45 protein-coding genes, 3 tRNA genes and 1 riboswitch are annotated in these 57,671 nt (G+C 45.9%); of the genes, 9 read left to right on the forward strand and 39 right to left on the reverse strand.

Features of this window, described 5'->3' with window-relative positions; genetic code table 11:
- Positions 1 to 124 precede the first annotated feature (124 nt).
- From B9N89_RS15955 to B9N89_RS16015, 13 genes are all read right to left on the reverse strand, one after another.
- Positions 125 to 931, reverse strand: a complete 807-nt coding sequence (locus B9N89_RS15955) for a hypothetical protein (RefSeq protein WP_132320294.1) — start codon at positions 929 to 931, stop codon at positions 125 to 127.
- A gap of 448 nt (positions 932 to 1,379) precedes the next feature.
- The gene (locus tag B9N89_RS15960; protein ID WP_132320296.1) at positions 1,380 to 4,376 is read right to left on the reverse strand and encodes a glycosyltransferase; all 2,997 of its coding nucleotides are present in this window, start codon (positions 4,374 to 4,376) and stop codon (positions 1,380 to 1,382) included.
- Between the two features lie 130 nt (positions 4,377 to 4,506).
- A complete protein-coding gene (gene wecB / locus B9N89_RS15965; protein WP_132320298.1) occupies positions 4,507 to 6,810 on the reverse strand; it encodes a non-hydrolyzing UDP-N-acetylglucosamine 2-epimerase in 2,304 nt (767 codons plus the stop codon).
- 31 nt (positions 6,811 to 6,841) lie between these two features.
- On the reverse strand, positions 6,842 to 8,677 hold the full coding sequence (gene glmS / locus B9N89_RS15970; protein ID WP_132320300.1) for a glutamine--fructose-6-phosphate transaminase (isomerizing): 1,836 nt from the start codon (positions 8,675 to 8,677) through the stop codon (positions 6,842 to 6,844).
- Between the two features lie 59 nt (positions 8,678 to 8,736).
- Positions 8,737 to 9,582 (reverse strand): 3-deoxy-8-phosphooctulonate synthase, encoded by an 846-nt coding sequence (gene kdsA / locus B9N89_RS15975; RefSeq protein ID WP_132320635.1) that lies wholly within the window; start codon positions 9,580 to 9,582, stop codon positions 8,737 to 8,739.
- Positions 9,583 to 9,618: 36 nt separating this feature from the next.
- Positions 9,619 to 10,560 (reverse strand): KpsF/GutQ family sugar-phosphate isomerase, encoded by a 942-nt coding sequence (locus B9N89_RS15980; protein ID WP_132320637.1) that lies wholly within the window; start codon positions 10,558 to 10,560, stop codon positions 9,619 to 9,621.
- A 396-nt stretch (positions 10,561 to 10,956) separates the two neighbouring features.
- Entirely contained in the window at positions 10,957 to 12,231 is a 1,275-nt protein-coding gene (locus B9N89_RS15985; protein ID WP_132320302.1) for a capsule biosynthesis protein, read from the reverse strand.
- A gap of 263 nt (positions 12,232 to 12,494) precedes the next feature.
- The gene (locus tag B9N89_RS15990) at positions 12,495 to 14,522 is read right to left on the reverse strand and encodes a capsular polysaccharide biosynthesis protein (protein WP_132320304.1); all 2,028 of its coding nucleotides are present in this window, start codon (positions 14,520 to 14,522) and stop codon (positions 12,495 to 12,497) included.
- A 14-nt stretch (positions 14,523 to 14,536) separates the two neighbouring features.
- Positions 14,537 to 16,156: a polysaccharide biosynthesis/export family protein gene (locus tag B9N89_RS15995; RefSeq protein WP_132320306.1), complete on the reverse strand. Its 1,620-nt coding sequence runs from the start codon at positions 16,154 to 16,156 to the stop codon at positions 14,537 to 14,539.
- Positions 16,157 to 16,158: 2 nt separating this feature from the next.
- On the reverse strand, positions 16,159 to 17,361 hold the full coding sequence (locus B9N89_RS16000) for a KpsE/RkpR family capsule polysaccharide export protein (protein ID WP_132320308.1): 1,203 nt from the start codon (positions 17,359 to 17,361) through the stop codon (positions 16,159 to 16,161).
- Between the two features lie 3 nt (positions 17,362 to 17,364).
- Positions 17,365 to 18,015: an ABC transporter ATP-binding protein gene (locus B9N89_RS16005; RefSeq protein WP_132320310.1), complete on the reverse strand. Its 651-nt coding sequence runs from the start codon at positions 18,013 to 18,015 to the stop codon at positions 17,365 to 17,367.
- Entirely contained in the window at positions 18,012 to 18,806 is a 795-nt protein-coding gene (locus B9N89_RS16010; protein ID WP_132320312.1) for an ABC transporter permease, read from the reverse strand. The genes B9N89_RS16005 and B9N89_RS16010 overlap by 4 nt, the downstream gene beginning before the upstream one ends.
- An 87-nt stretch (positions 18,807 to 18,893) precedes the next feature.
- A complete protein-coding gene (locus tag B9N89_RS16015; RefSeq protein WP_132320314.1) occupies positions 18,894 to 19,793 on the reverse strand; it encodes a DUF2279 domain-containing protein in 900 nt (299 codons plus the stop codon).
- Positions 19,794 to 20,007: 214 nt separating this feature from the next.
- Here B9N89_RS16015 and B9N89_RS16020 point away from each other — a divergent pair, with 214 nt between their 5' ends.
- Complete coding sequence (locus B9N89_RS16020; protein WP_132320316.1) at positions 20,008 to 20,763, forward strand: phospholipase A; 756 nt, start codon at positions 20,008 to 20,010, stop codon at positions 20,761 to 20,763.
- Positions 20,764 to 20,827: 64 nt separating this feature from the next.
- On the opposite strand, the gene B9N89_RS16025 is transcribed toward B9N89_RS16020, so the two are convergent.
- The 6 genes from B9N89_RS16025 to B9N89_RS16050 all read right to left on the reverse strand — a co-directional run bounded on the left by B9N89_RS16025 (position 20,828) and on the right by B9N89_RS16050 (position 27,721).
- On the reverse strand, positions 20,828 to 23,908 hold the full coding sequence (locus B9N89_RS16025) for an NAD-glutamate dehydrogenase domain-containing protein (RefSeq protein ID WP_132320318.1): 3,081 nt from the start codon (positions 23,906 to 23,908) through the stop codon (positions 20,828 to 20,830).
- A gap of 65 nt (positions 23,909 to 23,973) precedes the next feature.
- Entirely contained in the window at positions 23,974 to 25,383 is a 1,410-nt protein-coding gene (locus tag B9N89_RS16030) for a glutamate-cysteine ligase family protein (protein ID WP_132320320.1), read from the reverse strand.
- Positions 25,384 to 25,555: 172 nt separating this feature from the next.
- Positions 25,556 to 25,966 carry an ExbD/TolR family protein gene (locus B9N89_RS16035; RefSeq protein WP_132320322.1) on the reverse strand — a complete coding sequence of 137 codons (411 nt, stop codon included), beginning with the start codon at positions 25,964 to 25,966 and terminating at the stop codon, positions 25,556 to 25,558.
- Positions 25,967 to 25,977: 11 nt separating this feature from the next.
- Complete coding sequence (locus B9N89_RS16040) at positions 25,978 to 26,604, reverse strand: MotA/TolQ/ExbB proton channel family protein (protein ID WP_132320324.1); 627 nt, start codon at positions 26,602 to 26,604, stop codon at positions 25,978 to 25,980.
- 9 nt (positions 26,605 to 26,613) lie between these two features.
- Positions 26,614 to 27,216: a hypothetical protein gene (locus B9N89_RS16045; RefSeq protein WP_132320326.1), complete on the reverse strand. Its 603-nt coding sequence runs from the start codon at positions 27,214 to 27,216 to the stop codon at positions 26,614 to 26,616.
- Positions 27,206 to 27,721: a hypothetical protein gene (locus B9N89_RS16050; protein ID WP_132320328.1), complete on the reverse strand. Its 516-nt coding sequence runs from the start codon at positions 27,719 to 27,721 to the stop codon at positions 27,206 to 27,208. The genes B9N89_RS16045 and B9N89_RS16050 overlap by 11 nt, the downstream gene beginning before the upstream one ends.
- A 76-nt stretch (positions 27,722 to 27,797) precedes the next feature.
- On the opposite strand from B9N89_RS16050, the gene B9N89_RS16055 reads away from it, so the two are divergent.
- From B9N89_RS16055 to B9N89_RS16075, 5 genes are all read left to right on the forward strand, one after another.
- Positions 27,798 to 27,874: transfer RNA gene (locus B9N89_RS16055), tRNA-Gly, on the forward strand.
- A 15-nt stretch (positions 27,875 to 27,889) separates the two neighbouring features.
- A tRNA-Gly gene (locus B9N89_RS16060) sits at positions 27,890 to 27,966 on the forward strand.
- A 19-nt stretch (positions 27,967 to 27,985) separates the two neighbouring features.
- Positions 27,986 to 28,062, forward strand: a tRNA-Gly gene (locus B9N89_RS16065).
- Positions 28,063 to 28,207: 145 nt separating this feature from the next.
- Positions 28,208 to 29,755: a sensor histidine kinase gene (locus B9N89_RS16070; RefSeq protein ID WP_132320330.1), complete on the forward strand. Its 1,548-nt coding sequence runs from the start codon at positions 28,208 to 28,210 to the stop codon at positions 29,753 to 29,755.
- A gap of 87 nt (positions 29,756 to 29,842) precedes the next feature.
- Complete coding sequence (locus B9N89_RS16075; protein WP_132320332.1) at positions 29,843 to 30,520, forward strand: class I SAM-dependent methyltransferase; 678 nt, start codon at positions 29,843 to 29,845, stop codon at positions 30,518 to 30,520.
- A 77-nt stretch (positions 30,521 to 30,597) separates the two neighbouring features.
- On the opposite strand, the gene htpG is transcribed toward B9N89_RS16075, so the two are convergent.
- Positions 30,598 to 32,517 carry a molecular chaperone HtpG gene (gene htpG, locus B9N89_RS16080; protein WP_132320334.1) on the reverse strand — a complete coding sequence of 640 codons (1,920 nt, stop codon included), beginning with the start codon at positions 32,515 to 32,517 and terminating at the stop codon, positions 30,598 to 30,600.
- A 300-nt stretch (positions 32,518 to 32,817) separates the two neighbouring features.
- On the reverse strand, positions 32,818 to 33,111 hold the full coding sequence (locus tag B9N89_RS16085; RefSeq protein ID WP_207912293.1) for a hypothetical protein: 294 nt from the start codon (positions 33,109 to 33,111) through the stop codon (positions 32,818 to 32,820).
- 182 nt (positions 33,112 to 33,293) lie between these two features.
- Here B9N89_RS16085 and B9N89_RS16090 point away from each other — a divergent pair, with 182 nt between their 5' ends.
- Both B9N89_RS16090 and B9N89_RS16095 read left to right on the forward strand, forming a co-directional pair.
- Positions 33,294 to 34,385 (forward strand): DUF2225 domain-containing protein, encoded by a 1,092-nt coding sequence (locus B9N89_RS16090; RefSeq protein ID WP_159455416.1) that lies wholly within the window; start codon positions 33,294 to 33,296, stop codon positions 34,383 to 34,385.
- Between the two features lie 36 nt (positions 34,386 to 34,421).
- Positions 34,422 to 34,862 (forward strand): DMT family transporter, encoded by a 441-nt coding sequence (locus B9N89_RS16095; protein WP_132320340.1) that lies wholly within the window; start codon positions 34,422 to 34,424, stop codon positions 34,860 to 34,862.
- Positions 34,863 to 35,418: 556 nt separating this feature from the next.
- On the opposite strand, the gene B9N89_RS16100 is transcribed toward B9N89_RS16095, so the two are convergent.
- From B9N89_RS16100 to B9N89_RS16125, 6 genes are all read right to left on the reverse strand, one after another.
- Positions 35,419 to 38,556 (reverse strand): efflux RND transporter permease subunit, encoded by a 3,138-nt coding sequence (locus B9N89_RS16100; protein WP_132320342.1) that lies wholly within the window; start codon positions 38,554 to 38,556, stop codon positions 35,419 to 35,421.
- A 12-nt stretch (positions 38,557 to 38,568) separates the two neighbouring features.
- A complete protein-coding gene (locus B9N89_RS16105; protein WP_132320344.1) occupies positions 38,569 to 39,219 on the reverse strand; it encodes an efflux RND transporter periplasmic adaptor subunit in 651 nt (216 codons plus the stop codon).
- A complete protein-coding gene (locus B9N89_RS16110) occupies positions 39,216 to 40,454 on the reverse strand; it encodes a TolC family protein (RefSeq protein ID WP_132320346.1) in 1,239 nt (412 codons plus the stop codon). Before B9N89_RS16110 ends, B9N89_RS16105 begins: the two co-directional genes overlap by 4 nt.
- Before the next feature lie 151 nt (positions 40,455 to 40,605).
- The gene (locus B9N89_RS16115; protein ID WP_132320348.1) at positions 40,606 to 40,932 is read right to left on the reverse strand and encodes a hypothetical protein; all 327 of its coding nucleotides are present in this window, start codon (positions 40,930 to 40,932) and stop codon (positions 40,606 to 40,608) included.
- Positions 40,933 to 41,038: 106 nt separating this feature from the next.
- Positions 41,039 to 41,527, reverse strand: a complete 489-nt coding sequence (locus B9N89_RS16120; RefSeq protein ID WP_132320350.1) for a hypothetical protein — start codon at positions 41,525 to 41,527, stop codon at positions 41,039 to 41,041.
- 10 nt (positions 41,528 to 41,537) lie between these two features.
- A complete protein-coding gene (locus B9N89_RS16125; RefSeq protein WP_132320352.1) occupies positions 41,538 to 43,712 on the reverse strand; it encodes a S8 family peptidase in 2,175 nt (724 codons plus the stop codon).
- Between the two features lie 217 nt (positions 43,713 to 43,929).
- Between B9N89_RS16125 and B9N89_RS16130 the strand changes: the two genes are divergently transcribed.
- A complete protein-coding gene (locus B9N89_RS16130; RefSeq protein ID WP_132320354.1) occupies positions 43,930 to 44,124 on the forward strand; it encodes a DUF7219 family protein in 195 nt (64 codons plus the stop codon).
- Positions 44,125 to 44,180: 56 nt separating this feature from the next.
- Here the strand turns inward: B9N89_RS16130 and B9N89_RS16135 are convergent, their stop codons facing one another.
- From B9N89_RS16135 to B9N89_RS16190, 12 genes are all read right to left on the reverse strand, one after another.
- Complete coding sequence (locus tag B9N89_RS16135; protein WP_159455417.1) at positions 44,181 to 44,876, reverse strand: lysophospholipid acyltransferase family protein; 696 nt, start codon at positions 44,874 to 44,876, stop codon at positions 44,181 to 44,183.
- Between the two features lie 135 nt (positions 44,877 to 45,011).
- Positions 45,012 to 45,869, reverse strand: a complete 858-nt coding sequence (locus tag B9N89_RS16140) for a fibrinogen-like YCDxxxxGGGW domain-containing protein (protein ID WP_207912295.1) — start codon at positions 45,867 to 45,869, stop codon at positions 45,012 to 45,014.
- Between the two features lie 208 nt (positions 45,870 to 46,077).
- On the reverse strand, positions 46,078 to 47,331 hold the full coding sequence (locus B9N89_RS16145; RefSeq protein ID WP_132320360.1) for a hypothetical protein: 1,254 nt from the start codon (positions 47,329 to 47,331) through the stop codon (positions 46,078 to 46,080).
- A gap of 8 nt (positions 47,332 to 47,339) precedes the next feature.
- Positions 47,340 to 48,557: a hypothetical protein gene (locus tag B9N89_RS16150; protein WP_132320362.1), complete on the reverse strand. Its 1,218-nt coding sequence runs from the start codon at positions 48,555 to 48,557 to the stop codon at positions 47,340 to 47,342.
- A 10-nt stretch (positions 48,558 to 48,567) separates the two neighbouring features.
- Entirely contained in the window at positions 48,568 to 49,308 is a 741-nt protein-coding gene (locus B9N89_RS16155; RefSeq protein WP_132320364.1) for a hypothetical protein, read from the reverse strand.
- Positions 49,309 to 49,312: 4 nt separating this feature from the next.
- Positions 49,313 to 52,288 (reverse strand): hypothetical protein, encoded by a 2,976-nt coding sequence (locus tag B9N89_RS16160; protein WP_132320366.1) that lies wholly within the window; start codon positions 52,286 to 52,288, stop codon positions 49,313 to 49,315.
- A gap of 16 nt (positions 52,289 to 52,304) precedes the next feature.
- The gene (locus B9N89_RS16165) at positions 52,305 to 53,465 is read right to left on the reverse strand and encodes a hypothetical protein (protein ID WP_132320368.1); all 1,161 of its coding nucleotides are present in this window, start codon (positions 53,463 to 53,465) and stop codon (positions 52,305 to 52,307) included.
- A gap of 1 nt (position 53,466) precedes the next feature.
- A complete protein-coding gene (locus B9N89_RS16170; RefSeq protein WP_132320370.1) occupies positions 53,467 to 53,817 on the reverse strand; it encodes a hypothetical protein in 351 nt (116 codons plus the stop codon).
- 49 nt (positions 53,818 to 53,866) lie between these two features.
- On the reverse strand, positions 53,867 to 55,168 hold the full coding sequence (locus B9N89_RS16175) for a hypothetical protein (RefSeq protein ID WP_132320372.1): 1,302 nt from the start codon (positions 55,166 to 55,168) through the stop codon (positions 53,867 to 53,869).
- A 104-nt stretch (positions 55,169 to 55,272) separates the two neighbouring features.
- Positions 55,273 to 55,695 carry a hypothetical protein gene (locus B9N89_RS16180; RefSeq protein WP_132320374.1) on the reverse strand — a complete coding sequence of 141 codons (423 nt, stop codon included), beginning with the start codon at positions 55,693 to 55,695 and terminating at the stop codon, positions 55,273 to 55,275.
- A complete protein-coding gene (locus tag B9N89_RS16185; RefSeq protein ID WP_132320376.1) occupies positions 55,692 to 56,117 on the reverse strand; it encodes a hypothetical protein in 426 nt (141 codons plus the stop codon). The genes B9N89_RS16180 and B9N89_RS16185 overlap by 4 nt, the downstream gene beginning before the upstream one ends.
- 267 nt (positions 56,118 to 56,384) lie before the next feature.
- Positions 56,385 to 57,254 carry an alpha/beta hydrolase gene (locus B9N89_RS16190; protein ID WP_165931713.1) on the reverse strand — a complete coding sequence of 290 codons (870 nt, stop codon included), beginning with the start codon at positions 57,252 to 57,254 and terminating at the stop codon, positions 56,385 to 56,387.
- Positions 57,255 to 57,405: 151 nt separating this feature from the next.
- Positions 57,406 to 57,603: riboswitch (cobalamin riboswitch) on the forward strand.
- Positions 57,604 to 57,671: the final 68 nt, after the last annotated feature.

A 57,671-nucleotide genomic window follows, 5' to 3' on the forward strand; every position in this document is an offset into this window, starting at 1 on the left:
CTTGATGATCTCAAGAACAGCTTCAGCCTTCTTCTTACCTGTCCATCTCTTCACATCTGACATGTTTAAAACCTCGTTCACTGCCATGGTTACCTCCGTTATTTAGCAGTAAATTTGGTTTGCTTCAAATTGGGTACACTATAAGGCTCAAATATTTGTTTTTTAATCGGTATACATTGCGATAAAAATGTCTGGTGATTTCCAAAAGGTTTGAGCGCAGATGCAAATAGTTTTTTCCACGAAATCGTTTGATAAATTCTGTAGCAACTGATTTATTATGGATGAGATGGCTTTCTGACATCTGCTTTTCGAGAACTGCCTGGATATCAAGGTCTTCCTCAATTCTCAGTCTAAAGAATGTATGATTCAATTGCAGATTGTCGACTATATCTGAGACCACCTTCCTGTCTGTCGATAGTATTTTCTCTGCTTCACCAGTACCTCCAAAGTAGGTAAAGTAGTGAATATTTCGAGAGTGCTTTTTTGTAGCACTAAGGGTTACTCGACTATCTATACCGGCCGTGATCGAGCAGAGTAGGTTTTCATCCTTAAGGAGGTTGACTTGATTAGCGAGGTGTTCTGCAATTTCATTTCTGCTGCTTTCGGTTGGCAACCTCTGGATAAGTTCTTCGCGCGGGAAAAAGCGCTTTAAGGCTTTACTGGAAGTATCCAAATAATGATTAGGTATCAATTGAAAGATATTGTACCAAGGCGTGGTGTTGGCAGGAGGGTGATAGCCAGTATATATTGACAGATATTTCGCTAGTCCGTTTCTTTCGGAACCAATTCTCTCAGCAAGCAAGTTTGGATGCGATGAAATTTTGATCGAATGTAGATCGGAATAGAAAACGCTTCTGAGCCCACAGGCATCATTGAGGACCTTAATAGGTGATGCACCTCGACGGTAGACTAAAACGAAACGACCATTCATATAGTCGAGCTCGTCATGGAAGCTCGATTCGGATTGTTTGAGTGCAAGGAAAAGGCCTTGAGTCAGTGCTTCAATGCTGTTTGTGCCGCTACGAATATCTATTGCATATCCAATAATAGCTAAAAAACCAAACCCGTCCTCGAAGTGGCCGAAACTATTTTGAGGATCAAACTGAAACCAAAGTTAATTACCAACATGTTTCTCGGTCCACCCTAAGGTATTCTGACACCTGTCCGTGGATATAAAAAACCCCCTTTGGTACTTAACCTTTGTTGAGCTTAGGATAATTTCGGATAGCCCTCGCATCAATATTTTTCCTCGCAAGCATTGTCCTGAAGGAAAAGATAGCCAATACCATATACCAAAGCATTGACTTCGGTTCTTTTCTTACACCTAGCATAATTCAGATTCATCAATTAGACTTCTCTCACAATTTATCGCCTAGCAACTACACAAATATTTCCTTAAAATTCAGACCCTTGCAAAGTTTCTCCGTATTCCTTGCAAACTGCTCTTCTTTGATAACCCAAGTATGAGAGTTCTGATCTGCTCTTCTCATTATTACGTAATTATACATATCAGCTGAGTAGATTATAAACTTGTTCCTTTTGCATTCTTCAAGAAAATTCGAATCTTCGCCCCTATTTCTATCTGCAAACTTAACCTTATTCCAAACGTATCTTCTGAAGCTAAGTGTTGCTCCGGTAATAAAGTCCGTGTAGTAGTGCTGTTGAGTGGGGTATTTTACGATAACTTCATCCCTACTTTCTAGGTAACACATTACCGCTTTTTTTCCTAATACGTCTGCACCTGAATACTTAAAAGCATCAAGCATATCAGTTAAGTAGTGTGGGCCGTAAAAATCATCGTCATCCATCTTGAATAAAAATTCTCCGCTAGAATTTTCTATACCCAGGTTAAGGGAATACCCTAAAGTACCAGCGGCACTTTCATAAATTGAAACAGAAATTCCCTTTCGAATTTTTTCAAAAGGCTTTCTATTCATAGAGGGCCCATTTAGAACGATGACCACCTCAAATTCTTTCAACGTCTGCCGATTCAAATTTTCAACCAGTCGGTCTAAGAAAGATTCTCGATTAGTTGATACTACTACAGAAACCTTCTCGCTCTCCTTCTTTTTAGGAATACCAACTTTTTCCATAACCATATCTAAACGATTAGAATAGGTGTGATTCGCAAAAATCATTCTCATAGCTCGATGCCTTTGCTTATTCAGCTCTCTCTTGTCCCCGTTAATAATGGAGTCAATAGCCACCCGGGCCTGCTTCTCAGAGCTAACCTCAGTCACGTAGTTACCAAATAAACGTTTTATAGCTTTCCCTTTGGTCGAAATAACCGGCGTCCCACTTGCCAAAAGCTCGAATATCCTTCTTGAGCACATTGTCGGAGAGTTTTCAACTGAATTAACATTTAAGAAAACCCTGTACTGTTTGTGGGCTGTCAACATCTTCTTATACGGAAGAGAACCGGCTATGTACTTTTGAAACTTCTCAGGAAATACTCTTCCTTTCCTATGGTCTTTTGCAAAAAGCATTCTATCGTAAATATGAAGATTATAGTTTTTTGCAGCACTAAGTAGAAGATTAATTTGAGATTTTCGACTAGGTATATTTTCATACCAACTTCCTGAGAAACAAATATCGTATTTTTTCAGACCTTTTGATTGTACTGGATTATGGACCTGAGGCTGAGCAGCAAAGGGTAAACAAAATACATTTTTGTGGCCAACCTGCTTCCGATATTTAGGAATCATATTTTCATCAGTTGTGAAAATATAATCGCAGTCTTTCGCTAAATCAACGAAATGCTCAAAGTTAGTTGGATCTTCCTTGTTCCAGAACACAACCGGAATATTCATTCCTTTACAAAAATTGATCATATTCTGAAGTGCCCCACCAAGATGAGGTTTCTTGTAGCTAACCATAGCATAGGTCCACTCACCATTGTTACCAGCCCAGGATGACTCCAAAAAGAGAATATCAGGCTTGCCCTCGATGATCTCCTGTTTCCAGCCTCTTTTTGTGACGGGAACAATATCAATTTCGTACTTGAAACATTCTTCGCTAAACTGATCGAAAATCGATGCAGCTTTTATCTTGCCACTGGCTTGCTTTTTGCCCACTGGGATAAACTCCGGCCAGTCAATGTAGTCTTGTTTGAGTTCGTTAACTTTCCCTGCTTCTCCCACCCCATTATTCTGCGAGACTTCCTGTTGCTTCTTCCCTAGAAATGCTTCCAATAGCAGTTTATCCCCTAATTCATGAACTGCAGGGTCGTAGGGGACTTTCTTGAAGGAAGAAAATATGTTCCTCAAGCTACGAAAAAAACTCTTCGGATTCTTATAAAGAGTTATAAGAGAGTACCCCAATCTATAGGAATGCGAGCGCTGATATTTTGACACTTCTTTTTCCAGCGATAGAATATGCTTTCTTAGCTTTTTTTGAGCGTCTTCGGAAAATTCGTTTGAAACTAATTCCCTCGACTTGAGAAGGTTGTTTTGCTTCTCTAATTCAGTGTTATCCAGTTTAATTTCTCGTATTTTTTCTAATAGCTCAGACTCACGTTCCTTAGCCTCATTTATCGTACATCTAAGTTCTTCGATTAGTTTTCTATCTGAGCCTTGCTTGAAACTTGTAACCTCTGAATCTATAACCTCTCCCCCATCATTAAAGACTATTGACTGCTTGGGAATCAGTTTGGACTGGTAGGCTTCAACTTCTAAATTTCCAGTATTCTTTCTCACTTCAGCCAGTGGATGTGAGCGTCTAACTGATTCTAAGAGCAGTTGTTCAGTTTTTCTAAATATATTCCAGTACAACTCATCAAATCGATCAGAGCTGGAGCGTTCTCTGAGAGAAGAAAAGCCTATCCAGTCTGAGCTTATTTCATGATCTGTTACCCGAAATTCTTTATTCAGCAATCTTGCCGAATCGCAAACGAACAGCTGTCTCTCTTTGTTGAAAAATTTTTGGGTATCAAAAGGCACGGTTAGCACTAATCTGCCATTCTCGTTCAATAGTGAAAGGCAACGGTCAATAACCACAAATGGATTGGCAAAAGTCTGAATAATGCAATCTAAAACAATACAGTCGTACTCCTTGTATCCCAGGCTTTGATCAAAGAACGACTTTTGGATATACTTAAGTTTTTCCGATCTTCCTTCAGCATCGACAAAAGTTCTATTTGCTTGCTCAATTGCAGCAGCATTGGTATCAATTCCAACTACTTCCTTACCAAGCATCGCCAAAGATTTTGATACACTCCCAAGCCCACAACCAACATCCAGAACTTTATTGCCGGTTACCTGCATACAAATCCATTGTTGACGTGAATTCAAAAGAGGAGACCCCTTCACTTTTAAAGGATGTCTACGCTGATCAGTGATGCTTGTCATTTTTGGTCTTTCCTCAACTGTTTGCTTCATGCTTACTGCAGTAACTTTCGCTTACGCTCATTCTATCTTTAAATTGATGAAGGCATCTGCTTGATAAAATAGTTTTCTTCTTTAAGTTTGCCATGCCAGAGCACGAGATCAGCTTCCCGATAAAAAATCATTAAGCCCTTAAAGATTTTTTCAATGTTTCAGGCAAGCTATGGTAGCTACTAAACTGAATTAAAGGCTTACCGAGCTTATTCACAAGAGGTTTAGAAATACGATAGTCGCTAAAAACATCGTGCTCTACCGCTACAAAAATCAAATCAGCGAAGTCCTCAATCGCTTGAAAGTCGACTAACTCTCGATCGAAATTGACTGCGAGAGGATCATGACAAACAACTTCTAACCCAAGACGTTCAAGTTCATCAGCGATATGAAGCACAGGAGTCTCTCGCGTGTCGTCCACGTTAGGCTTATAAGCCACGCCTAGAATACCAACTCTCTTGTAACCATTTTCATTGCAAACTTTAGCCAGACGTTGCGCAATAACTCCTGGTCGGGCATCATTAACAACCCTTGCCTCTTCAATCAGGCTACCTTCTTCTTGTTGTTCAATGAGAAACCAAGGATCAATGGCGATGCAATGCCCACCGACACCAATGCCAGGCTGGAGAATGCTGACCCTTGGATGAAGGTTAGCCAGCTTAATCACATCCAATGAGGACACACCGAGATCTTCGGTTATCGCATCAAGTTGGTTGGCAAAAGCTATATTGATATCCCGGAATGTATTCTCTGCAACCTTTGCTAGCTCCGCAGTCGTCGCTTCACAAGGGACAACTTCTCCCTCGACAAATGAGGAATACAAGTTAACTGCCGCCTTTGTAGAATCTGCACACAGACCACCTACCAACCGCGCATTGTGTTTTAACTCATGGATCGTTGACCCCGGAATTGCACGTTCTGGGCAATGAGCAATCAAAACCTGCTTATTTTTTTTGTCAGCTAGTGGTTGCAATACGTCGCGACACGTTCCTGGACGAATCGTTGATTCAACAACCACAAGGTCGCCAGTATCACAAACTTCAAGGACTGCTTCAAATGCCCTCTCAACGTAGCTTAAATCGCACTTCCTATCCTTAATAGGAGTAGGAACAGAAATAAGATAAGAGTCAGACTTTCGAAGGTTCGTGGAAAATTCTATCGAATTCCTTGCTTTCGCAAAGAGCTCTGGCAGGCCTGGCTCATCGAAAGGAAGATTACCATCAACAAGCATATCAATCTTCTTTTTACTAATGTCAAAGCCAGAAACATCGTGACCTGCTTCAGCTAGAAGTAAGGCCATTGGCAAACCCATGTATCCTAACCCAACAACCGTCACCGCATGCTTGTCCTTGGACTTGGAGTGCAATTCAGGAATATTTTTTTGAAGAATATCAATAATCTTCCTGGCGGTTGTACCATCACCAAAGGGGCAGGACCAATCTCGTGCTCTATTAAGCATTAGCTCACAAGCATCGATAACTTTTTCTGGATCAATTCCAGCTAGAATATTTGCACCAACTTCTATCGTCTCAGGTCGCTCTGTATTTTCTCGAATCGTTACGCAAGGAACCTGGAGAGCGCAGGCCTCCTCCTGGAGTCCACCGGAGTCAGTAACGACAAGTCTAGCATTGGCAAGTATCGCAGAAAAAGCTTTGTAACTCTGCGGCGGGATCACCCTAATATTCTTATGAAAACTGTGAGGCGAATTTTCAACCATCTTCGCAGTTCGAGGATGTATTGGGAATAGAACCGGCATCTCGAATCTTGAGGCAATAGAGTTTATTGCCTCCATAAAAGACATAAGACTAGCTTCAGAATCAACATTGCTCGCTCTATGAGCTGTCAACAAAACATACTCGTCCTTGGCAAGCTGCAGATCAAGCGGCAGCTCTGCATATTCTCTCATTTGGTAGAGAGTATCGATAACCGTATTGCCAACAGTGTGGATTTTTTCCTTCTCAACCCCTTCGCTAAGTAGGATCTGATGTTGCTTATCAGTTACAGCAAAAAGAAAGTCTGACAAGTGATCAACGATAACCCTATTGGTTTCCTCGGGCATTGTTCTATCGTAAGATCGAAGACCTGCTTCAACATGTCCTACAAGGATACCAAGTTTCGATGCGGCCATTCCCGCAGCAAGAACAGTATTAGTGTCTCCCTGGACCAAGACAGCCTTTGGCATCTCTTTTTCAAAAATTGGTTCAATCTTAATTAAGATATTGCCTGTTTGGTTTCCATGGGAGCCTGAGCCAACATGCAGATTGTACTTGGGTGCTGGAAGGTTTAGATCTTCAAAAAAGACCGCATCCATTTCAGGACTGTAGTGTTGATTGGAGTGGACAATAAAGAAATCTAGGTTTCTTTTCTCTAGTTCCCACACTAGTGGAGCAACCTTTATAATTTCTGGTCTCGTGCCAACTACTATCGCTACGCTCATCTGATGATTCCTTATCTTCAATCTATATTTTTTATTCAACTGTTACTGATTTTGCTAAATTTCTCGGTTGATCCACGTCTTCTCCGCGCTGGCAAGCTACATAGTAGGAAAACAGTTGAAGAGGGATCGTAGATAGCAAGGCTTGAAATACTTCGTTTGAAGAAGAAGGACCTGACATCAAATCATCACAGACCGATGCCAGATGTTTGTTTTCACTATCCCCAAGACCAATAATAATTCCGTTTCTTGCTCTTATCTCTAGAATGTTTGAAACTGTTTTTTCCTGATAACGATCGTTAGGTGCGATTGCCAGGACTGGCATATCCTTGTCGACGAGCGCAATAGGACCATGCTTGAGCTCACCAGCTGCATAGGCCTCTGCATGGATGTAGGAGATTTCCTTAAGCTTGAGCGCTCCTTCAATAGCAATTGGATAGCTTGAGCCACGACCTACAAAAAGAAAACTTTTATAGCCATTATACTTCGCAGCGATCTTCTCAATATCCGACTTCGTTTCTAGAACTTTTGCAACCTGATTGGGAAGCTGCTTGAGTTCAGCGAGAGCCTCGTCTATCTCAACAATAGAAGTAAAACCTTTTTCTTTCCCTGCAGCTAGAGACCATAGGTACAGGCAAAGTATCTGACCAATAAAAGCTTTAGTAGATGCAACACCAATTTCTGGACCAGCAGTCATGAGTATAGAGCTTTGGCTGTGCCGAACAATGCTGGAGAATGGAACATTGCAAATTGATAATGTTTGACACTCGTGGCCCGCCGCATACTTCAGAGACGCCAATGTGTCTGCCGTCTCACCTGATTGAGAGATAACGATGACAAGGGTTTTTCTATCTCCTAGAAGAAACGGCTCTCTATATCGAAATTCACTAGCAATTTCAACATTCACCGGGATTTGCAAGGTTCTTTCAATGAATGACCGACAGACTAATCCCGCAATATAGGCTGTTCCGCAAGCAACAATATGAATTTGCTCAAGCTTACTAACTTCAAGCCTTTCGATACCAAGCTTCTTCAAATCTAAGGAGTTATCGCTTGTATAGCCTTGAATAGCTCGGCGAATCACATCCGGTTGTTCGTGAATTTCCTTCAGCATAAAGTGAGGAAATTCGCCCTTATCTACGATACCAGGTTCCCAAGATATTTCTTTGAGATCTAACGGAGCGGCTTCACCTGAACTTTTAAAAAGAGAGATACCCTCTACAGACAAACGTGCCCATTCATTGTCTTTCAGAAAGTAGGCTGACTGGCAAAACTCGCCAAAGCTCGAGATGTCACTACCGAAGAAAATCTCTCCGTTTCCTTTACCAATAGCAAGAGGAGAGCCCTTCTTTGCCACATAAAGATTTTCTGGACGACTATGAAAAATAACCCCCAACGCATAAGCGCCATCAAGCTTATCAAGCGCCATCTTTATGGCAACGTCTGGCTCAACACCCGATCGAAGGTAAGAGCTTAATAGTTTAGCGACAACTTCAGAATCCGTCTCTGAGTTAAACTCAAACCCCTCTTCCAGCAGCACATTTTTAAGATCATCGAAGTTTTCGATGATTCCGTTGTGGACCAGCGTTATACCTTCCGCAGTATGTGGGTGTGCATTGCCTCTGTCTGGCCTGCCATGTGTCGCCCATCTTGTATGACCTATTCCAGACTTGCAAGTAGTAGGCAGGTTCGGCAATTGAGCGATCAAGTTAACAAGTTTACCAGCTTCCTTAACTGTGCTGACACTACCATGCTCATTAGTTACAGCAATGCCAGAAGAATCGTAGCCTCTATACTCTAACTTTTTCAACCCCGCGACGAGAGTGTCAACAACCGGTCGATCCCCAATATATCCAACTATTCCACACATGCGTTAAAACCACCTTCGTACTTACCGAAGCTCAGGAACTACTACCTTGAGCATAATTCTTAAATTGTATCTATATCGCTAAGAGACTTAACCAGATCATCCATCTTCTTCATCTGATCCAAAAACACCTCCACCCGATCCAAACGCAAGGCACAAGGTCCATCACACAAGGCCTGATCAGGATCAGGATGGGTCTCTAGAAAAATCCCAGCTATCTTCTGTGACATTCCAGCCAGAGCCAATGATGTTACAAACTGCCGACGGCCATCCGCTGAATCCTTGCGGCCACCAGGCATTTGCAGTGCGTGAGTCACATCAAAAATCACAGGATGACCAGTTTCTTTCATCACCTGGAAGCCAAGCATATCGACGACAAGGTTGTTGTACCCAAAGCTTGTGCCTCGCTCACAAAGAATTGTTTGATCATTCCCTGCTTCTTCAAACTTACTCAATATATGCCCCATCTCATGGGGAGCGAGAAATTGCGGCTTCTTTATATTAATCACCGCGCTAGTCGCTGCCATGGCATTCACCAAATCAGTCTGGCGAGCTAAAAATGCGGGTAGTTGTATAACATCACAAACTTCAGCAGCAGGTGCTGCCTGATAAGGCTCATGAATATCTGAAATAATGGGCAAGTCGAAACTTGATTTAACTTCTTGCAATATTTTGAGTCCTTCATCAAGCCCTGGGCCTCGAAAGGATTTGTTCGAAGAACGGTTCGCTTTATCAAAGCTAGCCTTGAACACATAGGGAATACTCAGCTTAGCAGTAACTTCCTTCAAAGTTTCCGCGGTCTTCATAACAAGGTCTCTGGACTCGATCACATTGTTGCCCGCGAACAATACAAACGGTCGATCATTACTTAGTTCGATGTCTTTAAATCTGATAGTTTTCTGCATCATCATCCACATCTGTTTACGGTTCGCTATTATGGACCATTAGTTAAATCGATCTCTTCCATAGAGACCAACGATGTTTTCGTTATCATCTAAAACGACCAAAGCGCGACAGGGATTCTCCTTGATAAATTCACGTGCCTGGCTAATCTGGGTCGACGCCAAAATAGTTTTTGGCTGAGGCGTCATGATGTCTTTTGCTTGCACATCTTTCAAAGTTTCAATCGATGCGAATGCCGATCGAATGTCTGAGTCAGTTATGACTCCCAGGAGCTTACGATCGTTAGCAACAATTGCAATCCCAATTGCCGATGCAGTCATTGTAAAAATAACTTTTTCGATGCCATCGTCTGCCGTTACCATGGGCAGATCGTCTTTAAGCATGACATCTTCTACTCGGGTTAAGAGTCTTCGACCAAGGCTTCCACCAGGATGAAACCTGGCGAACTGTTCCGCAGCGAAGTTTCGCTTCTTCATCAAGGTCACCGCGATTGCATCACCAAGAGCCATCGCCGCTGTGGTAGAGGATGTCGGCGCTAGGTTGAGTGGGCAAATCTCCTGCTCTACTTTCGCTTCCAAACAATAATTAACTTCACGACCAAGTGTTGAGTCTTTGTTGCCAACAATGGCAATGGTTTTGTTACCAAATTGCTTTAGGGGCCGGAGAAGACTGCAGATCTCAGCTGTCTCACCGCTATAGGAAAGGAGCAGAACCATATCTTGCGGCACGATCATGCCTAAATCACCGTGAAAGGCTTCACCTGGGTGAATAAAAAAACTCGGCGTACCTGTTGAAGCTAGGGTAGCGGCGATTTTCTTGCCCACCAACCCTGACTTACCCATCCCTAAGACTATCAATCTACCCTGACAGCCATAAATCGCATCGATCGCTTCAGAAAACTCGCAACTAACAGAATCAGCTAGCTTCATCAGCTCCTGAGCTTCCTCCCGAAGACACTTTTTAGCAACGCTTATGGAGTCGATGATAGGAGACACCACTTCGCTATTCAGGCTGGTTCGTACGTCCATTGTCTATGTCCCAGTTAATTCTCGATCAAATCCCATTACAAATAAGGTAAGGAAACCTCGATATATTGCACATTGTTCGAATCGATTGAGCAAAAGGGCTCTTTTGCAAAGTGTGGCATGAGAAATGTGAGGTAAATGATTCAGAAATCCGTCTGCTCAATTAACACATGCCAGAAGCTACTTTCCAGCGCCTACTGAACCCATCTGATTGCGCTCGCTCTAGTGCGATAGAGCTAACATATAATACACCGCTTTTCTAGCATAGCTTCTGGCTTTTATGGACTTCCGAAATAAACTGTGTTCATCATGAGCGAAAACTCAGATCAGAGTGCTCACCCTGAGCACTTGAAGCTAAGCTTGAGGAATCGCAACCCCGCTCTTCTCTTCAGATAAATGATTCTTTCGGCTCAACACATGCTGGATAACAACGGGAATCCTTGGCTTTTTTGGCTCGATACCGCTTAGACCAGGAACCTGGATGCTGTCCAAGGGCTTATAGAAATTCTGATTTAACTGAGTCTGCTTCACCAGATACAAGCGAAAACGCTCAAATAAACCGCGATCAGGCTCAAAATCCGCTGCCCAAAACCCTGATAGCTCACCTTGAAAGCAAAGCCCTGGCATATCATAAATCGCTCGACCTAAAGCCTTAACTTTCTTGCCGTGAACCAGAGCACTAATCCCCATCGTGGAATTTATAAGCACTACGCCTAAACACTTTCGAAGGAGCCACGGGTTAGGCCCATCGTAGATATAGACAACACGATCACCAAGCTTATGCTCTTTAACAAGCTGCTTGATCAGATGCTGGTAGTTGCTATGGCCTCGATCCATAGGGTGGTGCTTGATAACTAGCGCCGTGTCGGTAGGAGCGTGTTTGGCAAAGGAAGACACAGCCACCTTAATTGAGGACGCCACATCGGGAAAGTCAGAGTGAAAGCGGATCTGAGAATCATCTTTGATTTGCAATGGCATCAAATAGAAACGACTACCCCACTTTCGTTGTAAGCCGGCTAATCGTCGGCCAGACAGCCAACGTTGTGGATGCTTCAGAAGCCAAGCTTTAATCCAACAGCGTGCCTCATAGAAACCACAGAACGAACGATGATGACTATAGTGAGCGAATTGACGTCGCAGTATGAACGAGAAAAAATAGTAGGCAACAGCATGGAGAATGCGCTGATAGAAGTCGAAGCCTATGCTTTCGGTTTTTGGCAAAGGCCCCTTCGGCTGCTTTCGATAAAACTCGGGATCGCGAGGAAGTGATGAATTGTCGTTCACCCCACCTAGCTCACAAGTGATATAATCTGGCCTTAGGTACCCATCCTCGAAGTAGTACACCGGAACAGATTGGTCAGCACAAACTTTGGTTGCAACGCGATGATGATCCCGACAGTCTCCATAGCCATAGACCACATCAATATGGTGTTGAGCGATCAGCTGTTTAAGAAACCAGGATAACTGATCCAATTGACCACGAAAGGAGACAGACTTAAGTCCACGGCTGTAGAATATGTCACCACCATTGAAATTCACTTTAATGACTCGATGGCCATCAGCTTCCAATTGCTTGGCAAATTTTTGAAAAAAGGGACCCATCGGACCCTGAAGCAATAGGATGTTCAAAGGAACCTCAAAAATCTGAAATATTGCAGTTAGCGGCGAAATAAAGTGGGCTTGTCAAAAAAGAAACCAAAGCCCGCTGCTGCCATGTTTAGCCTACGGCCTTGAAAGCCAGTAAATAGATGATTTAAGACAGGTAGTCTAGAAAAATATGCTCTTTGAAGTAGAAAAATAACAATATTTTTCCAAGCAGAACATAATTGTGAGAACTTTCATCTATCTTAACCAGATCTCATTGACGAGCCTGCATCATGGGCTGTCTTGCCTTAATATAATAGAGCTTCTTTAAAGTAACGAAGCTTTGTCCACCAGCGATTGATTCCGCTTTTTTGATTCTGAGTAACGTTTTTTTCCATATCTGTACGTATCTCATCAATGATACTCTCGACACTGCTGACAGCTCGTTTCGACCAGCTGAAATAGTGTGGGTAGAATATCAACGTTCCCGCTACTAACTCCGCCAGGCTAAGGTCTCTTGAGCGCTCTTTTCGCTGATGCCGATCAATGGTAAGGCCCCACCCTGCATAAAACGGCATCCCATAGGTAAAGACCTGTTTGCCATGAATCAAGGCTTCGAAACCGGCCAATGAGGTAAGCACATGAACGGCATCACAGGCAGCGAAGCATTTGATAATACTCTGATTTACAAGCATGACGTCGTAAAGATTTTCTGGAACTGATGCCTTGGATCGATTGCCTGAAATGGTATCAGGATGAGGCTTATAAACAATAAAGCTATCTGGAAATTGATCCCGCACAAAACGGAGCAAACCAGCGTCCCCGAAACAATCAACGCCTCCAAGTTTGAGGGAGGCATCTCCCGGCACCTGACCTACAACTAAGCGAACTGTTCGTGAGTCATGTTCACCTCTTGTGAACAAAACATCATCCTGAGCACCTACATTATATTTCGTGACTTTGCTTTGCTTGATAGTCTCGATCAGTTTTTCCGCCCGCTGTAGAATGCTTGGGCTGAAGGTCTGTCGCGCTAGAATGGATTCCAGCCGACTTTCCTTTGATCCATGGTAGTAAAGTTCCTGCTCTTCTATCACTAGAGATGAAGGTCGCTTGAGATCTGTTCCCAATCCTACAGACCGAATGAAGCCGTCCTCAATCCGCAAGATCTGATAGCCTTTGCTGCGAGCCAAAGCCACGTCCTTCTCATGCTGATAGCCCCATACAAGTACCGCAGCACCTGAAGTAGCTCGACTCAATGACTTAACCTGGCGGATAAATCGCAATTTTTTAACATGAGGCCGAAGATAAAACGGCATGAAGCACCGCTTCCAGAAACTTAAGCCTAAGGCATAGATCTTATCGTAGTGCCGAATTTTCATCGGTTCTTTTTGTTTCAGAAGGTCTAATGTGTCTTCAATTTCACACAGGCAATCTTTGACGGGATCGACGTAAAGGCAGTAGTCAACCAAAGTGTGGTAGGCAAGTTGCTCGATAGACAGCTTGTTCTTTCGTCGCTCACACGTTCTTCGGTCGTCTGTCAGACCCCAGCCCGCATAAAACGGAACTCCAAAGCAGGTTACCGACTTACCTAGGAGCAAAGCTTCGAACCCCACCTGCGAGCTAACTGTGTAAACATGGTCTACCTGACCAAGCAGATAGACTGGATTTAAGTCACGATCAATGAGCGTTACATTATCTGGCAAAAAGTCTTTAAGATAACCCTTTTTTGTCCCTAGCTTTACGTCTGGATGAATCTTGGCAAAGATCTGAGCTTCTGGGTTCTCCCTAACAGCAGCTGCCACCATCGCCTTAAAGTCTTGAGCACTAGCCCCCGAATAATACACCGAGCGGTCGCCAAACGTTTGATCGACGATCAAAATTCTCTTGCGATCGTGAGCCTGATCTAGGTCCTGGTCACGACAAAGGCTTTGGTGATTGTACTTACTCAGCGCTTCTTCTTTGATCGTTGCTAGGATTCCCTTCGTGCGTGCAAGTTGCTCTCGATTTAGGCCAGCACTTTGATTGAGGAGATCCTCAAGCTGACTCGGACGACTGGCGTCGTAGTAGATACCCACAGGGTCAGCAATGAGGGATAGTCTTGGTGATCCAAGCGAGGGATGAAGCTGATAGGCAAAGAAGCCATCTTCCAAGCGTATCAAACCCCTGCCAGTAATTCGGCTGAGTTGCTCACCACGATCAGCTTCGATCTTTCGCCCCCAGGTAAGTACCTTGAAGCGAAGACTTTTGGGCCACCCATAGTCGACCCTTCCCCCAAGAAACGTTTCGAGAGCTTTAAAGTTTCGAATGCCTTTAGATAGGGTCAGGTATCGTTTCATTGCATCTTCCGAGATTAGAGGGCTAGTAAGATACGAGCTGTAGCTGCAACATTGAATAGCACTTGCGCCACATCTTTACCCAATTGGAAAGTCTTGCTATCAACCTCAGGAATAACGAAGATCTCATCCCCTGGTCGCAGCTTGATATTGCCTGTAAACCAACCACTATCTTGAATAGAGAATGAGCCATCGAGATGGAGAACAAGAATCTTATCCTCATCCGCTCTATCTGTAAAACCACCGGATTGGGCAATATAATCTTTCACATCGAGATTCTCTCGATAGATGACTGCATTGGGAAATTGAACCTCACCGTGAATCATTACAACGTTGGTCTTCTGAGGAATCACCAGTAAATCGTCTTCTTCGAGTATGATCTGCGATCGCTCCAAGTCCTTTGCCAGCACGACTTGACCCTTGGGTTCCACGCGACGGGCACGCTCCACTAACTTGAGGAGCATCTCAGCCTCTCGGGCACGAATTTCAGCTTCCTCTTTGGTGACAGAGGTCGCACCCAGAATAGATTGTTCTAGCTTGTCTAAAGACTCAGCAAGTCTCACCTTCTGGGTTGCCTGAACCCGTTTACGGAATAGCTGAACGTGATCCTGATCGGAGAGGTTGCTCAACTCTACCTGGTCGAGAATATCAGCGATCGTAGCCCCTGGCTTAACAATAAACTCTCGTTTGCTTTTGTGTTCACCCTGAACTCGAACTGACAGGTTACCCCGCTGCTTATCATTGACGACGGTAATTTCGTCACCTGCTCGAAAGATCAGACCTTTTGCCTTCTTAATCATGTGGTAGGCATGAGTTTTCTGATCGCCAGAATTACTTTCAACGCGAATATGCGTCGCTTCAGCTGATGGTCTCGCCAATTCTAGTAGACGTTTTAAATCGATGGTGGAGGAGCTCAACTCGAAGCTATTCGCGTTTTGCACCAGTCCTTTGATAATAAGGCTCGGCTTTCGAGATTCCACAAGGATCGTATCACCATCGTGAAATTGGACGATTGGCATAGAACCTTTGAGAATAAACTCATAAAGATCAATACTGAGCTTTTTCTTGCCATTGCGAAGCAAACTCACTTCGACAAAGCTACCACGATCTAAATCAATTCCCTTAGCCTTATCGAGGTAATAAAGAACAGAGTCGGTGTTAAGACCACCGTAAAGCCCTGGACTATTTACAAAGCCGGTAACGTATACTTTTACAGATTGATTGGTATTAAGGTTAGTATAGACGCCAACATTTTTGAGATAGACCTGAGAAACTTTTTTCTTAATCACCGCGTTCAAGTCTTGGTTTCTTACACCAAGCACACGAACTGGCCCCACTTTGGGTAGAAAGATATTTCCCTGGGCATCAACGATTAGATTCTGCTGAAACTCTACAGCCCCCCAGAATTGAACGCTGATGGCATCCCCTACATCAATCTGATAGTCTGGGTTAAAACCTTTAAACGACTCTTTGGAAAAACTACCCTGGAATAGGTTTGCTCCGAAAGGCAGGATATTGCTATCACGCACCTTGGTTTCCACAGCAGTTTGCTCTTGGCTGACATCCATATTTTCTATTGCTAAAGACTTAGTCCCTAAGAACAGGCTTCCAAGTATGATAAGGCTTCGTATGTTCATAACTACGCTCGATTCTCTCTTACAATTTCGATAGACAGTGTCACGACTCCGTATAGTACTAGCAACCCAAAGAAGATCGTCACCAGGTTATAAAACACTTTGGGGTGTGTTGCGTCTTCTGGTTTAAAGGCACGGCTCACGACCACCAAAAACTTCTTCTTTTGCGTGCTTTCTACACGGGTTTTTTCTAGGCTAACAAGAGCTGTTTTATAAGCATCTTGGGCAAAATTGAAGTTTAAGACCAAGTCATGATACTCGGCCGTTAGTTTTCCGAGAGACTGTGAGCCACTACCTGTACTGGTAAACCCTTGGTTCTCACCGGCAAGCTGCTCATTGATGGCTGAAATACGATTTCGCAATGCTTCAACTTCTGGTGCTTTGGGGTTCATGTAACCAAGAAGGGTTTTCAATTCCGCCTCAAGCTTGGTTTTACTCGCTGTTAGCTCGTTAACCACACCAACCACAGCCTTCGACTGCTCTTCAGGCTGAACAATGTTATGCTTACTCTGAAATGCGATCATATTCTGCTTCGCCGCTCTTAAGTTATCCTGAGCGCGAACGACTTCTTCTTCTACAAACTCCATTTGCTCAGCAGCCAAGTCATGGTTGATCCGGTTGAGGAAGGCTTCACTCTCGGAACTGATGACTTGAACAATTTTTTGAGCGTAGCTAGGCTCAAAACCCTGCGCCTCGATTGTCATAACTCCTGATAACTCATCGAAGTCCACACGAACACGATTGAGATAGTACGCGTAAGACTCCTCTCGGCTTGTATTCGAGCCTAAACGAAAAACGAAATCGACTTTTTCAGAACGAAAATGATCAAGCAAAGCAATCTTTTCATGGAGATGATCCATCATCGCCATCGAAAGAATATATTCTTGAACCAGCATTGCGTCTGCGGCCGAGTTACTGGAGCCACCAATCAAGCTTAAAGCACCAAGGTTTAAACTCTCGGCTCCATTCACTCTTTTTACTATAAGCTCTGCCTTGCTCGCAAAGCGATCGGCTGCAAATATAGTCAGGTAAAGAGCACAAATCACGAACGGTATTGCGACCCAGTAGGCAAATTGATGCTGAAGCATCCGGCGATGAGTGCCCTTCGCCTTGTGCTCCTCATACAATTGCTTTGCCCGCGAATCTTTAAGAAAGAGCTTTGGGTTGCGTCTTAGTTTTCTAAATTTTCTCGGTTCAGAAATTTTCAAAATTCACACCATTTTCTTATAGCTAGCGACTGCTTCTCGGATATCATCATAGTATGTCAACTGACCATCATTGAGCAGTAAACCTACTTCACAGTGCTTTATTAACTCATTCAAATTGTGGGACACCATAATAAAGGATGATGTCTCTTGCTTGGCTGTCATTGCTGCCGAACATTTTGCTCGGAAATTTTTGTCGCCAACCGCCGTCACCTCATCAACCAGGTAGACGTCGAAACGAAATGACATCGACAAGCCGAAGGAAAATCGTGAGCGCATTCCTGACGAATAACTCTGAATTGGCATATCAAAGTAGTCCCCAATATCAGCAAATTCCGCTACTTGTCGTTCAACTTCAGCAGCATCTTCCACCCCATGGATACGGCACACGAATCGAGTATTTTCCCGAGCGGTCATGCTGCCCTGAAATGCCCCTAGCCCCACTGGCCAAGAGATACTGGCTGAACTCTGGATAAGCCCTCGATCGGGATAATCAATCTTGCCGATCAACCTTAGCAAGGTACTCTTACCTGCTCCATTTCGCCCTAAAATGCCCACGCTGGCGTTGGTGGGAATTTTAAAACTCACATTGCGCAAGGCATATTTTCGCCCTCGCTTAGTAGCATAGGACTTTGTTACATTCTTCAGCTCGATCATGTTGCTACCATCCGTATCCAAGTCCGCTTGTGAAGGTAAAGCCCTACTAATAGCGTGATGAGGGCAACCTTAACGAGGTATGTCTCTGAAATATAGGGTGATAGGGGTAAGCCCAGATAACCCTCTCGAATCAGCTCAATCGCACAGAATATAGGATTCCAAGCTAAGGCCTTGACGGCTGCCGATGGTAGGGTAGCCGCTGCATAAAAGATTCCAGATAGAAAATACAGCGGCCTGGTGAGCATCGGAACGACCTTCTCCATTTCTGGGAACATGGTCACCAGACCCGATGTGCACAAACCGGCCCCAATCGATAGAATCACAAGGAAAAATAACGCTTCTAGAACAAGGCCAGGATCATGAACGGCAACATCCACCTGAAACCACCACAGGATTAGAATAAAAACCGCACACACCATCACAAAAATAAACAGCTCTAAGAGCCAGCGAGAGATCAAGGTATGGATTGGCCGCACTTGCTGAAAGTTAAATAAACCCCGATTTGCGGACGCCGCATTCATGGATCGCGTCATGTTATTAGAAAAAAGATTGTAGGGCATGATCCCTAAAAATATAAATAGGGGAGCTGAGTGCCCAAGAATCTCCCAAGTCCCTCGAAGACCCCACATCAGAGAAAATATTGCCACATGAGTCAGTGGCTCGATCAAAGCCCAAGCCCAACCCAAACGAAACTTACCAAAGCGCGTCTTAACCTCTCGCAGAAAAAGGGCGAGAACCACATCCCGAAAGATCTCTAAAGAGTTTCTCGATTTTATGGTCGCATTCTTCATTCGGCCTTTAAGTCCTTCTCGTCTTACTGGCGCCAAAAAAGCATAGGTTTAGCCTGAATCACTCAAAATGTCTAGAGTAAACCCAGTCTAGGAACCTCCTGATTCCTTTCGACTCGTCCCATATCGCAGGTAAGTCTCTGGAACTTGGACATAATTAAAAAAGTCATTGCCATGATGAGCATACGAAAAGTGCCGCGTCGCAGGCTTGAATAGCAATTCGTTTAGGTTGAGTCCCACGCCCACAAAGGTCTCTCGGATTTCTGGATCATCGTTTTTGAAGCCCCTTGCAAAGTACCCTGCACTAAACTCAAAGTATTTCAGGGGGGTATCGGCAAGGGAATCGAATCCGGCCGGCTTTAGAACCACCATGTAGCGCTGGTTCATGTAGTCTGTAATCGGATGTTTTGTTTCTACAAAACGCTTTGGGCTATACTCAATTCTGAAATCCATGGTTTCTGCAAGCTTAGGATACCGATCCCGCAGCATGGCAAGCCCGATCCCACTAGAATTCATGATCAAATCCTCATAAGAGAAGCCATGGTCCTTGGATACCCCATCAAAGACTTCTACATAGAGCATGATCAGCCAGGCATAAAGCCCCGGATAATCATTGCGTTCCATCCCCTGAGGCCTTGCTTTCCGAGCCTGGGTGTATAGGAATTCCGCCATGATATAGCTTGAGTAAAAGTGGCCCAACTTGTCTTGGCCACCGCTCCCCGTGTCGGCGCTAAACCAGCCCTCGTCATTGAATTTGAATCGACTCGAACCCCAGTCCCAACTTTTTACGCCCAGATAGGTCACAAAACCCGTGACACCCAGCAGCTCATAGTCGATGAGCTTCATTGTCTGTAGCCAAGCGGGTTCTGGTAAATTAACGAGTTCGTCGCCTGGAGCAGCGATTTGCTCCTCGCTGAAAGCTTTTGTAACTGGCGTCAATACAATCAGACAAACTGCCATGGTTTTGATGATGATTTTTTTGAGGAACATTTATGAAACTCACTTAAATATAAATACACTCTTAATATTTTTCAGTCACCATGACGCTGCAACGGAATAGCACAAACCTTGTGAAAAGTCATGATATTTCTGGATTACAAGCATCGAGGGCGGCTTAGCAGCGAACTATGCAGATTGACTTAGCTGTGTTAGACTTGATTTAAAAACAACAAGAAAACCTCACTTTTGATTGGGATCTTTCACCATGGACTTGCAGGCCCCTCGCGTCGTTCTAGGGATGCTTATCCTCGGCCCAGTGTGGTTATGGCCAGTTTCCGCCACATCCCTTGAACGAAGCTATTATGAGCCTCCCGCTCACTTTGCCGCTGTCGAGCCCGACAGGGTTGTGAAACTTCAGTTCAATCTCAGCCACCAGCTCATCCGCCAGCTACCCTTCTATTTTTCTTACACCATGCGGGGTTTCTGGGATCGAAGCGGTCGCACCAAGTCCAATCCGTTTATAGACATCAATCACCACCCCGAATTGCAGTGGATTTTCTCACCACGCCATATTTTTTCGTTCGAGCACGCGTCAAATGGTGTTGACAATGAACCTTCTGGCCCCGAGCAGAGGGCCAATCAGTCCCGGAGTGTGAATCGATTTTACTGGCAATCCTTTTGGAAAGTTCCGGGGTTATCAAAGCTTTGGTTCGCCCCACGAGTGGACGCTCCCATCGTCACCAAGAACTCGACCCGAATTCATGACTATATTGGCTATGCAAGCTCGATCCTAGAGTGGCGGGAGGATGGCCATGTTACCGGCTACCTGCGGTATAGCCGTGGCGCTAAGGGCCATCAGTTCATTGCCCAAGCAACTCTAGACCCTTTGGGGCTACTTGATAGTCGACACCCTGGCAATACTCGCTTGTTCGTGGAGTATTTCAATGGCTATGGTGACTATCTCGTCGATTTCGATAAAAAGAGGGATGTCATGCGAGTTGGTCTGCGCTTGTTGCAGTGACGAATCGAACCCCGCTACGCACAGCATGACCTTGAAATCACACCGAACGCAGCGAAGCATCTCATTATTTTAGGATGGATCGTGACTGCAATTCCATCACAGTCAGATTACGAGCCGCACTCATACTAAGAATCGCTTCAATCTGCCCCTTCTCAGCAAGGCTAGAGCCCTTCACATTCTCTAGAAGCTGATGGGTCAAACGATCCTTTTCAATGTAGATCTTAAGTGCCTCGAACCAGTACTGGCTTGGGATACTCTTTAGCCACGTTAAGCCCTCGTTATACACCACATAGGACGCTATGGAGGAAGCGATAATGGCGATCTGATGGGTATCAGGCAATCGCTCTAAGATACGATCACGATACTTCTCTACCAAGATCGGCGGACAGTGATCGATGACGATCGCCTGGTAAAGCGGGTCTTGCAAAACGCCTTTGATGTCTTTGGTCAGGTTCTCTAGCAAAACATCGGTGATACGGTTGATCTCTTTGGATATCTGAAGGGATAGCTCAACCAAAGTCTTGGAGCGATCCTCTTCCGCATAGACGCGAAAGAGCAGCTTCGCTTCAGCGTCTGCTCTTTGCCGCAATACATCGATAACCTGCTGTACGTAGTCTTCCTTAATCGCAAGAAATTCTTGAGCAGAGATCACCAGTGAGGCAATGATTTCGTATGACGAGCAAATCACGCCCGTTTTGTTTGCCGAGGAGTCTTTAATGATGAAAACCCCGTTTTCTTGGAGCTTCTCACGAGCATCATCAGTGAAGAAAATATTTGCCCCTTCAACGATAGCTCGCACCGTAGATTCACCGGACTCAGTGAAAAATTGAGACCAGTTCTTACCATTCACCGAGTAAGGTCGCCCACCTGCTGGAATAAAGATATCTGCGTAGACTCTCCGGTAGATCTCATTGCGAGTCTTGATATTCTCGTTGCTATCAGCAGCAATCACAAAAGCATCGTCGGACTTACTGAGCTTGCCCTTGTCAAACTCGACGATAGACTTAGATTCTTTCACGAGCCGCAATAGCTCAGCCCAGTCTAGGCCCTCGGGATCATATGCCGCGCCGAAGCCATCGGAGATGGAAACAACTCTGGCATTTTCTTTATATTCGCGGTGAAGAATCATCAGCTCGTTACCAGCCACATCCCCATCAGGCCCACCAGTCATCTTGACTTTGAAGCTATCCTTCCGCGGATCGATACCAAGGAATTGCAGGGTATTTTCGACAAATACATTCACCCCTTCGCTGGTAACACCATATTCCTTGTGGTTGATTCCCTCACCAGGCTTCGAGGACATGAATGCGGGAGCATATTTGTAACCCCGACGTTTGGCTTGCGCCGGAATCCAGTTGATCAACTCATTGGTCATGTTTTCGTCAGGACCAAGGTAAATAATCTCGGTTTTATCGTAGTAGCTAACAAGCTTATCTAGGTTTTCGTGGGATTCGTCCTCTTCTACAAGAAGATCAAGCAAGGCGTTCACAGAGCCTTTGACAGCCTGATCTCGGTGGCCATCAGGCTTCAAGACCAACACAGCCTTCGATCCCCCTTCGGGAATGTCCTTATTTTTCATCTGCTGAGCGTGGCTTAGGCCATAAACCTCATCAAAAAGACCTGCCAAGGCCATGTCATAGTCAGCAGCGGAACGAGGCATGACGACCCGCATTCCACCCCTGGCAATATCCTTCCAGCGAACTTGGAAGAAACGGAAATCCTTACCCAGAATGAAGAAAATCCCATAGGGTGCGTGAGGGTAGTACCTAGTGTCTAGGATCGCTGGATCGAGGCGAAACGCCAACCCTGTTTTCGTAGGCAAAAAGTAGTTGGTCTTCAGGCAGTACTTAATAAACTTCAAGCACTTCTTAAAGATGTGACGATCAATGTCTTCGAACAAGCCATCGATCTCTTTTTTGATCTCTGCAACTCTTTCTTCAGCAGTGCGTTCCCACTCACCTTCAGGCAAACTAGGATCAAACTTGGCCCTGAAGAACTTGACCAACATGTCTAGTAGCTCATGATTCTGAGCGAAGGTATTGCGAATCTTATATAGAGAGTAAGCATAGGGATTGCGCTTGCTCAGAAATAGATGAGCGTAGGTTGCGAAACTCCGAATGAGGTTGGTAGCATTGATGGAAAAATCGTAAGGCATGGCCGTAAAATCGGCGAACTCGTCATAGTCCACCCACCCCATGGTTCTCAAAGCTTTGTTCAGACGAATCATAGGCACAAAGCGAGATGAGACCTTCTGGCTCGAACCGTGAGACATAATGAAGTGCATCACCGTAATTGACTCGTCATAGCCCTCTTCAAACTTCGCAACAAAAGCTCGACCAACATTAAAATCGTAGCGGTGGATCAAAGTTAAAATAGGCTCCATCATCTGAGCTGGATTGACGTTCTTCAAGCCTAGTGTCAGGCGAGCATTAGGGGAGTTCTCGAAGGTATCGATAAAGGTGTGAGCCCCTTGGTGATCGAGCATATGCTTGACCATGCGGAACGTGATGCTCAGACGTGCAGCTGTCGCATACATCACGAAATCATTATCGAGATTCTTGACATAGGTCTCAATTTCAGAACCACAATCTGGATATTCTTGCAGCATCAGCTCTTTGGCAGCGCTAACCTTCTCAAGAATCCGCTTGTTATCTTGATCCAGACCTTTGTGATCAGTACAGAAGAAGGTGGAAAGAAATAGCAGGTTGTCACGGGAGAAATAGACAGCTCCCATCTTCAAATTGTTGTTGGAGATTCTCTTAGCCATGTCACTAAGAATCTTACGATCGCCCCCAGGTCCGATGTAGGTAACCTTCGATTTATCTCGGTCCCAAAGCTCTACGGTTTGCTTGGTTTCAAACACATGGCCGGTGATAATTGCTGATAGATGACGAACTTTTTCCTGCCTTGGCGTCGTTTGATAGTAAATCTTAGGCATATTATTGAAAAACCAAGGAGTCAGAATTGAGATACTCTGATCCAAGCCCACGCGCACCGTGTCGGCAATGTCGTCAATATACGACTCAAGCTGCTGACCACTAATTTCCCTAGCGTATGAAGGAGCTGGTTCGGGAGCATCGTTTAGCTCGATGCCCATTTCTTCTTCCTGCTCCGCCCTGATTCGAAACTTTTTCTGATCGCCCATTGGCTGCCCCTATCGCCTTCCCTTAAGAAACCGGGTTCGAATCTGCTCGAACCTCTCATGCCATATTATAAAACTGACTCTAACCACTTATCGTGCAATGCAAATAAAACTTCAGCACTTAGCTCACTCTTTTCCACCTGATCCAGCACATCATCTGCTGGGCAACGGCCTTGCAGGGTGAAGCGCTGGGCGAAGGCATCTAAGATTTTCCCCTTACCTGTGCCTTGGTAGCATGACGGCAAGCGTCTAAAGCCCTCTTGCGCTAAATACATAATTTTCGCAGCAAGATCACGTAAAACTACATTATCGAGGCCCTTTTTAGACATTTTCCAGAGTTCTTCGATATTTTTTTCTTGACTGGTCATCAAGTCGAGAGTTTTGTCCAAGCTTTCATTGTCGTACAGAATCCCTGTTAGGACACAGGCTGGCACCAACTGCCAGGCCTTCGCCTGACTATCGATGGAGCGAAGCTCCATAAAGCCACGGGCACGGACCTCAGGAAAGTGTAAGGAAAGGTGGGTCTCGAAGTCTTCAGCTGTAGGGTATATGCCATCGATGCCCTGATTCATCCAGGCCTCGAACGAGGTGTCTTGATCGGGGACCTTGAAGCCTGCAGCCTCTACGAATACCACATTGGCGGCCATTACCTGATCGAGGTATGCTTCTACACAACTGCTTTGATTGAGATTCTTTTCAATCATTGCCAAGCTAGGAAATCCGGTTCGCCCGCTATCGAGATGCTGCCAGATGTTGCCACGAAACGACTTTAAACCGTTGGGCTTGCCCTCAGATATGGGGGAATGAGCGAACATCCCCGTCATCATGGGAGCGATAAGGTTTGCAGCTAAAAAGCGCTTAGCCATTTTCTGCTCACTGCCACCAAAGTCTAGATTGACCTGGACCGTGCAGGTTTCTCTCATCATCCGCTTGCCAAAGGGCCCGATTCTGGTGAAATACTCATTCATCGCTCGGTACCGGGGCTTGGCCATCTGAAGACCGATGACTTCCGCATTTTGCCACGGGTGACTGCCCATTTGCAGAAACCGTACCTGCTGGTCTGCAAAATACGACTCAAGATCCTTCTGAACCGCCGCAACCCGCTTGCATGCATCATCAAGGCAGGGATAAGGCTTGGAGGAATATTCGAGCTGTCCTCCCGGCTCAAATGTTAGCTGATCGTCAGTCTCTAAAGAAATCCGCTTCAGAGTACCATCTTCATTGTGCTCTGGATTCCAAAGGCGGTGGCTTGGAAGCATGGCAGTCAAATGTTGCTGCAATCCCCCTTCACCTAGTAGTGGAATCATTTTGGGGCTGCCACCGAATGAGGCGACATCCATGGGCATCATTTCGATTTCGATTCCCACCATACCTGGCCATATGGGGTGATCGCGGCGGTAGTCTTCTGGTCGAAGTTTAAAGATTTTTTCCGATAGCCATTGCTGACACCAGTCTCTTGTAATTCTTGTACGTTCCATTCCAAACACTCTCTTTTGGGGCCCTACAAGGAGATATCAAACCACCTACCCTGCAAGCTTTAAGACAACCGCCCGAAAGGGCGCAACAAAGATAAAGGCAAGGCTTTACCAAAACCTTGCCCGCGCCCTCTTATACACGAAGAGGTCTTGGACGGATACTTAGTCAAAACGATCACTGCCCAGCTTCGACGTTGATTGCAAAATCGGTAATCCCATTCTTCCGAACAAGGTCGATCAGTTTAATCACAGCTCCGTGAGGGGTGGATTGATCGGCTGCAATGGTCGCTTGAATCTTGGGGTCTTCTGCTTTCTTAGATTTCACAATCGACGCCAAGCCCGCCTCGTTAACAGCCTTACCGTCCACATAAATCACAGAGTTGCGATCGATGGTAAACGTCAGCTGACTTTGCTCCAAGCCTGCTCCAGTTTCTGCCTCAGGAAGATTCAAATCGATCCCCGGAGTGTTGATGTAATTGGCGGTTACCATGAAGATAATCAGGAGAACCAACATCACGTCGACAAAGGGCGTGACGTTGATGTCAGTAATTCCATCTTCTTCATCAATATCAGCTCCACCTGCCATAGCTGTCTCCTTTATTTTGAAAATTGGGCGACGACAATGCGCTTCATCGCTTCAGCATTGGATATTCGCCGCTTCACCAGCCTTTGGTAGCCGTTATAGGCAATAACTGCTGGAATCGCGACCAAGAGGCCTACTGCTGTCGCAACGAGAGCTTCTGAAATACCAGCCATCACAACTGAAGGTCCCCCAGCTGGGTTATTCGCCAGGTCGTTGAAGGCCTGGATGATTCCGATAACAGTTCCGAAAAGCCCAATAAAGGGAGCATTGTTGCCAAGGGTTCCAAGAATTACCAGGCCGTGGTCCAGCTTCTGTCGCTCTCCCACAATATAGCTGCTCATGCTCTGATCCATAGCTTCCGGTGATTTCGAGGCGTAATCCAAGCCTCGCAGGACAATTTGCGACTCAATTGCCGGACTTTCCTGACAAAGCTGCTTAGCTCCCTCAATGTCCTGGTCGATGATCTTTTTTGTGATTTCATGGCTAAATCGTGAAAAGTCTAATTTGGTTCGGCTAAAGAATACGGCTCGCTCGATAATCACCGCCACTGAGACGACACTCAGGATCATCAGCATCCAAAGCACCCACTCGCTGCCCAAAAGCGTGATTGCCAACAGCTTTTCTACGATATTAAAGTCCATAAAGAGCTCCTAAAAAACAGACAATGGTAAACCGGATCGCTCGGCCCCTATAAAAAGATATGTCACATTAAGCATGAACGTGTCGACCTTTCTTTCCAAGCCCGCCTCGTCCGATGCAGACTCAACTCTGACTGAGGACGCAGCAACCCCCACCTGAAAGTAGGTTTCTCGGTCGGTTTGCCAGTAACCCGCCAACTGTAGAGTCATGCCGTTCCCTTTCCATGTTCCCACAGTCTGATTATGAGTATGATGAGAGGGCGTATCGTAGCTGAGAGCACCATACTCAGCGCCAATATAGACCGAATCGACAAAGCGAAATCCCAGTCCAGCCCCATAGTTAACAACGATGACATCACCGTCGAAAAGCTTAGCTGCGCCTTTGTTCATGGGCGTTGCGCAGCCCAGGAGCTTTAAGTCTATATGGTTCCACACCGAATAGCCTAGTTCAAGTCTAAGCCCATAACCGAAGAAGTTCGGAGTATCCTCTTCTTCAAGGGGCTGAAAGGAAAGGTTTCGCCAATGCATGCCAACACCTGCTAGCACACCGCCATAGAGGTTTATTGGGAAAAAGAGAATCCCGATCACGTAGCAAATGCTTACCTTAAACTTCATGTTGAAACGGCAGAGATTCAAGTAAGGCCTCTTGATATAGGGGAAAGCTCATCAACTCGTCTCCGAACCGGCTGGAACTGATGCGAAGCATGCCGGAGTCTTTAGGTTCGAAAAGTGTGACCACGTCCCAGGTGCGGCTTTCTCGCATGAATTGTCGATCCTGCGGTACTTTGTGAGCTTTGGAAATAATCCATCCCCTGTGGGCTTGCTCAAACAGGAGGCCTTCTTCATTCCAGGGCTGAAGGTAAAAGAACTCACGCCCTTCAGGCAGGGTTCCCCATTCATACCTCATTTTAGCAGATGCCCCCCTTTGAAATCTGGTTTGCTCATTGGCAGCTGCAATGGATTCTTTCATTCTGCGAAACAGCTCCTGAGTCTGACGGGAGTCCTGGACGAGTCGAAACTCAGTTGGTGCAAGAGGTGCCAAATGCGCAGCCAAGATCTTTTGTCGTCGCCCCTTTGGGGAGCCTCGCAAATTATTTAATTTTTCGAAGACTTTTTTCACAACTTTCCTTGACAAGATTAGTAAGAGCCCGTATCTATTGTCGTCACCTGATTCACATGCGAATCAGTTGTCTTGAGCGGGAGTAGCTCAGTTGGCTAGAGCGACGCGTTGCCATCGCGTAGGTCGAGGGTTCGAGTCCCTTTTCCCGCTCCATCAAGACACACCCAAGCGGGAGTAGCTCAGTTGGCTAGAGCGACGCGTTGCCATCGCGTAGGTCGAGGGTTCGAATCCCTTTTCCCGCTCCATTCTAGTTTATACCCAAAAGCGGGAGTAGCTCAGTTGGCTAGAGCGACGCGTTGCCATCGCGTAGGTCGAGGGTTCGAATCCCTTTTCCCGCTCCATTATTCTTCCCCGGACAATCTAATCTATCTTAAGCTATCTCTAAAAAGACCGTTGATATAGTTAATTTATTGCCTAGTCCTTGTCTGCAATTGTAAGCCTTGGCCGAATGTAATAGTAAAAAGCTTCCATATTTTCTAACATCGGATGAGCATGGTGCCTTTCATCAGACAACGGAATATATCACTCTCCTATCGACTCCTCGCTGGTGTACTGCTTGGCAGCTCGGTCCTGACCTTTTTTATTACCTTATTTAGCCTTTGGCTCGACTACCAGCAAGGGGTTCGGAGAATTGAAGGTAAACTAAGCCAAATAGAGACACTCTACCTACCTGGTATCACCCAAAGCCTTTGGGACCTCAACGACGACCATGTAGATTTGAACCTGAACGGGATCATCAACCTTGGAGACATTCCGTACGCCTACATCGAAACCCAAGGAGTCATTCAATATTCCTCCGGTACCATGCCAGGAGAAAATCAAAAATCGATCCGATTTCCGGTGATCTACAAAAGAGACAAGACTCGCTACGACCTTGGAACTTTGGTCGCGGTTGCTAGCCTTGATGGGGTGGTAGACCGTTTGATTAACCAGGCTCTTTTTGTATTTGCTAGCTCATTTGTGAAAACTCTAATACTTTCAGCATTTATGCTGATTTTGTTCCACCAAGTGGTGACGCGACACCTACTAAAAATCTCAAGCTATCTAAAGAAAAACCACTTCTTGCGCCCGTCCAAATCGAGCCGCCTAGTTCTCGACAAGAAATCGGCCTATGGAGACGAGCTGGACCAAGTGGTGCAAGCGATCAATCAGATGCACCAGGAGATCAACCAACACTTTTCCTATCGAGAGAAGGCTGAGCAAGAGCTTCGTCGCCTAAACTCAAGCTTGGAAGAAGAAGTGAAGCGCAGGATCAAGGAGAACGAGCGGCAGCAGATCAATATGCAGAATGCTGCCCGTCTTTCATCCCTTGGCGAGATGGCAGGCAGTATCGCTCATGAAATCAACAACCCGCTGACCATTATCAGTGGCTATGTTTCCATGCTACGTCGGGGACTTAAGACCAAGTCGCTCCCAGAGCCACAGATGGAGTACATCGGCGAAAGGGTCGAGTCTACTATTGAGCGCATCACAACCATCATACAGGGCTTGTTACGCCTATCCAGGGATACTCAAAAAGAGAAGCTCAAGGTCCAAGCCGTCAATCCCATCGTCAAAGATGCGCTCGCGATCTGCCGAGAAAAGTTTTCAAGCCGAGGGATTGATATTCGCATGACTATTGCTGATGAGGCTCTGCTCGCCCCTTGTAAGCCCGTGGAGATCGGTCAAGTGGTGATCAACTTACTCAACAACGCCTATGACGAAGTGATAAAACACACATCCCCTTGGGTAGAAGTCTGCCTCAAGGCCCACGAAGACAAAGTGATCTTAACCGTGACCGATAGCGGCCTTGGTATTCCCGAGCATCTCCGGCCCAAGTTGCTTGAACCGTTCTTTACCACAAAGCCTCTCGGCAAGGGCACTGGGCTAGGTCTCAGCATCTCCCGTGCCATCGCCGAAGATCACCAGGGGCGCCTCTACCTCGATGAGCAGTGGCCCAACACTCGATTTGTATTGGAACTCCCCTCGAAAGAGCATGCTGATGCAAACCCAACCCCAACGCCAGAACCTGCTCGATGGCACCAGATTCATTGACCAGGACAATTTGCAGATTCCGTTGAAAATGCTAGATTTTTGTTATACTTATGGGTTGTTTATAACAGCTAGCAGAGGAATCGAGCCATGACTGATGCGAAGTCTTACTGGGAACGTTACTACGCTGAAAAAAAGTTTGTAGACGGCAAAGCCCCAAACTCTTTTCTCGTGGATATGCTTCCCCGGTTGCAAAAGGGGAAGGTATTAGATGTCGCTATGGGCGAGGGCTCCAACGCTTGCTACCTGGCTCAGAAGGGCTTCGAAGTGAAGGGCTTCGATATTTCGAAAACTGCGGTCGAGCGCGCCAAGTCCTTAGCAAAGGAGATGTCCTTGGAACTGGATGCTCAGCAGGCTGACCTTGACCTCTATCTGATGGGCTTGATGGAGTATGACTCGATAATTATGACTTACTTCCGCCCAGGAGTTACCCGCTACTATAGCAATATCATCAGTGCCCTAAAGCAGGGCGGAACCTTATTGGTCCACTCATATTCACAGCAGCAAATGAACGAAGCCATCGGCCGAGATGAAGACTATCGGAACTTCTACTTTTCTAGTAACGAGATTCTCAAGAACCTATCCGGAATGAAAATCCTGTTTTATCAAGAAGGATTGATCGATGGTAAGCACATCGTGCAATGCCTCGCCCAAAAGCCTGTGGAAAAGGATGCTGCTAAACTGGGGCTCTTCGACATGCACACCAAAGGGCATGACAAAAGTAAATCTAAGCAGCTTGAGCTAGCTGAAAACCTATTCAAAAAATAGAGCCGGCATCGAAGATTAGAGATATTGAGGTTTGAGCATCGGTTGCAGGCTGCAACCGATGCTGATTAGGAGTCAGATTAAGCGTTGGTTTCCGTCATCAAGCTTGCAATCTGCTTTGAGAACTTAAGAGGATCTTCAATCGGAGAACCTTCCGTTAGAAGTGCCTGATTGTAAAGAATCTCTGCCCAGACCTTTTGCTTGTCTTCTGTTAGGCCCTTCATCTTCGCGAAAACAGGGTGGTCAGGGTTGATCTCCATGATTCGCTTGGACTTTGGCATCGATTGACCCATAGCTTCCATCATTCGCTCCATACGTGCTGACGGATCGTAGGCGCCTGAAACGAGGCAGCAAGGAGAATCCACCAATCGCGGTGAAATCTTCACTTCCTTCACATTTTCGGCAACCGCTCCTTGGATGGTATCAATCAAACCTTTGTATTCTTTTTCCTTGGTTTTGATTTCTTTCTCTTTTGCCTTCTTCTCGTCTTCATCATCGAGTTCAAGACCTTCTTTGGTGATACTACGCAAGTCTTTCTCGTCGTACTTCGCAATTGATTGCATCACCCACTCATCAACTGGATCTACGCAGTAAAGCACTTCAAAGCCTTTTTCTTTTAACATTTCAAGATAAGGGCTGCATTCTACCTGCTTGATTGACTCGCCAGTGATGTAGTAAATTTCTTTTTGCTTCTCTTTCATCCGCTCGACGTACTCTTTCAAAGTCGTTAGAGCACCCGTCTCATTGCTATGGAAGAGGGCAAGATCTTGTAGTTTATCTTTGTTACCAACATCGTTGGCAAGACCTTCTTTAAGAGTAGCACCAAAGTTTTTCCAAATTCCTTCGTACTTTTCACGATCTTTGCTCATCATTTGCTTTAGGCTACGAATCAACTTGGAAACGACTGCCTTCTTGATAGCTTGGATCTGCCGATCTTTCTGGAGGATTTCACGTGATACGTTTAGAGACAGGTCATTGGCCTCGATCACACCCTTCACAAAGCGGAAGTATGGTGGTAGCAGCTCTTCGCAGTTGTCCATGATGAACACACGGTTTACGTAGAGCGAAAGCCCCCACTTTGTATCCCGATAGTTGTAATCAAAAGGTTGCTGCGACGGGATGAACATCAGTGCCGTGAACTCTTGCGCACCCTCAGCTTTATAGTAGATGCGTTCCGTAGGCTCTGACCAATCATGAGTCACATGCTTATAAAACTCGTTGTACTCTTCTTCACTAACTTGGCTCGGATCTTTGAGCCATACAGCCTTGCGACTGTTCAGAGTTTCGTCTTCAATGGTAGTTTTGGTCTTGCCTTCGATAGGCTTGTCGTCTTTATCAAGCTCTGGTTCCTCACGAACCACTTCCATTTTGATGGGGAAGTCAATAAAGTCGGAATACTTCTTAATCGTGCTCTTTAGGGTCCATTGATCGGTGAAGTCCTGAGCCGATTCGTCATCACCAAAGTCTTTCAGGTGCAGAGTAATGGTTGTTCCATTACCTTCCGGACGGGTCGTCTTATCGATCGAAAACGATCCATCTCCGGTAGATTCCCAGATGACAGCTTCATCAAGACCGGCCTTCTGAGTCACTACAGTCACCTTATCAGCAACCATGAACGAGGAATAGAAACCGACACCAAACTGCCCAATCAGCTCAGGGGAGTCTTGAAGGTCTTTGGCTTTTTTCAAGAACTCTTTGGTTCCCGACCGAGCAATGGTTCCTAGGTTTTCTAAAACTTCGTCATAGCTCATACCCACGCCAGTATCAGAGATCGTGAGTGTTTTTTCGTCTTTATTTGGAGTCAAACGGATATGCTTCTCAGCACCGGATGTCTTAAGTTCTGAGTTAGCGGCTTCTTCAAACCTTAGCTTATCCAAAGCATCCGAGGCGTTAGAGACCAATTCCCTGAGAAAAATCTCCCGGTGAGAGTACAAGGAGTGGACCATGAGGTCTAAGATTTCTTTGACTTCTGCCTGAAATTGTTTGGTTTCTTTTGCCATTTTTGTCCTCAATAAGGTTTAGCCGAGTCTTCGTAGTTTCGTGGTCGCAAGGCACCACATCCGAATGCAAAGATGAGTCTCCCTAGGCACTTGTCAAGGGAGGACCAGCAAAATTTTTGCTGGCGCCAGAAAACCAGAAACTTTTGGACGCACTTGGCAAATCCCTCGAGCCTCTCCAATCACGACTACCGAGCTTGCGTCAAGGCGTACCTACCCCTGGGAGCTTCTTGATATTTTTAGATTTTCTAGAAGTTTAGATAGGCATTTCAGGCGCTAAGCAATTCAAGCGCCCGATAATTCTTACAAGTCAGCAGGGCGCTTGGGGTTCTTAGTCCCCTTAACCAAAGATAGGAAGGCATTCGTTTCACGTCGATATGGCTGTAAATCACTCTGAAAGCGGCCTTGCCCCTCATCATCATCGCCGCCCGGCCCTTTGGTAATGTAGTCATAAAGAAGGCTTCGCGAGCGCACGAGAAAGCGATCTGGCATAACATTCTCATTTTGACTTATTGAATCGTCCACAATATTCTCCAAAAATGAACGCAAATATGGGTAGTACTCATGGAGGACATCGAAGTAAATTCTCTTTCCCACCAACCATTTTACCATCGCACCGAGCCGATGAGATCTTTTTAAGAAGCTTAAATTCTAGTCGATTTTTTAGAAGCCTCTAAGGGCTCACAGAGTCTAAGGATTTCCAATAAAACACCGATACCGACCCTAGTTTTAATGTCGCAAAAGTAAAAATTGCTTCGACATAGAGATTGAGGTTTGCTTTGTCCCGCGTAACTCGATTAACACCATTTCAACCGGTTACGATTGCTTGCCCGATCTGTGAGCATGAACAGCAACACCATAAAATTAAAGCAACATTGTACACAGAAAAAAATCGAGATATCGACCTTAGACCTCGTCGGGTTGATTGGAACCCAAAAGTTTCGCCCAAGGTTGATCCTAAACTCTACTACTTCTGGCACTGCAAGCATTGTAATTTTTGTGCCGACTATGTCTTCTATCAAAGCCCTTTTAAAGAAGGCAATATGAGCCCCATGCGATTCCGTAAGCACCTCGCTAAGTCTCTCGATCGGGACCCTAATTTTCCCGCAGTACTAGCCGTACTGGATCCATCGTCGGAAAGTGAAAAATCCGACTTTATGCGCACTATACGCCGCAACTTGCTAGCCATTTACGAATTAGAGGCCGTTGAGGAAGTCCGCGATCGCGAGTGTCTTCAAATAGGCGCATACTATCTGCGCCTTGCCTGGCTCATACGTGATATCAAGTCTTCGAAGATGAAGGCGGATCGCTATAAAATTCCCACCAGAAACCTCTTGGGCAAGATTCGAAAGGTATGGCCAAAGGTGGCTTTGACCGAGCGAGACATGTTGATGCAAGCCGTAAAGTATTATCACATCGGACTTAATAAATCCCAGGTGGTCAGCACCACTCCTATGGAAATTCAGATCAACCTCATTATCGCCCGCATACAGCTCCAAATGGGTGCTTTGGATGAAGGTCAGAAGGCACTGATTGTTGCTAAAAAGAAGGCAACTCAATTCGCCAGTATTGCCCAAAAGAAAGAAAAAGAAGGCCGGCTCAGTGCCGATGATATCGATCGCATGACAACCGCTGCATCGAAGTCAGTATCACTTGTGAGAAACGTAGAGACCATTTTCGAAAAGTTGCGCGACGCCAAGCTTGAAAGAAAACTCAATGAAGCCATGGACCTCCTAAAAGAATCCACTGAAACAGACTTGGAGGCACGACGTGAAATTCTTCGCAGCAAAGGATTCGAAGAGAAGGTCGTTTTGAAGGCTTGTCCGCCTATTAAAAAGAAAGGCTTGCTGGAGTTCCTGAAATCAGGGTAAGTATGCAGCTCATATGTCATAGAATTGAGATTGGATATGACCTTAGCTATTAACATTATCGTTCTTATTATCGGTGGGCTCTTAGCGCTGCAGGGGGTGATCAACGCGAAACTTTCGAGTTATCTACCTCACCCTTTACAAGCGGCGGTAATTTCCTTTTCTGTGGGCACGACAGTGCTTCTCGCACTTTCATTATTAACTGGAGAAAGCCCTCCTAGCCTAAGCCAATGGCGATCTATTCCATGGTATCTGTTCATCGGTGGCTTACTAGGTGCGCTAATGGTAAGCAGCGCTATCCTTTTGATTCCTAAGATCGGTGCCACTTCGTTTATCGGCGGCATCATCGTTGGCCAGCTTATAGCAGCTCTTCTCTTGGACCACTTCGGGGTTCTCGGTCTTGACATAAGGCCGATCAATAGCCAAAGAATACTTGGAGTGGTGCTACTGATTGCTGGCTTTCTTCTCACCAGAAGATAAATTGGTTTCCGCTCAAAAAAAAACAGGCCACCTCGATGAGGTGGACCCGCAAGAGTGAGGAGCAAAACATCACATGGGTCTGGAACCCAAAAAGCTAGTGGCCAAAACCACCAGGTGAGAGATTCATTTTCCTCAAATCATCCTAATTTGAGAGAGGGTTTGACCAGAGGTCAATGAGACCAGACGTCCTGTCAGCTGTGGTCAATCCAAGGTTTCCTTTTCCATGTACTAAGATAAAAGCAAGTGCCAGGCCAAATTTTCTGGCAATAGAGCCCTATGAATCCAGTATCTTAAGCGAGACAGAGAAAGGTAGACTCTTAACACATCGGCCAAACTTCCTATCAAGAAGCAACTTAAACATCTAATAATATTGAAAGTTCATTGGTCATCGAGACCGAAACGGCAGGCTTGAGTCAATCGTGGCATCACAAATCAACACAAATGCTTATAATTACTTGAAAATATGGGATAGTTTACAGTTATAAAGGCCTTGAATAGAGTTAGTAGTGGGTTCTACCATAGGAAATGCAATAAGCGGGCCCAAAAGGGCCCTCGATCACGGGCTTTCTACAGCAGAGTCTAACCATGGTTCTACAAGGCTGTAGAGCACAGGAAGGCAAATTAAGGTAAGGAAGGAAGCCGTTAGGATGCCGCCTACCACAACCGCAGCTAGGGGCCTTTGCACTTCCGCTCCCATACCTGTCGACAGCATCATGGGGAGGAAGCCTAGGGCATCGGTCAGAGCGGTCATCAGAATTGGACGAAGACGCATCCTAGAGCCTTCTAGAATTAACTCTTTGCCACTCATCCCCGCAGCTCTCAATTGGTTGAGATAGCTCATCAGCACCACCCCATTGAGCACAGCGATCCCCGAAAGGGCAATAAAGCCAATAGCCGCCGAAATGCTAAAATCTAGGCCATTGAGCTTCAAGCCGATCACCCCACCAAGAAGTGCCATCGGCAGGGAGGTAAAGATCAAGATGGTCTGTAGACTGTTTTTAAAGGCTGTGTAGACCATCGCTAGTACTAAAAACAAGGCTAGGGGCACAAGGTACATCAAGCGTTCTCGCGCCTGGCTCAGATTTTTAAAGCTCCCCCCCCATTCCACATAATAGCCTGGTGGCAACATAAGCTGCTCGCTAATGAGTTCCTGCGCTTCAAGGACAAAACTCTGGGTATCCCGCCCCCTGATATTGATCAACACGGCTGTTCTCTTTTGGCTAGCCTCCCGTCGAATATCACTGTAGGTCTCAACAAACTCCATGGTGGCTAGATCTTTTAAGGGGGTCGTGAGATTCTCAGCAGCACCGACAGGCAGCTGTTCCAGGCTGGCCAAGCTATTACGATCCTGCTCCTTCAGCCGAACATAGATCGGGAAACGAACAACTCCATCGTAGAAAAAGCCAGCTTGAGTTCCACCCACAGCGGTTTCTACAGTCGATATTACCTCTTCCTTAGGAATTCCAAAATGCATCAATGCACTTGTTTTGGGCTCAATACGAAGGAGCGGCGAGGTACCTTTAATCTCCTCTTCGACATCTCCTGCTCCCGGAATCGTCCTCAAAATCGATGAGGCCTGTTGAGCCAAGCGATCAAGTTCCGCAGTATCAGGACCATAGACCTTCAATGCAACATCGGCACGCACACCTTCTAGAAGTTCATTAAACCTCAACTGAATAGGCTGTGAGAAAATCAAACGCTGACCTGGAATTTCTTGCTCAAATGTTTCTTTGATGGCTTGAATCAATTCCACCTTGGTCCGTGGTTTGCCGTTAATCGCCGGCCAAAGGTCCCCGCTTTTGAGCAAAACGTAGGTATCTGAAAGATTGATCCCCATAGGATCAGTGGCTATCTCTGCCGTCCCCATACGAGCGATCACCCGAGCCACCTCAGGAAACTCTAACAAAGCCTTCTCCGAGATCTTTTGCATAGCAACCGCTTGCTCGACACTTATATCCGTTGGCCTCACAAACTGGATGGCAATAGAACCTTCATCTAACTGAGGTAAAAACTCTGAACCACTGGTGCTGAGAAGATATCCACCAAGACCAACAGCACCCAACAAAGTGGCAACGATTAGCAATCGAACCCGTAAGACTCCCTTGAGAAGGATCTCATAGCCCTGTTGGAGTTTTGCCATGACCCATGGCGGCTTTGCAGATAGATTGCCTGGAAGAATCAGGCCTGCTAGTGCAGGGACAACTGAGAATGAAAGGATGAAACCTGTTGTAAGTGCAAAACAGAAGGTTAAGGCCATGGGTACGAACATCTTACCTTCAACACCTTCTAAAGCAAAGATCGGTAGGAAAACGATGACAATAATCAACTGACCGAAACCAGCGGCTCGACGAATCTCGATGGTGCCATCTGTCACCGCTTGCTTGATCTCTCCTCGAAGTAGGGGGCGCCCCAGAGCTTGGCAACGCTGTTGGATCACACGAACGCAGTTATCAATAACAATAACTGCACCATCGATGATAATCCCAAAGTCCAACGCTCCTAGACTCATCAGATTCCCTGATACTTTGAAGACTTTCATAAAAACAAAGGTTCCCAGCATCGCCAGGGGAATCGTGATTGCAGTGATGGCTGCAACTCTGATGTTTCCTACAAGAATCATCAGAACGACAACCACCAATAAGGCCCCATAGGTCAGATTCTCACGCACGGTAAAAAGTGTTTGATCCACAAGATCGGAGCGATTGTAGAGTGTTTTTAGTTCCACATGATCGGGGAGAGACTTTTGGATCTGGCTTAAGCTGCTTTCTACCTCATTCGCTGTGGCACGGCTGTTTTCACCAGCAAGCATCAGGATGGTGCCCATGATGGTTTCCCGGCCATCCACTGTCGCCGCACCGGTGCGAAGCTCCTTGCCTAAGCTCACTTCAGCAATATCACCAATGGTGATCGTTTTAAACAAGGGCAACCTCTTGACCGGGATATTTTCTATATCTTCAATCGAACTGATGAGGCCCTTGCCTTGCACCAAGAATTGTTCGGCTGTCTGCTGGATGTAACCTCCTCCAGCATTGCGATTGTTTACCTCCAAAGCTTCTACGATACTCTCAATGTGGATACCGTATTTGGCCATTTCCTCTAACTTCGGGTGAACGTGGTACTGTTTTTCAAAGCCACCGATGGTATTGACCTCCGCCACCCCTGAAAGCTTTAAAAGCCGTGGCTTAATAGTCCACTCTTGAATCGTACGCAGTTCCATGAGCTGCCTAACACGAGCATCACCTTCTGCTGGCTCTTTGACATCGAGGGAGTAGAAAAAGATTTCTCCGAGCCCAGTAGAAATTGGCCCCAACTCGGGATCTAAACCTGGTGGCAAATTTTCACGGACGGACTGCAACTTTTCAGACACGAGCTGCCGTGCCCAATAGATATCAGTACCTTCCTCAAAAACAATCGTCACCTGAGACAGACCGAACCGAGAAATAGACCGCACTTCCTCAACAGCGGGCAGGCCTCCCATAGCGCTTTCCACCGGATAGGTAATAAACCGCTCAATCTCCTCGGGAACCAAACCCTTCACGGCTGTATTTACCTGAACTTGAACATTTGTCACATCCGGCACGGCATCGATCGGAAGCTGCCGAAATGATATCCAGCCGCCAAGCACCAATAGACAAGTAAAAGCCAATGTTAGGCCACTATGCTCTACTGAAAAACGAATGATACGATTGATCATAGCTTGATCTCCTTAGTGAACATGACCCTGCCCTCCTTTACCCATGGCTTCTAGTTGCGCCACTCTTAGTAAGGGGACTCCAGCTACAACAACCCTATCCTGTGGAGTAATGTTTGAGGCTTTGATAAGCACCGTACCTCCACTCGTTTTGATAAGCTCAACAGATATCAACGTGAACCATGTTTCACTCCTCAAAAAGACTCCGTAATCCTCCTTCGAGTGGAGTAAGGCAGCAACGGGGATCTCGAATTGCTGTTTGCTAACTTTCTTTGGTGCTGCCTCCTGAATCCCTAATCTTGCGATCGCCTGGGATGAAAGCTTAAATTTTCGTCCTTCATCATCAACGTCCTCAATCGCCTTCCCCTGACCAAAGGAGCTGCCATGGTGGTCGTGTTCATCGTCTTTATGTCCATGGTCGCCGTGGCCATGGTCATCAGAATGCTTCACATCCTCGAGCTTATGATCATGCTCATCAGAATGCTTGCCATCCTTGTGCTTATGCTTGTCGCTTTCGTTCTTATGATCATGGTCATGGTCATCTGTGCTCTGATGGTCATCGTGAGAATGTTTGTTGCCTCTATCAGCTTGATCGTGATTATGGTCATCATCCCCTCCAAAGGCTGGCTCAAAAGACAAAAGTAGAACTAAGAATAAATACTTCATAAGATACCCTCCTGAACCGATGAACCTTGGATGAGTCGGATGTCAAAGAGCGTTTCTAAAACCCTCAAGCGCAACTGATTCCTTTCCTCAACCACACTTAATAATTGCTCGTGTCCTTCAACAATTAGGTTGGCATCGATAAGACCTTTGGCGATCTCGCGATCTAATTGCTCATGATTTTTCTCAAGCCAAGACTGACTGGGGAGAGCTTGTAGTTCAGCTTGCAACGATTTGTAATGATCCAAAAGAAGGGAGAAGCGCTCCCGATGCTCACTCTGAAAAGCAGCTTCCACAAGCTTTTTCCCCTTAACTTGTTGTCGCGCTCGATTGATGGAACCCTGATTTTGATGATAGACTGGCAAATCCAACGACATACTGAGACCCAAGCCTACTTTGCCCTGACCGATATCATCAAATTCTGCTATGGGCCCAATCTTTAGATTTGGAGTCGCGAGACTTTCTTCTACATTTAGCTTACTTTCTGCAAGATTGGATTCAGCACGATAAAGCTTTATCCATGGGCTTTCACCAAGCTGCGGTTTAATTTGGGGCCACTGAGGCCAGCCAAGCCCTACAGACCCTTTTGGCAATCTAAGTCCCTTGCTCGCAAAGGAGCTAGCTAGCTTTCGCAGCTCTCCCTTCTTGCGATTCGTGCGGATCAAGCTAGATGCCTCCGCCAGGCTAAAGATCTGAGCTGATACACGAGTTTCAGCGGATAAGGCTCGTCGCGACCGGTAAGCGTTGACAATTCTCTGATAGGAACTTCGCATCTCATCGAGATATTCAAGCTCTTCCTGTTTTGCCTTCATTCTAAATAGCTTCATAGCATAGGCGGCAAAAGCCCTCTGCTGTGTCAATTCCAGGTTCGATGCGGCGACTTGTTCCTCGGCTCGACCCAGCTCGGATCGCATCTTTGCTTTTGAGCCAAGCTCAAAGGTGTGCCGATAAGACAAGCTTAGGGACTGACGCTGTTCCCCCTCTGCATCTCGGGTGATCAACTCCGATTCAAATTCAGGGTTTAGCCCCTGTTCATAGGCCTCCGCACCAAGCATCGCCACTGATTGGTCTGCTTGACTTTTAATCACATCAATATCCCGGCTTACTGCACAGGGAAGAACATCGAACCACGACTGCAAGTACTTGCAGTTATTTGCAGGATTTGGGGTAGAAGCAAGAACGCTGCTTGCCACGCACCACCAAACCAAGGCAAACCACGAGTTGCAAAACGAACTCATAGATCCTCCAAAATATTTTGAATGTATTTTAGCCTGTTAACTGGAAATCGAAAAACACTAGCTTAAAACTGCCAGATAAACTAGACGCCATAGGCAAACAACGGTCTGACATCGGCAGTTCGACGTTCTTCAATTTCACTGAATGTTAGATTTAGGCAATGGGGGGCCTAAGGAGCTGCTGTATGTGAGGGTTAGGTACTTGGACATTGTTATAGAAAGATTGACTTTGTGTCTCTTGAGGAAGCTGGCTGGCTACAACCGGCCACTGGATGGGAGCGATAGCACAGTGCCCCAAGTGGCAAATATGATGATCGCCATCATGAGACCCACTGTGACAAGGGTGAGGGTCTAGGATCCCCTCCGCTAGTTGATCTGGAGAGGATAAAGTCTGCGCATCTTCCATAAGCGAAAGCGAGATGCTACTTACTGCAAGTACCATCACTAAAGTTGCGATAATTTTTCGTATTAGACCGGTCATTTACCTTCTCTCAGAGCGACTCGGATGGCATTTTCACACGAATAAAGGTGTAGCTCAAGTGATTTATTGCTCTGCCACACCATGCCCGAAACTTTTCCACTATTGATCAGAAGGTTAGTGAGAAGAAGCTAATATGGATATCGAAGAATTCTTTGCGAATTTTTCCAGCGATCTCTTCTTGAAAGAAGGCCTGGCACTCACTCGCCTTCATGGTATCGCTCTTAGAATAGACAACCTTGCCCTTCTTGCTAAGAACCAGAGAGCTGCTTAAGGACTCTTCATCAAACGCTGTTTCAGCAGATAGAGCCATGCAATGGCCTGTTTCTTCGCTACCAGCGATGGAAGCGCCGGTATTATTGATAGTCATAAGTCGAAACTGAGTTTCCACCAGAAGTGCAGCAAACTTATCTCCAGCATCAGGACCGCTGAAGGCATCAGCCTTTGCAACCACTCCATCGAAACTTACTTGAGCCCCTTCTGCACCCGCTGTCACAGAGCGTCTTTTAATCTGGGGAGCATTTTGAAATGCAGTTGATCCGCAGCCGAAAAGAACTGAACTTGCCAAGAAATATGTGAATAGCTTAATTGACTTCATGTTTCGTCTCCTAATTCTTTCCCTGATAGATGACGGTACTACCCTGGCTGCACTGAATTTCTGACTTTGTTGAGAACACCAGTGGCCCTACAATATCACAAAGTTTCTGACAACTTCGTTTATCGCTAACACTAGCTTGGTATAAGACCTCCTCTTGTCCATCGCCATCAACTCTCACCAACTTACAACTCGCGCTTCCAGCAAGCGATAAGGCATTGACATCGCCAAACGTAAGATCTTTGTTTAGATCTATGTCTAAGGCAATTAACTGCGATTCAAACTGTCGCCCCTGAGTATCCGTAACTCGTGCGAATACCTCTGCCTCAGCAAAGCCTAATGGCACATCGATATCGATGGATGTCGCGCCACCGGAAGACTCTCCGATAAGCTCTTCGTCATGGAAAATTTCGATTTTTTGAATTGGCGCATATTTCTCTTCGGTTTGTAGACTCAAACTGAAAGTGCTACCCCGTGTCGGTCGAATCACATCGCCAACCTCTTGAATCGTAGCCTTAGCCTTAACTGCATCCATGAAGGCATTGAGATCCATCGATCTTGAATTATTCACAGCCTTTGAGAAGTTTCCTGTCACGGAACTGGCTAGCAACTCAGCCTTCACTTCTTGAGCTGTTAAATCTGGGGCATAAGACCAAAACAAGGCGACTGCACCAGCCACATGGGGCGAGGCCATCGATGTCCCGCTTAGGGGTGCATACGCCTCGTTCGGGCTTGGCGCTAACGATGTTGGAATCGTAGAGACAATGTCTTGACCTGGTGCAGCGATATCGACGGAGGTCTGACCAAAGTTAGAAAATACAGCTAGGTCGCCTCCTCCATGGAGAGCTGCCACTGAAATGATTCCCGGATCTTCATACGATGCTGGATAAGCCGGTTGAAGATCATTGTCATTGTTCTCATTTCCTGCAGCGATCACCAGCAACTTACCTGCGCTGGTGTTAGTCGCAATTGCGTTAACTTCGAGCTGACTAGGAGGACCTCCCCCCAACGACAAATTCATAAGCTTAGCATTAGTTTGGGATACATACGTTAAGCCGTTAATAATCATCTCAGACGTTCCAAAGCCTTCGTCACCAAGGACTTTTACGGCGATGATTTGAGCCTTCCAACAAACTCCGGTGATACCTAACTGGTTGTCACCCAACGCTCCGATCGTACCGGCTACGTGGGTTCCGTGCGCCTGACGATCGATGAAGTCATCAATATTTGCCGACGAGTAGTCCCGACTCAGACCTGGCAGAACATTATCTTTGAGATCGGGGTGATTGGGATCAATTCCCGTGTCAAGCACTGCCACGATTGTATTCGAACAATCCGTTAGATTTTCCCAGGCAGCATCAGCTTGAATGTCCATATCCGGTGTAAAAGGGGTATCACCGATAGGGTCCTGACCATTATTCGCAAGGCCCCATAAAGTGTTGTAAAGGGTATCATTGGGGACTCGCGTCGAGTAGCTTAGGGAGTTTCCCGTACTGTATGCGACGAGAGGGTCTATGGCTGTTTCTTCTTCCAACCGGTCCTGCTTCGCTAAGCCCAAATCCTGGTATTCAAAAAGATAGGTGTTCTCTTGAAGCAAATTCTTCGACTTCTTTATGCCGTGCTTCACTTCAAATTCACGAATGTCATCATCTGCAATGGTGTCCTTGAATTGAACCAAAAGATGATTTGCAATGTAGACGTAGGACTGCTTGACTTCAGTCTTATCCGCGGAAAGCGTATCGCGGATGATGAAGTTTTGAAATGATTTATGATTCGCTCGCACCAGGGTTGCTCGCGTTGGGTTGCCGTCTCGATCAAAACCTTCTTTGCTTTCCAATACTTCGCTATCGCGAAGATAGGCTAGATGCTTATCTTTAAGAGACGCAAAACGCGGCTTTGGGGACGTAGGCTTTCGTACTTCTACTTTCCGAGATCCGTTCGCTTGTTCTATCCGTACCGGCTGAATGCGAGGCTCTTCAGAGCTTTCAGTCACGAAGCGATTGAAGCCAGACTCAGCAAAACTCGTAGGCGACACTGGATTTTCAGAAGAAATGGTTTCCTCTGCTGCTATCTCACTAATTTTATTATTTTGTCCTGTAGATGGAAGCTCTCGATCCAGTTTTAAATAAAGAAACATACCAACGGCAAGCGTTCCCAACGCCAGCCCTACCCGTAAGGTGTATTTCATTTTGTCTCCGTCCCCTAGAGTTTTTGCTTGATACTCGGTCTGCGCATCATGATTCTTGCAATTTAACGACCAGCAAATATTACTTGGCAGCCAAACGATTCAAGGTATATAGAGAAGCGACAGGTGCCCAAGGACTGAACACTGTTTACAGTTCTATCATCACTTCAGTGATGCTATCCTATTCTACACGAATCAGTTTTTTTTGAGGGAGGCAGATATGTCCTTAGAAAGTCCACATTCCTTACTCAATGAGTATCTCCAGGAGTTCGCCCACGAAATTGGCATTATTTGTGCCCTCGAAGCCGGTGGGAAAATCGACTCCAAAGAGGCCTATTCGCAAGTAAAGGCTAAGTGGAAGGAATTAAAAGCGAAAAAGAAAGAGCTATTTCCCAAGATTGATCAGGTTGGCTAATCCTTAGACAGCTTACTCACGCAGACGGAAACGGCTACCTGAGCGGCTCCCACGACCTAAGCACTCTGTTGCTTAGCGGGGACTGGCTGCTTTTGGCTCGCAGCAAAATAATCATCAGCCACTCTTTCGAGATCTTCCAAAGACTCATGAACCTGCCTTCTTACAGATTCGAACTCTTGATCGTTAAGATCCCGAGGTACCATCAAAGGCTCGCCATAGACTACTGCCACCCTACTAAATGGTTTTGGAATACGGAACTGATCCCAGCTCTTGTGCAAGACCCATTGTTTTTCACCCACGGTGCAAAGAGGCTGAATCGGGGTTCCCGTTCGGGATGCAAGGGTGATAATTCCTGACTTGACGACTTTCACAGGGCCACGGGGTCCATCAACTGTGATGGCCGCAGACCAGCCCTTATTAACTTCATCAATAAGACCCTTCAAAGCTTCTTTTCCTCCCCGAGAGGATGAACCTCGAACGCTTGTCATGCCTATCATTCGAGCCAGGAAAGCGACGAATTCTCCATCGAAGGAGCGGCTCACAAGAAGACAGATCTTATGCTTAGCGTGAGAAAGAATCCCAGCGAAGCAGTTGTTGTGCCAGGAGGCAATCGCGTAGTTCTGCTTCGAGGTTAAGGCCTTCGCTCGATCGAAATTATAGCTTTGGACAAGTTCATAGCGATAGCTCTTGTGAAACAGCCAGCAAAGAAAAAATGATATTCGTAACAGCAACCACCGCTTCACGGTTTTCATCGATTGAAGTCTCCGTTGTAATAGGTATTGCCTGCAAGGTACCAAACAGAGACCTTTTTTCCCAAGTAAAAATTTCGTCATTAAGATATGTGTTTTTGGCTCACTAAATCTGAGCAACGAACCTCCAACTCAGGCCTAGCGGAACCACATGCGGTGGATGGTATGAAACATTTCATTATCTGGATCGTTATCGCATTCCCAATCGTTACTATCCAGGCTGGAACCAATGGACCAATGAGATAAGTTATTGTTGCCACGGAAGGTGGTTTCAGTGAGTGCCCGGTCTAAGCGCTCCCCATCACCACCCGTATTGAGGCCCGGTAAGTTCGTTGTATGACCGGTCAGGGCTATAAAGCTCCCTTCGACACCATTACAGCTACCGGCGCCTTTACGACCATAGTCTAAGCATGTTGCTAAATCGGTTTTAAAGTGAAGAACTCGATTGTGATCGTTAGTTCGACAAAAAAAGCGAAGCTCTGTGAAATTGAACATCGATAGTAGCGAGGGTGCAATATGTCCCCAAAAAGCTGAATTCTGCTCGTCGTCACCAAGCTGACTTGAATTTAGCATAGGCATGCTATCAGTCCTGGTGGTCAGCGGTGGATTCGTGGCTCCCTGGTGAACATAGTTCAATATCATGGTCCAGCCACCACCTTCCTCGGTCATATCACAGTAAGCATCGAGAAACTGTTGTTCGCCAAGTTCGTCTTGATAGAAAAGCCGATAAACTCCAGATGGCGCCTCAGCAATCTTTTCTTGTACGTCTAAACAACTTGAAAACGCAAGGTAAGCAACTTGCTCAGAGCCAGGAATGACTTCGTAAACCTCTTCCTGAATAATTTCTACCGCCGCCTCTTCCTGAGATACCGCATCCTGATTCAAGGGGCCAGGTACGGTTACCGTCGACTCCGTATTCAGGCTCGTAAATCCTGGTTCATCTTGGTTCTCAGCCTGACAGCCCAGGGATGCTAGGAAAAGGACGAAGTAAATCATATTTTTCGAGTACATCTCGATGACCGCTCTCCTCGAATTGTTGGTCGTATTGATCCTATCTACGGATCGGGAATCGAGGAGGTAAAGTCGAACCACAGATACTTCATACAGATATTTCAACAACTTAAGCAAAGGCAATTCGTCAGTAGCATGCCGAGCAAGGCCTGCGTATAGGCAAAAGATCACTCAAAAGGGTCATGCTCTATTATCAATCTCTCCCGGGCAGTATCCGAAACCCAACCGTACGGGTGAATCTAACGCCTTCGAGAAAACGGATACTTTCCTCCGCTGACAGGTTAAGCTCCACCGAATGCTCGTGGCGATAGGAAGCCAAACTGATCAATCGCATTAGATTGTCGATTGATTCACAGTCTGATTGCTCTGGACATAGTCCATCTTTAAACACGTCGCTACCAAGGGCGTTCGGGTAACGCTCGCCATCGAGATCAACCAATTGCTGGAGCCGCTGACAATAGTATATACTTTGATCGGCTGAAACTTGTCTACAATCGAGCTGCGCCCAGACCTGCTCCATAAGCCTAGCTTTACTTTCTTTAAGTGCTTGGCTCCAAAAGGTGTTAGCAGCCAGCCCTGCTATGAGACCCGGGCTTGCCCTTTCGACTTTAAATTGAAAACTCTGATCAAAATAATTACGAATTCTAGCAATGCTATGCTTCGCCTTCCAAAACCATGCCTCAACGTGACTGCTCTGATCGACCCTTTGTAGAAAACTTCTTAGCTTGAAGGACGCACTCCAAGCGACTTGTGTGATCAGGCTATATTCGTAGGCAAGATTAACTGAAACAGTCTCTAGATAGGATTTGATCCCATTGTCATTGAATTGACCATCATCACCTAATAGCTGACAAGATTGCTCCCAAGGAATCAGTATGTTTCCCAAGGCCTGATCATGAAATATAAGTCCGTCACTGGCGCCTGGAACTGTCAGAGGGCTGTTGCTGGAAATCAATAGGCTCGCGGTTTCTATGGGCAGTTTTGTAACTTCAAAGCGCCTTGGATTCTGTCTACCAAGTTCCTTCACGTGCTCGGTCCATCCCGGCGTTGAAAGCTTGATGAGAACTTTCACATGAGGTCCCTCCTTAAGCCGAGAATCTTTTTGGTCTATTAAGAAGCTCATGCTCTCGATGAACTCGTAATCCCAGGATTCCCAATTGGATTGCCCAAGATAGCTATCAAGCTCCGCTTCAAGTTCATCCCTCGATTGTCGAAGCTCTCTCGCTTCTTGACAGCTTTCTAAAGTGACTAGCCCGGGATCAACTCGAAAAACCTCTAAGTCCCCTTCCTTTAAGGGAAGAACAAAAGCAGTTTTGCAATCCTGACTAAAAAAGACTTCGCGGCTGCCCTTAAAACCATGGCAATGCTTTCCTAACACAGGGTAAACGTTGCTAAGTAAAGCTTCAGTGGGCCATAACAAAGCCAACAACCATAGATAGTACCTCATACCTACTCCTAATAATATATGGTGCCAGTCTTTACTTCGATTTCTTCGCCTATAGAAACAACATGCTCTGAGTCGTAGCGTTGAGTACTATTCAGGATATAAGACCTCCCGTTGAACTGAAGCAGTCTCTTAAGCAAAAAACTGGTAGTTTTGGCCCGAATACAGCTGGAATCGTCACTCTTGTCACAAAATGCCTGAGTCATAGCTTGTTCAAGCTGGTGGATTGAGTCTAAATCCTTAGGGTGTGGGGCTGGTGGCTGAATACCTCCTGGGGAATCCAGGATATTTAGCTGAGACTCTTGCGCGAACTGGCTAAGAAAATCGAGCCTCACCTGCTTCATAATTTCGAGATAGAACTTATCTGACCGAGCCGGGTGGCGCTCCAGAACTTCAAATTCAAAGTAGCTGTCGCTATAAAAACCGATAAATTCAGACATCGACCAGAATCCTAATGAACTGGTAAAATTTGTTCTTAGATCACGAATCAAGCGCTTCGCCCTAAACCGAGCTCGATATGAAATTGGGCTATAGAAGCCAAAGACATGATTTACATTGATAATCTCCGAAAATATCCTCTTGGCATCGTCATCCGATAACTCTCCATTCTTAACTCGCGGGCATACCTCAGATAGCTTATAGTGGGCTGTTCCAAGAGTTGCTCCGCTATAGGTGTGAAACGAGGTCGGCAAACTTAAGTCAAATGAGATACGGTTCTGGTCAAAGTGGGCAAGGCTATGGAGAGGATATAGAGGCAGGATTTGAAAGTCGGGGTTTTCGATTCCAAGATTGTCAATCACTTCAAAGGGTGGTTGGTTATCGATGATGAACTCGATTTCAAGACCGTTCCTATCTGCTAGCTTGGCTGAAATCTCCTTGAGACTTTTCAGAGCCTCGGTTTTTTCAGCTATAGCCAGGCTTATTCCAGGGTCTGGATTATCGCGAACTTGTCGTAAAAGACCTTCGATGTCAGTCTCGATTTTTTTCTCTCGATCTTTCATTAGAGAATAGAAATTACACTCTCCAATCTCTTTTCGAACCCCCTTCAAGTTAAAACGTCTGTCGCGATGAGGACTTACGTAAGCCTCCGAGCACGACTCATCAAAAAAAACATTCTCTGACGATGAGATTGACTTGAAGTCGGGGCACTGCTGACCCAACACTGGCTGACCCAACACTGATTGACTCAATATTGGCGCAAGAAAAAAAACAGCGATCTTTAAGTTCATGGGACACCTCCTATCGTTTATACCAAACGCAGCGGAACCCCACTTGCTGGGCGGCTTCATCTGCACTTAAAATCAATGACGCGGCAAATATCCCAGAGTCCTCACCACTATCCCAAGCTCCCCCTCGTATCAGGCTAAGTTTCTGTTCTTCAGCCGCTTCGGCCGGATGCACCAACCAAACCTTTCCGAGCGACCGCGCATCAGAGGATCGATAATCTTTGTGAGGACCAAATTGTCGGATTAGTTCGATACGGGGTAACTGATAAGCAAAGAAATGTCCCGGTTTGAGCGACTCAAGAGGTTTCTCTGTATTAACCCTCTCCCACAAATTCCCTGAAAAATCCCAGACGACCTTATCTCCCCCTGTAAAGTGAAAGCGTCGTATTTGACTTTCTCGGTCTAGTTGTCCAGTGGCCCCTCCTTGGCTCCGACGATGGTTCCCTTGATGAAGCCTTTCCCCTTGCCAGTTTCTTGAATCCTGCTCAATCAGACGAGCGACTATCTGCCACTGTTGATTGTTCACCAATCCAAAACGAGGGCCATTAGCCTCACATCCACGTTTTGCATCATCGAGGCTTGCTTGACTCCACAACCCCAATTGCTCATCTGCTACTGCAAGTCCCTGACTGCCCTTTCGGGCCTCCATGCTCATTAAGCAAAAGTCTTCATTGATATCGACATAACCCTCTGGGCAGGAGTATCCTGGGGCCGAAATGAGAATAGCCAAAAGAAGTAAGCCTTTTTTATTCATGGAATCACTCCACCATTTCAAAATCGCTTGCACGGTAAACCCGTGGCAACGACAGGGTACGGGTTTCAGATCTCTTGATTTGAAACTCTGTTTGAATTTCAAAATCTCGTATCGTTCCCCCAATATCAGATGTTGCTTTCAAGCCATACAGAAGATGCAAGGGCAAACAGTCCATCTCCTCGGCAAAGCTATCAAATACTGCGCTAAACCCGCCTGCAACGTGATCACCTCGACAGATTAATTGCTCAGTCACCTCACGGATAAGTTGATCTGGAATTTTTGGTTCTCGCGATGAAAAGTCTATCTTTGATTGAAATACCTTTCTAAACAATCGATCATAGCTTTGACCAAGCTCCGTTAGCATACTCCGACCCACTTCAATCCTGAGACGATTAATATCATCCTGCTCAAGACTCAGCGATGAGTCTTCAAGGCTAAACTGAAAAACATCGAACACATCATCTTTTGAGCGAGACAAATTAGCTCTGATCGAAATAAAGAAAAAGTCCAGATCGAACTTCCACCAAAGATGATCAAATAATCTCTTGACGTTCAACGACGCCTGATAATCGACCTCTCCTGAGACAGCATAGTGGTGGTCAATCCTTGGCATTAGCAGAGCTGTAAGGGCTTCACGATCTTCACCCAAGGCGCAAGACATAGGTAAACCTAAATGAGCTTGGACGTTCAACATGTGATATCTTTGAGATCCAAACTGCATATCATAGTCGATGGCGATACTTTCCAGATGATCCTTAATTCCCAGATGTACCTCTTGGCCAGACAAAGGTACCACATGCCACTGAAACCAGGGGTTCCTTGACCGATAGTGTTCTAAGTGTGACTCGAAGTCTTGAACGATATGGAAGTTAATCTCACGACCCCTGAGCTGATGATAGGTTCTCTCAAGCGTATGAATTTCACTTTCCACAACCGAGCTTAGGTCTTGCCACTCCTTAAATGATTCTTCGGTGTCGAGGTTTTGAATTTGATCCATTCGACTCAATTGCCATTGATGCTTTCGCAGCTGCAGTTGCCGAAAGTCACCACAAAGGTCCATATTGAGGTGTGAAACGGTGTCGTGAATGACAAGAGTTCCATGATTTGGGGGTGTGATATAGGCAGTCTGGCAATCGCTATCAAAGTAAATCACATCATCGGAATCTGGGTTTTGATCGATGGAACCACAATCCCGCCTTAAGCTCGGCGCTGACTTCATACTAGTATTTATCTTTAGGCTATCCAAGTGCTCTAGTTCAGAGAATCCTATGCGCCTGAGTCTGCGGTGGGTTCTGAAGTCTTCTTTTACAAGGCCCTCACCGCCTCCTGAATGAGGATTGCTTGAGATTAAATCATCCTCATCCCCGGCCTTCTCACCCTGCTCGTCACTATCATTCAGTTTCGATCGCGGTTTAAGATGCAGACCCACCAAGGACTGCTTTTTCGGGTAAACATCTAGCAACTGGTACTCAAAAATCCTTTGCCGCCCATCTCGTGGGGCATATGCCAAGGTTAAACCTTCAGAGTTTGCATTCAGGGCCTCAGTTTGCCAGTAGCTACCAATACAAGGAGCTGAAGACTCCCAGAAACATCCGTTGAAGTAGTATTCGGGAGAGACACTTGAGTCTACTAGGTCTTCCGTGGGATAAGATTCGCTCTTTGCCACCAAAGCGCGCAATGCAGCTTCCTTGACAGCACGGCGTTCTAGCAAACCAAAGGCGTCATCTTCGTCTTCCACTGAGAAGCTGTACTCTAGGTCGATTGCATGATCCACATTGATATCCCAGATCAAAGTTGCCAGTGAGGACAAGCCAATATTTTTGAACTTCCCCCTGATATCAGCATGCATGGTAAGCCGAGCATTCACCGCTCTTGATGCTAGGCTGCTATAGTTGGCTAGCAGGTTCAAGCCTGGCTTATAATCTTCGTGACAGGCTTCTTCAAGACTCAAGGCCTGATAGATGGTCCATGTGTTGCTATCAGCTTCGAGGGATAATAGAGGTTCATCCCCGACCCCAAGTTCAAAGGACTCAATTTCCAGAGGGCGCCACTCAATAGACAAATCTGGATTCAACTCCTTGTAATCTGACGTTGCGTGCTGACGAGAAACTTTCAAGGTATAAGCTTGCTGAATTGATGGCTGCTTTGCTAAGTGCTCCATTTCCTTGAGCACCTGCCCCATGTAAGCAGCATTATCGAACATAGAAGCATCGGAGCTTAGCTGCTTTACTTGATTCCGCAACTCGTCCCACTGAGTACATTCTTCAGGCCTTTCATGACCTTGACTTTCAAGGGACATCTCTAGTGTCGGAATCACGAATGCGTACTGACACGCCCTGCTGAACTTCAGTCCGGGAGATCGCTCTGGGTGCTCGATGGCATAGCCACACAGATCTTTATAGGCTGCTTTTTCTTCCTCTTGAACTGCCATTGGCCTGGCTCGTTGCCAGCGGCCGTCCTTGTGAACAGAATATAAATCGTTGAGCCCTCCCCCTCGCTTTAGCACTAGTTCCTGCCGCCCATCGCCATTGACATCGAAGAGATGCATTTGGTCTCTTTTTATTTGCGCTGCGAGACCCAGACTTTGGTGATCAATGATCTCGGGATTCCGCCCCCCTTGGCTAAGTAGGAGCAGAATGCGTCCCCCCTCTAAGGGCACCATTAGGTCGGTTGTGGTATCGCGATCGAGGTGACCATCCAAAATCCGGATATCGAGTGGAGTCCAGGACCTCTTATAGTAGTAAGATCTCATCCTTTCGTAGGTGAAGCTACGATTCTTCTCTCGAATCAGGAAAGACCTTGGCTTTGACATCAAAAGAGTCGAGCCTCCCCAATAGTAGATCGGTTGCTTCTCTCGTATCAGATAATCTTTATACTCCGAGCTTTGGTAGACTAACACCTCCCAACTGGAGAAAGGACTCTGCCGTTCATAAATATTAGCCTCCCCTCGCAGAGGCGTAGCGAGAAGAACAACTAACATGCCGAGCAAAAAGTGATTACTCGCTATTCTGTGTAAATACAACATAATGCTCTCGATCGTGAACTTGGTTTTCGTCGCCATATTCTTTAAACGTCAGGTTTTGCAGATACTCAAGATCATTTGCTGCAATACCAATAGACAGCAGACTTTGGATCGCGCTCAGCAATCCTAGGGTTTGACCGCAGCGTCCACCACAGACTTCCTGTGACATCAAACTATCCAGTGCCCGCCCGACTTGGCTCCGTGCGCCGAGCAGTTGCGCCAAATCTTCAGTAGTGTCTGCATCAGGATTCGAGAATGATCGGTACCAACGCCCGTGTTCGATAACTCGCTTGCCTAGGCGTACCTTCGTTGCTTCTACCACAGACTGGATATAATCACGGTCGATGTGAGGGCCAGTCTCCAAAACTTCAAATTTAAATCGTTCGTGATCGCTATCGAAGGTCCATAAATGTCTAGCATGGAAGGTTATAAAGAAAATTTTAACTTGGACAACACTATCAATATACTTAAAAAGGTCTCGAATTCTCAATTCAGCGCGATAGCGAAGTGTCCGATGCACCGAATAATTGTAAGGGACTGTAACTCCTGCTACGTTAAGACTATCGAGGTCCAGCTGCTTAGAGTGAGAATCGTAGTGACCACATACCTCACCTAGGCTTAAGAAATAGTGCTGCCGATGTCCACCTCGAAAAACACTTGAGTAAGATGCTAGCTTGTCGTTCTCAAGTGGCTTGTTTTGCAAATCCAGTCTATGGACACTGTACCCCGGATTAGCCTGTTTAAAATCGCTTATCAACCGATCCCAACCGAGTTCTAAATTGACGTTTACTATCAAAGCCGGTGTTTCACGGGTTTTAGAATCGTTTTCTATGAGCCAAGAAACCTTGCTGAAGTCTAGTACGGATGTGCCCAATTGTAGCAACGCCTCCCTTAAGTTGCGAGAACGTTCTAGAACCTGGCATTGAGAGTTCAGTTCCACCATCGCTTGAGTACTTTCAATGCGCATTTTCCCATGACTCGGAGGAGCGACCCATGCGGTGCTACAATCTTTCGAAAAAAGGATTCGGGATTGGCGATCGACAGCTTTATGCGGGCAACTTAGCCCTTCATGAGGCGCTTTTGACCAACCGACTGTACTGAAAATCCATATTGCTAAAACTGATAGATAATTCATGTTAAGGCTCCGACATCTCGTTCATAAGAGCTTCGATATAGGAAAGCCTCAGTCTGGTTTGTAGCTTCAAAAGGGATTCCAACCTCTCTCGCTCTGCCTGAGGCAAGTCCTGCCTGTTTAGCTTTTCAACCAAGCCCTGCTCGATTGCCTGCTGATCAACTTTAGCAAGCTCTATAGATAAAGTTTGCAACGACGTTGAAGCACTGCGATCAATCTTTGTCGGTACCTCTGGAGAAAGCTTATTGGCCATAGATACTTCTCTACTTTCACGTTGAACTGATAGAAAATCACTATACTTGCCAATACCAAGTCCGCCCAAGAAGACGATCATCAATGTCACTGCATACTTCATAGCTACCCTTCAGTAGAGCCCTAGTCCAATGTTCTAGGGCTCTTGAAATCTATTTAAGCTGAAATGTCATCGTACTTTCACGATTGATATACTGACCCAATTCGATGGATTCTGTCAGCTCTCCAGAAACATCAAAGGTGATCTTCTGCGAGACACTCACAAAGTCAATCAGTCCTAGGACACTCGACACCAGCTCTCCTTTTTGGCAAGAAGAGACATCATCATCGCCGCAGAACCGATCACTTACAGCTTCCTTCAGAGATTCCAAGGCCTCTCTGCGGTCTTCATCATCTGAAGGATTGTCTGGCTCTAGGTCTTTGTTTATAGCGATATCCTGACAAATCAATTTCTTCTGCGGGAAGGCGTCAAGATTCTTGCTACAATCAAACTCATCAGCCATGCGAGACATGAAGTTCGCTTTAACTTCAAGCATGATATCAACATACGTTTTTGGGTTGTCGCCTCCAATAATAATACTACTGTCGGGATTATGGCCCAAGACTTCAAACGAAAAATGCTCAGACTTATGACTGTTGATCAGCAGGTCCTCATGCTTACCTTTCCAAAAAGCGACTTCAGCTTCCAAGTCAAATTCCATCCGTTGGATAAATTCTTTCTTTTTGAAGCTAGCTGTCCAACCCAGTGGAGTGAAAACCTTCGTTGTTAGAACGACGTTAGGAGCAATCTTGGCAAAATAGTCTTTTTCGGAGAGCCCGTCCCGTAGATTGCCTTGATCATCGAATGACGAGCAAAGCTCTCTCAAGTTGAGTTGGAGATGTACACTGGCACTACCGTTAAATGGAATCTTGTGCTCCTGAAGCGATGTAGCAGCGACACGAGACAAGGCCTGACTAGACACCGATAGCTGACCATCAGATATGCTTGCACTTTGTACTCTAAAGCCCGGGTTTTCGTCCGCAATTCTATCGAGAAGCTTGTTCCAGTCATATTTCAGGATAAAGCCTAGATCAACTGCTGGTTCTTCGCCCAAGATAGATAGCCGTTCGATTTGCCTCTCAATGGTAGCAATCTTTTCGCTATCAAAATCTCCCTCTAAAATCAAGTCAGTTAGCCTTTGGTTTAGGCTATCAATCAGGGTATCATGACGATCCAATCGAGAGCATTGACTCATCTTGCCGATATGAGGGAAAAAACCTGTAAGCTCTGCAACACCAAGTTCAGGTGGACCAGCAAAGACAGTCTCGCAATCCTCAGTAAAATAGACAGCTCCCATATTTTCGACCGCTCGAAACCCTGGGCATGACTGCCCTAAAGTTGGTGTTTGTGAGCTAGCAGCCGCACCAGAAGCCCACAACCCTAAACCTAGTCCAATTCCGAAAAGCACCTTCATCCTATAACCCTCCGTATCCCGTTAAGGTTCCTATAGTTAACGAATACCTGTCGCCAAAAGGCTCGATACTCGCATCGCCGACCGTCCTAGTCTTTAGCTCTTTATCAGGGTTCTACTTTTCCAAACGAAACACCTTCTACTTCAGCCCAAGTGTTACTTTCACTGCAGCTATATTCGCTGATCTGTAGACGAACCTTCTCTCTATGAAACATTGCTGACAGCAGCATGGGAACAAGTTGCTCTCTTTTTGATTCATCCACTGTCAGCAGATAAGAGTTCCTTGCATTGCTACGATAGCAACTGCGATGAAGCTTACGATCAACCTTCCTTACCTGGACTACGATGTAGCCAGGGCTTGACTCGATCCAAGCATCCTTTATTTTCGGATCACGGTACTTCGATAACTGAAGCGACTTTTTCATCTCGACCCCTACGATCAATGACTTATCGGTCCAGATCGATTGACCGAACGCTGTTAACGAACCAATTGACAAGGCCAGTGCCAAGAATCCATTAAATCCTGTCATCGTTCTTCCTCCAATGACTGAGAACTCAAACGAACACCTGTAACACGCGCAACTTTCCTTCCTGCTACAGACGCTGGAGCACAGAGATCTATATCAGACGTTTCAAGCTGAACGGGAACTTTCAAGTTGTGACTACTAAATAGCAAACTAAACAGATGGTTGCGAAAAGGTGCAGGAGCGTCCAACAAATACACACCATCACGGTGGGTTAGATCGCATGACTTATTAAGCCTCGTATCGCTACCATCAGTATAGAGAAACATTCCATAGGTAGGCAGATAGGCTTCTGATTTAGAGTTTAGTGCGATATCCACGCGACCCAGAACAATCGAGTCGATGAGCAAATCTTTTGTCCAGTAGGTTCTTGCCATGACAGGCTCAACGGAAGCAAGAGTCAGCAAGACAAGCATAAGTAATTTCATAAGGACCTCCACAGTATAGATCTACTGAACAGTCAATTTAAGGAACTGAATTTCTCTAGCCTTGTGACATCGCGTCAGCATAATTGCAAATAAATTTCTGCAGCCTCGTTCGCAATTAAAGTAAAAGGCCGTTTACAATTGCATTGTACTCGGCGTCGAATGCTTGGTTTTACTGGATTTTTTGGATATGAATCCCTGGGGGGACGGGCTATATCGTAGGTTTGTAAAAGTTTTTCGAGCTTCGGTTCGATGCAGGAATCGTTCGCTTTACATTCCGCTTTTCGGCCATTGGCTGAGGTAGTCTATGAGTCTTGAGCGTACGGGGCTATCAGGAACAAAGGCCTCGGTGTGGCCAGCTTCCGGCATAGGCCATATCTCCTTCTCCGCCATAGTCAGGCGATCAAAAATTTCTTGGCCAAACTTGAAAGGCACAACAGGATCTGATTCACCATGGATCACCAGGGTTGGCACTTCAATTTCATGGATCGTATGAATTGCAGCCCAATCATCATTCACTAATAGTGATAATGGATACTGAAAAGGCCAAGTAAGGAAGAAACTTGCCAGTTTATCTCGGGCCATATCTCTATATGAAGCAAAGGTACTTTCTAGCACTAGATTCTGGATGCAATGACTCTCAACACTCGTAATACTTGGCATTGCAACCGCCCCACCCAAGCTCTGGCCAATGACCGTAAGAGGACTACGAGCATTCTTGCATAGCCAGCGAATCATGGCCTGCCCGTCTTTAACTAGACCAGCAGGACTCGGGTGACCAGACGATTGACCATACCCACGATAATCAAACGTTACAACTCGATAGCCAAACTCTATGAGCCACACTACAAAGAACATATGAGAGGACATATTTTGCGCGTTGCCGTGGAAGTGAAGGATGGTCCCCCTATAGGAATCGGGTTGGGGAGCAAAGTCCCAGTAGTGAATCTGTTCTCCATCATCAGTTTTAATAAACCCTGACTCAAATTTCAAAGGTGATGTTTCAGGATTGAAGTAGACATGATTATCTGGATAATAGAATAGATGATTGCAGCCCATCAGCATCGCCCCCAAGAAAAAGAAAATTATCTTTTTAGTCGTCGATCCTAGGGGCCTTTCAAGTGATTGAACCCCAATCATACATCTCTTGTTAGATCTCATACTCACCCTAAGACAAATTAATAAAGCTTCATATTTTGTGACAGTTGCTGGCCCCTCTGCCTACTTTGGTGCTAGGAGCCTTTGGGAATTTTCGTTGACACCCTATGGTTTCCGTGCTTTAACCGCGAAGCAATATAAAGGCACTTTAGGTTCTTGTTGTAAAGACATAATAGGGAAGTCGGTGTAAGTCCGGCGCGGTCCCGCCACTGTAACGAACAAGGCGCTTGTTTTCTGCCACTGGGTTTCATCCTGGGAAGGCCTCAAGCACCAACGAGTATAGCATTCGAGAGTTCGAAGCCAGGAGACCTGCCTAAAGCTGCTGCTAGACAATTCGGTCTAGCTTACCAAACAATTCCTCGGGGTATGGGAGCCGTTTGGATGGCAGAGCTATATACA

Source organism: Pseudobacteriovorax antillogorgiicola (assembly GCF_900177345.1).
In the GTDB taxonomy this organism is placed as follows: Bacteria; Bdellovibrionota_B; Oligoflexia; order Oligoflexales; family Oligoflexaceae; genus Pseudobacteriovorax; species Pseudobacteriovorax antillogorgiicola.

Bases quoted from the DNA above. Each gene is read 5' to 3' on its own strand.
- B9N89_RS15955 (WP_132320294.1), bottom strand. From the start codon at position 931: ATGAATGGTCGTTTCGTTTTAGTCTACCGTCGAGGTGCATCACCTATT.
- B9N89_RS15960 (WP_132320296.1), bottom strand. From the start codon at position 4,376: ATGAAGCAAACAGTTGAGGAAAGACCAAAAATGACAAGCATCACTGAT.
- wecB (WP_132320298.1), bottom strand. From the start codon at position 6,810: ATGAGCGTAGCGATAGTAGTTGGCACGAGACCAGAAATTATAAAGGTT.
- glmS (WP_132320300.1), bottom strand. From the start codon at position 8,677: ATGTGTGGAATAGTTGGATATATTGGGGATCGACCGGTTGTTGACACT.
- kdsA (WP_132320635.1), bottom strand. From the start codon at position 9,582: ATGATGCAGAAAACTATCAGATTTAAAGACATCGAACTAAGTAATGAT.
- B9N89_RS15990 (WP_132320304.1), bottom strand. From the start codon at position 14,522: ATGAAACGATACCTGACCCTATCTAAAGGCATTCGAAACTTTAAAGCT.
- B9N89_RS15995 (WP_132320306.1), bottom strand. From the start codon at position 16,156: ATGAACATACGAAGCCTTATCATACTTGGAAGCCTGTTCTTAGGGACT.
- B9N89_RS16005 (WP_132320310.1), bottom strand. From the start codon at position 18,015: ATGATCGAGCTGAAGAATGTAACAAAGTCCTATGCTACTAAGCGAGGG.
- B9N89_RS16010 (WP_132320312.1), bottom strand. From the start codon at position 18,806: ATGAAGAATGCGACCATAAAATCGAGAAACTCTTTAGAGATCTTTCGG.
- B9N89_RS16015 (WP_132320314.1), bottom strand. From the start codon at position 19,793: ATGTTCCTCAAAAAAATCATCATCAAAACCATGGCAGTTTGTCTGATT.
- B9N89_RS16020 (WP_132320316.1), top strand. From the start codon at position 20,008: ATGGACTTGCAGGCCCCTCGCGTCGTTCTAGGGATGCTTATCCTCGGC.
- B9N89_RS16025 (WP_132320318.1), bottom strand. From the start codon at position 23,908: ATGGGCGATCAGAAAAAGTTTCGAATCAGGGCGGAGCAGGAAGAAGAA.
- B9N89_RS16030 (WP_132320320.1), bottom strand. From the start codon at position 25,383: ATGGAACGTACAAGAATTACAAGAGACTGGTGTCAGCAATGGCTATCG.
- B9N89_RS16035 (WP_132320322.1), bottom strand. From the start codon at position 25,966: ATGGCAGGTGGAGCTGATATTGATGAAGAAGATGGAATTACTGACATC.
- B9N89_RS16040 (WP_132320324.1), bottom strand. From the start codon at position 26,604: ATGGACTTTAATATCGTAGAAAAGCTGTTGGCAATCACGCTTTTGGGC.
- B9N89_RS16045 (WP_132320326.1), bottom strand. From the start codon at position 27,216: ATGAAGTTTAAGGTAAGCATTTGCTACGTGATCGGGATTCTCTTTTTC.
- B9N89_RS16070 (WP_132320330.1), top strand. From the start codon at position 28,208: ATGAGCATGGTGCCTTTCATCAGACAACGGAATATATCACTCTCCTAT.
- B9N89_RS16075 (WP_132320332.1), top strand. From the start codon at position 29,843: ATGACTGATGCGAAGTCTTACTGGGAACGTTACTACGCTGAAAAAAAG.
- htpG (WP_132320334.1), bottom strand. From the start codon at position 32,517: ATGGCAAAAGAAACCAAACAATTTCAGGCAGAAGTCAAAGAAATCTTA.
- B9N89_RS16095 (WP_132320340.1), top strand. From the start codon at position 34,422: ATGACCTTAGCTATTAACATTATCGTTCTTATTATCGGTGGGCTCTTA.
- B9N89_RS16100 (WP_132320342.1), bottom strand. From the start codon at position 38,556: ATGATCAATCGTATCATTCGTTTTTCAGTAGAGCATAGTGGCCTAACA.
- B9N89_RS16105 (WP_132320344.1), bottom strand. From the start codon at position 39,219: ATGAAGTATTTATTCTTAGTTCTACTTTTGTCTTTTGAGCCAGCCTTT.
- B9N89_RS16110 (WP_132320346.1), bottom strand. From the start codon at position 40,454: ATGAGTTCGTTTTGCAACTCGTGGTTTGCCTTGGTTTGGTGGTGCGTG.
- B9N89_RS16115 (WP_132320348.1), bottom strand. From the start codon at position 40,932: ATGACCGGTCTAATACGAAAAATTATCGCAACTTTAGTGATGGTACTT.
- B9N89_RS16120 (WP_132320350.1), bottom strand. From the start codon at position 41,527: ATGAAGTCAATTAAGCTATTCACATATTTCTTGGCAAGTTCAGTTCTT.
- B9N89_RS16125 (WP_132320352.1), bottom strand. From the start codon at position 43,712: ATGAAATACACCTTACGGGTAGGGCTGGCGTTGGGAACGCTTGCCGTT.
- B9N89_RS16130 (WP_132320354.1), top strand. From the start codon at position 43,930: ATGTCCTTAGAAAGTCCACATTCCTTACTCAATGAGTATCTCCAGGAG.
- B9N89_RS16135 (WP_159455417.1), bottom strand. From the start codon at position 44,876: ATGAAAACCGTGAAGCGGTGGTTGCTGTTACGAATATCATTTTTTCTT.
- B9N89_RS16140 (WP_207912295.1), bottom strand. From the start codon at position 45,869: ATGATTTACTTCGTCCTTTTCCTAGCATCCCTGGGCTGTCAGGCTGAG.
- B9N89_RS16145 (WP_132320360.1), bottom strand. From the start codon at position 47,331: ATGAGGTACTATCTATGGTTGTTGGCTTTGTTATGGCCCACTGAAGCT.
- B9N89_RS16150 (WP_132320362.1), bottom strand. From the start codon at position 48,557: ATGAACTTAAAGATCGCTGTTTTTTTTCTTGCGCCAATATTGAGTCAA.
- B9N89_RS16155 (WP_132320364.1), bottom strand. From the start codon at position 49,308: ATGAATAAAAAAGGCTTACTTCTTTTGGCTATTCTCATTTCGGCCCCA.
- B9N89_RS16160 (WP_132320366.1), bottom strand. From the start codon at position 52,288: ATGTTAGTTGTTCTTCTCGCTACGCCTCTGCGAGGGGAGGCTAATATT.
- B9N89_RS16165 (WP_132320368.1), bottom strand. From the start codon at position 53,465: ATGAATTATCTATCAGTTTTAGCAATATGGATTTTCAGTACAGTCGGT.
- B9N89_RS16170 (WP_132320370.1), bottom strand. From the start codon at position 53,817: ATGAAGTATGCAGTGACATTGATGATCGTCTTCTTGGGCGGACTTGGT.
- B9N89_RS16175 (WP_132320372.1), bottom strand. From the start codon at position 55,168: ATGAAGGTGCTTTTCGGAATTGGACTAGGTTTAGGGTTGTGGGCTTCT.
- B9N89_RS16180 (WP_132320374.1), bottom strand. From the start codon at position 55,695: ATGACAGGATTTAATGGATTCTTGGCACTGGCCTTGTCAATTGGTTCG.
- B9N89_RS16185 (WP_132320376.1), bottom strand. From the start codon at position 56,117: ATGAAATTACTTATGCTTGTCTTGCTGACTCTTGCTTCCGTTGAGCCT.
- B9N89_RS16190 (WP_165931713.1), bottom strand. From the start codon at position 57,254: ATGATTGGGGTTCAATCACTTGAAAGGCCCCTAGGATCGACGACTAAA.